The organism is Shewanella waksmanii (assembly GCF_043643685.1).
Lineage (GTDB): Bacteria > Pseudomonadota > Gammaproteobacteria > Enterobacterales > Shewanellaceae > Shewanella > Shewanella waksmanii_A.
Genome location: NZ_JBHZSN010000003.1, coordinates 57,672 through 115,342, shown reverse-complemented (window position 1 = coordinate 115,342; position 57,671 = coordinate 57,672). Strand labels below are relative to the sequence as shown.

60 protein-coding genes (2 of these 60 cut by a window edge) are annotated in these 57,671 nt (G+C 43.2%); 33 read left to right on the top strand and 27 right to left on the bottom strand.

Annotated elements, in window-relative coordinates:
* The 4 genes from ACHUFW_RS05590 to serA form a co-directional block, all read right to left on the bottom strand.
* Positions 1-466, bottom strand: partial view of a chemotaxis protein CheA gene (locus ACHUFW_RS05590; protein ID WP_394201308.1) — the 5' portion only. Its footprint begins 1,640 nt before the window's first position; only the first 466 of its 2,106 coding nucleotides appear in the window; the start codon lies at positions 464-466; its stop codon lies beyond the left edge, outside the window.
* A 35-nt stretch (positions 467-501) separates the two neighbouring features.
* The gene (locus tag ACHUFW_RS05585; protein WP_394201306.1) at positions 502-861 is read right to left on the bottom strand and encodes a response regulator; all 360 of its coding nucleotides are present in this window, start codon (positions 859-861) and stop codon (positions 502-504) included.
* Positions 862-874: 13 nt separating this feature from the next.
* The gene (locus ACHUFW_RS05580) at positions 875-1,165 is read right to left on the bottom strand and encodes an STAS domain-containing protein (protein WP_394201304.1); all 291 of its coding nucleotides are present in this window, start codon (positions 1,163-1,165) and stop codon (positions 875-877) included.
* Between the two features lie 411 nt (positions 1,166-1,576).
* Positions 1,577-2,806, bottom strand: coding sequence for a phosphoglycerate dehydrogenase (serA, locus tag ACHUFW_RS05575; RefSeq protein ID WP_394201302.1), 1,230 nt, complete (start codon positions 2,804-2,806; stop codon positions 1,577-1,579).
* A 163-nt stretch (positions 2,807-2,969) separates the two neighbouring features.
* Here serA and ACHUFW_RS05570 point away from each other — a divergent pair, with 163 nt between their 5' ends.
* Positions 2,970-3,569: a DUF2238 domain-containing protein gene (locus ACHUFW_RS05570; protein ID WP_394201300.1), complete on the top strand. Its 600-nt coding sequence runs from the start codon at positions 2,970-2,972 to the stop codon at positions 3,567-3,569.
* A 269-nt stretch (positions 3,570-3,838) separates the two neighbouring features.
* Positions 3,839-4,504, top strand: coding sequence for a helix-turn-helix transcriptional regulator (locus ACHUFW_RS05565; protein WP_028772042.1), 666 nt, complete (start codon positions 3,839-3,841; stop codon positions 4,502-4,504).
* Between the two features lie 66 nt (positions 4,505-4,570).
* On the opposite strand, the gene ACHUFW_RS05560 is transcribed toward ACHUFW_RS05565, so the two are convergent.
* Both ACHUFW_RS05560 and ACHUFW_RS05555 read right to left on the bottom strand, forming a co-directional pair.
* Positions 4,571-6,088 (bottom strand): curlin, encoded by a 1,518-nt coding sequence (locus ACHUFW_RS05560; protein WP_394201298.1) that lies wholly within the window; start codon positions 6,086-6,088, stop codon positions 4,571-4,573.
* A 13-nt stretch (positions 6,089-6,101) separates the two neighbouring features.
* On the bottom strand, positions 6,102-6,488 hold the full coding sequence (locus ACHUFW_RS05555) for a curlin (protein ID WP_394201709.1): 387 nt from the start codon (positions 6,486-6,488) through the stop codon (positions 6,102-6,104).
* Between the two features lie 835 nt (positions 6,489-7,323).
* Between ACHUFW_RS05555 and ACHUFW_RS05550 the strand changes: the two genes are divergently transcribed.
* From ACHUFW_RS05550 to katB, 5 genes are all read left to right on the top strand, one after another.
* Complete coding sequence (locus ACHUFW_RS05550) at positions 7,324-8,550, top strand: NupC/NupG family nucleoside CNT transporter (RefSeq protein WP_394201296.1); 1,227 nt, start codon at positions 7,324-7,326, stop codon at positions 8,548-8,550.
* Positions 8,551-8,623: 73 nt separating this feature from the next.
* On the top strand, positions 8,624-9,334 hold the full coding sequence (gene deoD / locus ACHUFW_RS05545; RefSeq protein ID WP_394201294.1) for a purine-nucleoside phosphorylase: 711 nt from the start codon (positions 8,624-8,626) through the stop codon (positions 9,332-9,334).
* Positions 9,335-9,548: 214 nt separating this feature from the next.
* Positions 9,549-9,986, top strand: a complete 438-nt coding sequence (locus tag ACHUFW_RS05540) for a PaaI family thioesterase (RefSeq protein WP_394201292.1) — start codon at positions 9,549-9,551, stop codon at positions 9,984-9,986.
* A gap of 97 nt (positions 9,987-10,083) precedes the next feature.
* On the top strand, positions 10,084-10,329 hold the full coding sequence (locus tag ACHUFW_RS05535; RefSeq protein WP_394201290.1) for a YgjV family protein: 246 nt from the start codon (positions 10,084-10,086) through the stop codon (positions 10,327-10,329).
* Between the two features lie 358 nt (positions 10,330-10,687).
* On the top strand, positions 10,688-12,154 hold the full coding sequence (gene katB, locus ACHUFW_RS05530; protein ID WP_394201288.1) for a catalase KatB: 1,467 nt from the start codon (positions 10,688-10,690) through the stop codon (positions 12,152-12,154).
* Positions 12,155-12,270: 116 nt separating this feature from the next.
* On the opposite strand, the gene ACHUFW_RS05525 is transcribed toward katB, so the two are convergent.
* Positions 12,271-12,825 (bottom strand): TMEM165/GDT1 family protein, encoded by a 555-nt coding sequence (locus tag ACHUFW_RS05525; RefSeq protein WP_394201287.1) that lies wholly within the window; start codon positions 12,823-12,825, stop codon positions 12,271-12,273.
* A 649-nt stretch (positions 12,826-13,474) separates the two neighbouring features.
* On the opposite strand from ACHUFW_RS05525, the gene ACHUFW_RS05520 reads away from it, so the two are divergent.
* Entirely contained in the window at positions 13,475-14,674 is a 1,200-nt protein-coding gene (locus ACHUFW_RS05520) for an amino acid permease (protein WP_394201285.1), read from the top strand.
* 541 nt (positions 14,675-15,215) lie between these two features.
* Positions 15,216-17,372: a S46 family peptidase gene (locus tag ACHUFW_RS05515; RefSeq protein ID WP_394201284.1), complete on the top strand. Its 2,157-nt coding sequence runs from the start codon at positions 15,216-15,218 to the stop codon at positions 17,370-17,372.
* Between the two features lie 117 nt (positions 17,373-17,489).
* Here the strand turns inward: ACHUFW_RS05515 and ACHUFW_RS05510 are convergent, their stop codons facing one another.
* From ACHUFW_RS05510 to ACHUFW_RS05495, 4 genes are all read right to left on the bottom strand, one after another.
* On the bottom strand, positions 17,490-18,143 hold the full coding sequence (locus ACHUFW_RS05510) for a hypothetical protein (protein WP_394201283.1): 654 nt from the start codon (positions 18,141-18,143) through the stop codon (positions 17,490-17,492).
* Between the two features lie 284 nt (positions 18,144-18,427).
* Positions 18,428-19,129: a pseudouridine synthase gene (locus ACHUFW_RS05505; protein ID WP_394201282.1), complete on the bottom strand. Its 702-nt coding sequence runs from the start codon at positions 19,127-19,129 to the stop codon at positions 18,428-18,430.
* An 11-nt stretch (positions 19,130-19,140) separates the two neighbouring features.
* Positions 19,141-19,824, bottom strand: a complete 684-nt coding sequence (locus ACHUFW_RS05500) for a hypothetical protein (RefSeq protein WP_394201281.1) — start codon at positions 19,822-19,824, stop codon at positions 19,141-19,143.
* A gap of 162 nt (positions 19,825-19,986) precedes the next feature.
* Positions 19,987-21,330: a Na+/H+ antiporter NhaC family protein gene (locus ACHUFW_RS05495; RefSeq protein ID WP_394201280.1), complete on the bottom strand. Its 1,344-nt coding sequence runs from the start codon at positions 21,328-21,330 to the stop codon at positions 19,987-19,989.
* Positions 21,331-21,649: 319 nt separating this feature from the next.
* On the opposite strand from ACHUFW_RS05495, the gene ACHUFW_RS05490 reads away from it, so the two are divergent.
* The 5 genes from ACHUFW_RS05490 to ACHUFW_RS05470 all read left to right on the top strand — a co-directional run bounded on the left by ACHUFW_RS05490 (position 21,650) and on the right by ACHUFW_RS05470 (position 27,126).
* Positions 21,650-22,186 (top strand): DUF3087 family protein, encoded by a 537-nt coding sequence (locus tag ACHUFW_RS05490; protein WP_394201279.1) that lies wholly within the window; start codon positions 21,650-21,652, stop codon positions 22,184-22,186.
* An 18-nt stretch (positions 22,187-22,204) separates the two neighbouring features.
* Positions 22,205-23,662: an NAD-dependent succinate-semialdehyde dehydrogenase gene (locus ACHUFW_RS05485; RefSeq protein WP_394201277.1), complete on the top strand. Its 1,458-nt coding sequence runs from the start codon at positions 22,205-22,207 to the stop codon at positions 23,660-23,662.
* Positions 23,663-23,813: 151 nt separating this feature from the next.
* Positions 23,814-24,602, top strand: a complete 789-nt coding sequence (gene lgt, locus ACHUFW_RS05480; protein ID WP_394201276.1) for a prolipoprotein diacylglyceryl transferase — start codon at positions 23,814-23,816, stop codon at positions 24,600-24,602.
* A gap of 210 nt (positions 24,603-24,812) precedes the next feature.
* The gene (locus ACHUFW_RS05475) at positions 24,813-25,997 is read left to right on the top strand and encodes a potassium/proton antiporter (protein ID WP_394201275.1); all 1,185 of its coding nucleotides are present in this window, start codon (positions 24,813-24,815) and stop codon (positions 25,995-25,997) included.
* 598 nt (positions 25,998-26,595) lie between these two features.
* Positions 26,596-27,126, top strand: a complete 531-nt coding sequence (locus ACHUFW_RS05470; protein WP_394201273.1) for a hypothetical protein — start codon at positions 26,596-26,598, stop codon at positions 27,124-27,126.
* Here ACHUFW_RS05470 and ACHUFW_RS05465 read toward each other — a convergent pair whose 3' ends face one another.
* The 4 genes from ACHUFW_RS05465 to ACHUFW_RS05450 form a co-directional block, all read right to left on the bottom strand.
* On the bottom strand, positions 27,127-27,390 hold the full coding sequence (locus tag ACHUFW_RS05465; protein WP_394201272.1) for a hypothetical protein: 264 nt from the start codon (positions 27,388-27,390) through the stop codon (positions 27,127-27,129).
* A gap of 244 nt (positions 27,391-27,634) precedes the next feature.
* A complete protein-coding gene (locus ACHUFW_RS05460) occupies positions 27,635-29,245 on the bottom strand; it encodes a PepSY-associated TM helix domain-containing protein (RefSeq protein ID WP_394201270.1) in 1,611 nt (536 codons plus the stop codon).
* On the bottom strand, positions 29,242-29,541 hold the full coding sequence (locus tag ACHUFW_RS05455; protein ID WP_394201268.1) for a hypothetical protein: 300 nt from the start codon (positions 29,539-29,541) through the stop codon (positions 29,242-29,244). The genes ACHUFW_RS05460 and ACHUFW_RS05455 overlap by 4 nt, the downstream gene beginning before the upstream one ends.
* Positions 29,538-29,801 carry a hypothetical protein gene (locus tag ACHUFW_RS05450; protein WP_394201267.1) on the bottom strand — a complete coding sequence of 88 codons (264 nt, stop codon included), beginning with the start codon at positions 29,799-29,801 and terminating at the stop codon, positions 29,538-29,540. Before ACHUFW_RS05450 ends, ACHUFW_RS05455 begins: the two co-directional genes overlap by 4 nt.
* Positions 29,802-29,956: 155 nt before the next feature.
* Here ACHUFW_RS05450 and ACHUFW_RS05445 point away from each other — a divergent pair, with 155 nt between their 5' ends.
* Positions 29,957-32,020, top strand: a complete 2,064-nt coding sequence (locus ACHUFW_RS05445) for a TonB-dependent receptor (RefSeq protein WP_394201265.1) — start codon at positions 29,957-29,959, stop codon at positions 32,018-32,020.
* 60 nt (positions 32,021-32,080) lie between these two features.
* Here ACHUFW_RS05445 and ACHUFW_RS05440 read toward each other — a convergent pair whose 3' ends face one another.
* On the bottom strand, positions 32,081-32,791 hold the full coding sequence (locus tag ACHUFW_RS05440; RefSeq protein WP_394201263.1) for an oxidative stress defense protein: 711 nt from the start codon (positions 32,789-32,791) through the stop codon (positions 32,081-32,083).
* A 331-nt stretch (positions 32,792-33,122) separates the two neighbouring features.
* On the opposite strand from ACHUFW_RS05440, the gene mpl reads away from it, so the two are divergent.
* The 5 genes from mpl to ACHUFW_RS05415 all read left to right on the top strand — a co-directional run bounded on the left by mpl (position 33,123) and on the right by ACHUFW_RS05415 (position 37,555).
* Positions 33,123-34,508, top strand: coding sequence for a UDP-N-acetylmuramate:L-alanyl-gamma-D-glutamyl-meso-diaminopimelate ligase (gene mpl / locus ACHUFW_RS05435; RefSeq protein WP_394201262.1), 1,386 nt, complete (start codon positions 33,123-33,125; stop codon positions 34,506-34,508).
* 28 nt (positions 34,509-34,536) lie between these two features.
* Positions 34,537-35,196: a flavin prenyltransferase UbiX gene (locus tag ACHUFW_RS05430; protein ID WP_394201260.1), complete on the top strand. Its 660-nt coding sequence runs from the start codon at positions 34,537-34,539 to the stop codon at positions 35,194-35,196.
* A gap of 17 nt (positions 35,197-35,213) precedes the next feature.
* Complete coding sequence (gene hpt / locus ACHUFW_RS05425) at positions 35,214-35,744, top strand: hypoxanthine phosphoribosyltransferase (protein ID WP_394201258.1); 531 nt, start codon at positions 35,214-35,216, stop codon at positions 35,742-35,744.
* A gap of 79 nt (positions 35,745-35,823) precedes the next feature.
* Entirely contained in the window at positions 35,824-36,765 is a 942-nt protein-coding gene (locus tag ACHUFW_RS05420) for an ABC transporter ATP-binding protein (RefSeq protein WP_394201257.1), read from the top strand.
* A 19-nt stretch (positions 36,766-36,784) separates the two neighbouring features.
* Complete coding sequence (locus ACHUFW_RS05415) at positions 36,785-37,555, top strand: ABC transporter permease (RefSeq protein WP_394201708.1); 771 nt, start codon at positions 36,785-36,787, stop codon at positions 37,553-37,555.
* 76 nt (positions 37,556-37,631) lie between these two features.
* Here the strand turns inward: ACHUFW_RS05415 and ACHUFW_RS05410 are convergent, their stop codons facing one another.
* Complete coding sequence (locus ACHUFW_RS05410) at positions 37,632-37,979, bottom strand: DUF4144 family protein (RefSeq protein WP_394201255.1); 348 nt, start codon at positions 37,977-37,979, stop codon at positions 37,632-37,634.
* 583 nt (positions 37,980-38,562) lie between these two features.
* Here ACHUFW_RS05410 and ACHUFW_RS05405 point away from each other — a divergent pair.
* The 7 genes from ACHUFW_RS05405 to ACHUFW_RS05375 all read left to right on the top strand — a co-directional run bounded on the left by ACHUFW_RS05405 (position 38,563) and on the right by ACHUFW_RS05375 (position 43,330).
* Positions 38,563-38,697, top strand: a complete 135-nt coding sequence (locus tag ACHUFW_RS05405; RefSeq protein WP_394201253.1) for a hypothetical protein — start codon at positions 38,563-38,565, stop codon at positions 38,695-38,697.
* A gap of 34 nt (positions 38,698-38,731) precedes the next feature.
* Positions 38,732-38,866: a hypothetical protein gene (locus tag ACHUFW_RS05400; protein ID WP_394201251.1), complete on the top strand. Its 135-nt coding sequence runs from the start codon at positions 38,732-38,734 to the stop codon at positions 38,864-38,866.
* A gap of 32 nt (positions 38,867-38,898) precedes the next feature.
* Entirely contained in the window at positions 38,899-39,033 is a 135-nt protein-coding gene (locus tag ACHUFW_RS05395) for a hypothetical protein (RefSeq protein ID WP_394201249.1), read from the top strand.
* Positions 39,034-39,063: 30 nt separating this feature from the next.
* Positions 39,064-39,198, top strand: a complete 135-nt coding sequence (locus ACHUFW_RS05390) for a hypothetical protein (protein WP_394201248.1) — start codon at positions 39,064-39,066, stop codon at positions 39,196-39,198.
* Between the two features lie 102 nt (positions 39,199-39,300).
* Positions 39,301-39,867, top strand: coding sequence for a glycine-rich domain-containing protein (locus ACHUFW_RS05385; RefSeq protein ID WP_394201246.1), 567 nt, complete (start codon positions 39,301-39,303; stop codon positions 39,865-39,867).
* Between the two features lie 27 nt (positions 39,868-39,894).
* Entirely contained in the window at positions 39,895-41,154 is a 1,260-nt protein-coding gene (locus tag ACHUFW_RS05380; RefSeq protein WP_394201244.1) for an HlyD family secretion protein, read from the top strand.
* Between the two features lies 1 nt (position 41,155).
* Positions 41,156-43,330 (top strand): peptidase domain-containing ABC transporter, encoded by a 2,175-nt coding sequence (locus ACHUFW_RS05375; RefSeq protein ID WP_394201242.1) that lies wholly within the window; start codon positions 41,156-41,158, stop codon positions 43,328-43,330.
* 40 nt (positions 43,331-43,370) lie between these two features.
* On the opposite strand, the gene ACHUFW_RS05370 is transcribed toward ACHUFW_RS05375, so the two are convergent.
* Positions 43,371-45,029 carry a tetratricopeptide repeat protein gene (locus ACHUFW_RS05370; protein WP_394201241.1) on the bottom strand — a complete coding sequence of 553 codons (1,659 nt, stop codon included), beginning with the start codon at positions 45,027-45,029 and terminating at the stop codon, positions 43,371-43,373.
* Between the two features lie 431 nt (positions 45,030-45,460).
* Here ACHUFW_RS05370 and ACHUFW_RS05365 point away from each other — a divergent pair, with 431 nt between their 5' ends.
* Positions 45,461-45,613 (top strand): hypothetical protein, encoded by a 153-nt coding sequence (locus ACHUFW_RS05365; RefSeq protein WP_394201239.1) that lies wholly within the window; start codon positions 45,461-45,463, stop codon positions 45,611-45,613.
* A 7-nt stretch (positions 45,614-45,620) separates the two neighbouring features.
* Here ACHUFW_RS05365 and ACHUFW_RS05360 read toward each other — a convergent pair whose 3' ends face one another.
* From ACHUFW_RS05360 to sfsA, 8 genes are all read right to left on the bottom strand, one after another.
* Complete coding sequence (locus ACHUFW_RS05360) at positions 45,621-46,142, bottom strand: DUF4124 domain-containing protein (RefSeq protein ID WP_394201707.1); 522 nt, start codon at positions 46,140-46,142, stop codon at positions 45,621-45,623.
* A 230-nt stretch (positions 46,143-46,372) separates the two neighbouring features.
* Positions 46,373-47,218 (bottom strand): pantoate--beta-alanine ligase, encoded by an 846-nt coding sequence (panC, locus tag ACHUFW_RS05355; RefSeq protein WP_394201237.1) that lies wholly within the window; start codon positions 47,216-47,218, stop codon positions 46,373-46,375.
* A 66-nt stretch (positions 47,219-47,284) separates the two neighbouring features.
* Positions 47,285-48,079, bottom strand: a complete 795-nt coding sequence (gene panB / locus ACHUFW_RS05350; protein ID WP_394201235.1) for a 3-methyl-2-oxobutanoate hydroxymethyltransferase — start codon at positions 48,077-48,079, stop codon at positions 47,285-47,287.
* A 67-nt stretch (positions 48,080-48,146) separates the two neighbouring features.
* Positions 48,147-48,647, bottom strand: a complete 501-nt coding sequence (gene folK / locus ACHUFW_RS05345) for a 2-amino-4-hydroxy-6-hydroxymethyldihydropteridine diphosphokinase (protein ID WP_394201706.1) — start codon at positions 48,645-48,647, stop codon at positions 48,147-48,149.
* Between the two features lie 2 nt (positions 48,648-48,649).
* Positions 48,650-50,035, bottom strand: coding sequence for a polynucleotide adenylyltransferase PcnB (gene pcnB / locus ACHUFW_RS05340; protein WP_394201704.1), 1,386 nt, complete (start codon positions 50,033-50,035; stop codon positions 48,650-48,652).
* A 173-nt stretch (positions 50,036-50,208) separates the two neighbouring features.
* Positions 50,209-51,075, bottom strand: coding sequence for a tRNA glutamyl-Q(34) synthetase GluQRS (gene gluQRS, locus ACHUFW_RS05335; RefSeq protein ID WP_394201234.1), 867 nt, complete (start codon positions 51,073-51,075; stop codon positions 50,209-50,211).
* A gap of 62 nt (positions 51,076-51,137) precedes the next feature.
* Positions 51,138-51,581: an RNA polymerase-binding protein DksA gene (gene dksA / locus ACHUFW_RS05330; protein ID WP_394201232.1), complete on the bottom strand. Its 444-nt coding sequence runs from the start codon at positions 51,579-51,581 to the stop codon at positions 51,138-51,140.
* 160 nt (positions 51,582-51,741) lie between these two features.
* Positions 51,742-52,464 (bottom strand): DNA/RNA nuclease SfsA, encoded by a 723-nt coding sequence (gene sfsA, locus ACHUFW_RS05325; protein ID WP_394201230.1) that lies wholly within the window; start codon positions 52,462-52,464, stop codon positions 51,742-51,744.
* A 140-nt stretch (positions 52,465-52,604) separates the two neighbouring features.
* Here sfsA and pepB point away from each other — a divergent pair, with 140 nt between their 5' ends.
* The 4 genes from pepB to ACHUFW_RS05305 all read left to right on the top strand — a co-directional run bounded on the left by pepB (position 52,605) and on the right by ACHUFW_RS05305 (position 56,624).
* Positions 52,605-53,885 carry an aminopeptidase PepB gene (gene pepB / locus ACHUFW_RS05320; RefSeq protein WP_394201229.1) on the top strand — a complete coding sequence of 427 codons (1,281 nt, stop codon included), beginning with the start codon at positions 52,605-52,607 and terminating at the stop codon, positions 53,883-53,885.
* A 164-nt stretch (positions 53,886-54,049) separates the two neighbouring features.
* Positions 54,050-54,904, top strand: a complete 855-nt coding sequence (locus ACHUFW_RS05315) for a winged helix-turn-helix domain-containing protein (RefSeq protein WP_394201227.1) — start codon at positions 54,050-54,052, stop codon at positions 54,902-54,904.
* Between the two features lie 380 nt (positions 54,905-55,284).
* Complete coding sequence (locus tag ACHUFW_RS05310) at positions 55,285-55,593, top strand: Mg2+ and Co2+ transporter (protein WP_394201225.1); 309 nt, start codon at positions 55,285-55,287, stop codon at positions 55,591-55,593.
* A complete protein-coding gene (locus ACHUFW_RS05305; RefSeq protein ID WP_394201223.1) occupies positions 55,593-56,624 on the top strand; it encodes an HlyD family secretion protein in 1,032 nt (343 codons plus the stop codon). Before ACHUFW_RS05310 ends, ACHUFW_RS05305 begins: the two co-directional genes overlap by 1 nt.
* A gap of 89 nt (positions 56,625-56,713) precedes the next feature.
* Here ACHUFW_RS05305 and thpR read toward each other — a convergent pair whose 3' ends face one another.
* On the bottom strand, positions 56,714-57,238 hold the full coding sequence (thpR, locus tag ACHUFW_RS05300) for an RNA 2',3'-cyclic phosphodiesterase (RefSeq protein ID WP_394201221.1): 525 nt from the start codon (positions 57,236-57,238) through the stop codon (positions 56,714-56,716).
* A 138-nt stretch (positions 57,239-57,376) separates the two neighbouring features.
* Here thpR and ACHUFW_RS05295 point away from each other — a divergent pair, with 138 nt between their 5' ends.
* Positions 57,377-57,671 carry the 5' portion of a putative bifunctional diguanylate cyclase/phosphodiesterase gene (locus ACHUFW_RS05295; RefSeq protein ID WP_394201220.1) on the top strand. It continues 1,880 nt past the right edge of the window, so the window shows 295 of its 2,175 coding nt (coding positions 1-295); its start codon is at positions 57,377-57,379; the stop codon falls past the right edge of the window.

Sequence of the window (57,671 nt, the reverse complement as noted above, 5' to 3'; positions counted from 1 at the left end):
AATTGGCAGATTCAGCCTGGGCGCTTTCATCTGCTTTGATTGCAGTATCTACCTGCTCACCGCTGGCTGCTTCTGATTCAGTGCCAGCATCATTTAGCCTATTGAGCTCAGTAATGGTTGCTTGTTTTAGCTTAGGTTCAACATCATTACCTAACTCATAACCCTCTAACATCTCTTTGATACAGTCGCAGGCTTGCAATAGCACATCGACACTATGGCGATTAATACAGAGCTCGTTATTTCTAACTCGGTCAAGGTAGGCTTCTACAATGTGGGTAAAATCGCTGATATTAGGTAGGTTGAAGGTTGCAGCCCCGCCCTTAATAGAGTGTGCTGCACGGAAAATGGTATCTAAAGCCTCACCTTGAAAATCCGTTAATTGGGTATCAACCAGCATTTCTTCCAAGATCTGCAAATTGTCTTTGCATTCTTGATAAAAAATTTGGCGCAGCTGTTCCATATCCATATATCGGCTTCCATTTTTTTAACAGTGGGTGATGACTAAATGACACGTTTCAAGGTTTTAAGTAGGGTGTCTGGATTAAATGGCTTTACCAGCCATCCTGTTGCCCCTGCAGACTTACCTTGCTGTTTTTTATCTGCAGAGGTTTCTGTAGTTAACATGAGTATGGGAATAAACTTGTACTGGGGAATTTGGCGTATGGCTTGCACCAATTCAAAGCCCCCCATATTTGGCATGTTGACATCAGAGATCACCACATCAAATTTAGTGTGCTGGGTTTTCTTTAATGCATCACTGCCATCGTTAGCAGTTTCGACATGGTAACCAGCATCTTTTAAGGTGTGACTGACCATCTGACGAATAGAGATTGAGTCATCAACGGCTAGTATTTTTGTCATCCGTGAATCTCCCTTACTGAGGGGTTGGCATGTTGATAAAACGATCGTCATAGCCAAGGATCTTAATGGCATGACTGAGGGTTTCTGAACTTGATAGCAAGTCAATGTTGATATTGTGCTGCTTAGCGGTGTAAAACAACGAAGCGAGTAATTGAATACCTGCGGCATCAACACGGGCCACTTGATCGCCATGAATCTTGAGATCAGTATTGGCTTCGGTGTGATGTTTAAGCCAGGTAAGGTAGGTGGTTTTTTGCTGGCTCACCGAGGAGATATCGAGCACTTCTTCTAACAAACAATCCATGTCTACTCATCCTTTAATTAGCTTGCAATGAGTTGCCAAGCTGTGATTTCAGTCTAGGAAGGATTTGTTATTTCGCAAATGATTTCGACTAAATTTGGCGTTTTTGGTTGGCTAAGGTTATTGAATAAATAAAGTGAGAACTTTTGCATTTACAGCAGTTTATTTCTTATTCTATTAACCATTTTTTATATATGGATTTAATACTTTAGACTGACGTATATTGAGGCGGAAATATTAGTGAATGTGCTCGGTTGTGACATATTTAGTTACAGGAAGAAATATCCTGAAAGCAAATTATTGTCGTGCGAACAATAGCTTATCAAGGTATTTGTTGTCCATTTTCGGGTAATAAATAGCAGAAAATAAAAGGCAAAGATGACTCATCTTCGCCTTTTAGAAGGGGGAGTTTACCTAATGTAGCAGGCGAGCCCGAATGGTGCCTTCAATGGCTTTCATCTGCTCTAACGCTTCAAGGGCTTGATCGGAGTCGACTTCCATAACTACATAACCAATTTCTGCTGTGGTTTGTAAGTATTGCGCCGCGATGTTGATCCCTTTCTCTGCAAAGGCTTGGTTAATCTTAATCAAAATACCTGGCTTGTTATGGTGAATATGCAACAGGCGTGAAGCATTTTCATGTTGAGCAAGCGAAACTTCTGGGAAGTTTACAGCAGTCATGGTTGAACCATTGTCAGAGTATTTAGCTAACTTACCAGCAACTTCAATACCGATATTCTCTTGCGCTTCTTGGGTGCTGCCACCCACATGAGGTGTCAAGATGACATTATCTAGTCCACGTAATGGGCTGATAAATTCATCATCATTGGATTTAGGCTCAACGGGGAATACATCAATGGCTGCACCGACAATGCGTTCACTTTGAATTGCTTGTGCTAGTGCATCAATATCAACCACAGTACCGCGAGAGGCATTGATGAGGATACTACCTTGCTTCATACAATCTAGCTCAGCGGCGCCAATCATCTCTTTGGTCTGAGCGGTTTCTGGCACGTGCAAACTAACCACATCAGCTAAAGATAGCAGCTCTTGCATCGAATGAATTTGCTGCGCGTTACCGAGGGGAAGTTTATCTTCAATGTCATAAAATACCACTCGCATACCTAAGGTTTCCGCCAGAATACCGAGTTGGGTACCAATGTGGCCGTATCCGATCACACCGAGGGTTTTTCCGCGAGCTTCATAACTACCGACAGCGCTTTTCAGCCAGCCACCGCGATGGGCTAGAGCATTGCGTTGCGGAATACCGCGGAACAACATAATGATTTCACCTAGTACTAGCTCCGCGACACTTCGAGTATTCGAAAAAGGTGCATTAAATACCGGGATGCCGCGCTTTTCGGCAGCAGCAAGGTTGACTTGGTTTGTTCCAATACAGAAGCAACCAATTCCTACCAGCTTCTCCGCATGATCTAGGACTTTTTCGGTGATTTGGGTACGCGAGCGAAGACCAACAAAGTGTGCATCTTTAATGGAAGCAAGAAGCGCTTCCTCCCCGAGTGATGCCTTGTGATACTCTATATTGCTGTATCCTGCACGTTCAAAAACATCAACGGCAGACTGGTGGACGCCTTCCAACAGCAGGATCTTGATCTTATCCTTGTCCAGCGAATGTTTCGCCATGATTTGGGTACCCTCTTATTTATTGTTGCTACAATGTCACTATCAATGATGTAATTATTATTATGCCCCCACAAAATAGCACTTTTTTTCACCACTGTGGAGGGCTAGATGGCTAAAGTTATTATTCTGATAATAAAACAATATCTTCTAAGGAGTGCTTATTTTGAATAAAAGCGCTATTTGGCTCACAATATTTTTCGCGGTGCTGATTTGGTCGGGTGTTCAGCCTAAAGATCAGTTCACTTGGTTTTTGGAAGTGCTGCCTGCAATCATTGCTTTGCCTATCCTTTATTTTACTCGTAAGTCGTTTCCATTAACGTCCTTAGCTTATGGGTTGATACTGGTGCATGCCGTTATTTTAATGGTAGGAGGTCACTATACCTATGCAGAAGTGCCGCTATTTGATGATATAGCTAACTGGATGGGATCGGAGCGCAATAATTACGATAAGGTTGGCCATTTTGCTCAGGGCTTCATTCCTGCTTTGTTAGCCAGAGAAGTGTTAATCAGGCAGCAGGTATTACAACCTGGAATGTGGTGCCACTTTCTAGTGTGCTGCTTCGCGTTAGCACTGTCTGCATTTTATGAATTGATAGAGTGGTGGGTGGCGCTCGCAACTGGCGAGGATGCCGAAGCCTTTTTAGGTACCCAAGGTTATGTTTGGGATACGCAGTCGGATATGTTGCTGGCACTGATCGGCGCAATTAGCTGCATTACATTATTAAGTAAGTACCATGATCGGTTAATTAAGAATATTCAATAAGCTAGTGAGCTGAATATTCTGTATAAAATAAATTATGTGAATTTTTTAATGCGCCATATTCTATATTTTATTTTCTTTATAACTAAATGTTACTTTGCTGTTGCATTTGTTGATATAGTATTGGCGTTCATACTTTTTTACTATGGTATTTAGCTTCGATTTATTCGAATCTACTAAACCTATCATAGAAAGTCATAATTCTGATTGATAGGGAGAGGTGATTAACATGATTCATCGGTTAATCGCTAACTTTTCAGGGAGAGAAGTGAATGAGTAAAATTGACGAGTTAGTCTTTCTACATCAAGTGGCTGCACCTTGCCACTTGGCTGTATTGGCCGAGTCTATCGGCCTAAAAACACGGATTGTTAAGCAAGTTTCAGAACTTGATCCAGAGCGAGATAATAATAGTTTCTACCTTATCGCCCAAAAAGGCGCCGCATTAGATAATAAAGGCATTCCACTGTTAGCATCGCGGCTGGTACCCCATGTACCAGTAGCCTTGTATCAAGTTGAGCGTGATACCTTAGAGGCAGAGTCTGCATTGTTGTTAGGAATAAGGGGCTTGTTGTATGCCGATCAGCGGATGGATCTATTACTGACTGGGTTGCGTAAAATGGTGGGAGATGAGTTATGGTATGACAGAACGTTGATTTCAAAAATGTTTCGTCAGCTGGTAAAACGTCTTGATGGTGCCAATGACTTTTCTCAAGATACAGTGGCGATGCTACAGATGTTGACGGGAAGAGAACGAACTATTATTCAGTTAGTTTCTAGTGGAGCGAGAAATAAAGAGATTGCTCATCGTTTGTGTATTAGTGAGCATACGGTGAAGGCTCACATCTCTTCTATTTTTAGAAAAACTCAATCGAGAAATCGAGTTGAATTATTACGCTGGGCACAAACTTACCAGAGCCATTTTGAATTATGCTCATAATTTAGACTTTGTAAATTTGGTATAAAAAAAGGGAGCTTATGCTCCCTTTTTATTAACTAAATCTAATTAGTTTTGAATAATAGTTGCTACGTTTAGGTCACCCATTTGAGTCACACTAATCATATTGTCTGTCCCGGTTTGAGAACCTACTACTAAGTTATCGTTACCTGTTTGAGATACGGTTAGGCTGTTGTTGTCACCCGTAACAGCAAACTCGGCAGTTGTATCGCCACCAACCCAGTTACCATCACCAAGTTGAGTGATGTTTGCAAAGTTCTCATCACCTTGAATCAGCAAATCAATGACGTTCAAATCACCGTCTTGCATTGTATCAACTTCAACATTTAAGTTGCCAGCAACGGTTACAATCGCTTCATTATCTTCACCAATTTGACCCACGGTCACATCATTGTCCATGCCCTCAGTAATGACTTCTGCGTAGTTGACATCACCTTCTTGCGTCACTTCAATGTTATTACCGTCTAAAACAGCAAATGCAACAATTTCATTGCCATCACCAGTCGATGAAAGAGTGAATTCGTTACTTAAACCATAAGCACCAAATGTGGCGAAGTTACCGTCACCGACTTGGTCAAGATCAACTGTATTGTCATCACCCCAAACTTGGAATTCAGCACCGTTGACATCACCAACTTGGTTAATATCTATGGTGTTTTCGTTACCTTGCACATCAGCGACAAGGATATCACCAATGACGTTACCGTCACCATTTTGGGTAATGGTGACATCATTTTCATTACCGGTAGTGAATTGCATGTAAGCGCGGTTACTATTACCGTCTTGGTCGATAGTAATGGTATTTTCATTGCCCGCTAAGGTGTAAACAAAACCTGCGTTTAAATCACCAACTTGATTAACATCAAACGTGTTATCGTCACCGGCCACACCCTGAACACCTGCAAAGTTGAAGTCACCTTCTTGGTAGATTGTGACGTCATTGTTGTTACCCACGTTGGGTGTTAATGCAAGAGAAACCATGCCTGCTAGGTTTTCGTTACCTAGTTGAGTGATGCTACCGTCGTTGCCATCACCTTCAACTAAGAACAAAGATTCATTGTTATCACCTTGCTGGTCAATAACTGCAGAGTTACTGTCACCTAGAAGGTCGATGTCTGAAACGTTGGTTTCGCCAATTTGCAATACATCAACAGTGTTTTCGTTTCCTACAACAAGTGCATCAGATTGGTTCCAGAAACCAGCTTGATCTGTTGTCGCTTCGTTGCCATTACCTTCAATGTCGATACTTGATACGTGCCAATCATCTACTTGGTCAACCACAACGTTGTTGCTTTCGCCTTCTGACTCAACATAAGCTTCATGCCAAACACCATTTTGGGTGATTGTGGCTGTTTGGTCATCACCAAGTTGGTCCACAGTTGTGATGTTTAGGTCGCCAGTTTGTGTGACAGTGACTTCCTGACCAACAACAGCTGCATCTGGTGCAGTAGCGATGGTTTGATTAATGGTTGCTTCATTATCTGATGCGGCGATAGCTTGAGCTGATATGCCAAAGCTGGCGGTAATAGCTAAAGCGATAATAGACTTCTTTGCTTGCGATCTCATTGGACGCTCCCTGTTAGTACTGAGTTATTGTGATTGCGGCATTATCTGCAATCTGTTCAATTGAAAAATTCGCGCTTCCGAGCTGGTTAAGTTGCACCAAGTTTCCATTACCTACTTGGGTAATTTCGGCTTGGTTAGCCCACCCAACTTGCAAAATTTCTACTTCATTGCCACTACCATATTGATGAACACTCGCTTGATTTTCGACACCAACTTGAAGTGTGGCATTGGTATTGTCATGCCCCGATTGCAGCATCTCGGCTTGATTGTGATAGCCGAGCTGTATCAGCCCAATAGCGTTATCTCTGCCACCTTGCTCTAGCAATACTTGAAGAGTAATTGGAAGTTCGCTGACTCGATTGGCTAGTAATTCGTTCGCATACGAGCCAAAGGCCGACATAAGGAGCACTAAGCAAACAGTGCTTTTATATAGAACTGACACTTAACACTCCTTTGTATGTGCCAAACAGATAACATCAGCTCTTCAATGAGCTCGTCTATTTAGCGGTTAACGTAACGATGCAAAGCCACTTACAGCATCAAGCTAAATATCAAACAAGCTTGTGATGCTGAATGTAGGACAAAGGTACGGAGTGCTGCGCTTTTGAACAATTGGAAGAAGGTCTATTTATTTGTGTGAGGAGCTTTGAAAATATAGCGCTTCATTCTATTGAAACTTAAAGATATTTAATTTCTTTTTCGTTTTTTAACTTTGTTTATCTAATCCCATTATCTTAGTAAAAAAGTATTATTTAGTGACTAATAGTATCGACGGTTTATAGCCAATTATTGGGTGTTTGTGCATTAAGTCCCGGAAAACAAGTGAATGCACTTGCTGTGGTCGATGCGTTTGATTTGCTCGTTAACAGTGTTATTTGTGGCCTTAGCCATTGTTGGTGATTATTTGTTCGGGTTTATGATCAGAAAATTACCTTTCTGTAGTATTTTGATCTTTATGTTCAGCAATATTGGCTGTTTTGAAGTTACGCATATCACCCTCTAAAAGTGTCACTTTTGAGTTTGAGTTGTTGTTAATGTTGCAGTTGTTGATTTTGTTTTTGAATTTAATGTCTGTTCTGATCGGCTAAGTTTACTTTTTGGGGTGTTTTTATTGACGTTTATGACGAAGTTTGCCCTCTATAGAAATATCTTTCGCAAAGTGATTCAGATCCCTTGTGTGAACTATTCAGCTGTATACACTGCCGCCATAACAAAGTTTATGGGGGTAAAAATGTATGGAAGTTTTCATCAGTTTGTTGGGGATGGCAACACTGATCGGCATAGCAGTGCTGTTTTCAGAGCAACGTCAATCGATTAGCTTGAGAACCGTTGCTGGTGCTCTTGCATTTCAAATCGCTTTTGGTGCGTTTGTGATGTACGTGCCTTTTGGCCAAACCGTGCTCGATAGTGCATCAAATGGTGTGATGCACGTGATTAACTACGGCAACGAAGGGTTAGCTTTCCTTTTTGGCGATCTAGCTAAGTTTGGTGTCGGGTTTATATTTGTTATCAATGTACTGTGTGTGGTGGTGTTTATTAGTGCGTTGATTGCCGTGCTTTACTATTTAGGCATTATGCAGTTGGTCATTGGCCTGATTGGTGGTGCGCTGTCTAAATTGTTAGGTACAAGTCGTGCAGAATCTTTATCAGCGACAGCTAACATCTTTGTTGGTCCTATTGAGGCACCTTCGATGGTGCGACCTTTCGTTAAACATATGACGCGTTCAGAGCTATTTGCCGTGATGACCGGTGGTTTGGCATCCGTGGCAGGTGGCACCATGATTGGTTACATCCAAATGGGCGTCGATATTAAATATGTTCTAACAGCCGCCTTTATGACCGCACCGGCAGGTTTGTTGTTTGCTAAGTTAATGTGGCCAGAGACAGATACGCCTCGCAACGATATCAAGCAAGTGATGGATGAGCAGGAAGATAAGCCGACCAACGTACTCGATGCTGCAGCAGGCGGCGCAGCGATGGGGATGCAACAGGTACTGAATGTATCTGCTTTACTACTGGCTTTTGTCGGATTAATTGCCCTAGTTAACGGCATTATTGGTGGTATTGGTGGCTGGTTTGGCTATGGCGAGTTAACCATGCAGATGATTTTGGGCTACCTATTGGCACCATTAGCCTGGTTGATGGGTGTACCTTGGAGCGAAGCGACACAAGCAGCCTCTTTCATCGGCCAAAAGATGGTGATTAACGAGTTCGTTGCTTATATCGACTTCCTAAAAGTTGCTGAAGATCTTTCACCTAAGACACAAATTATTATCAGTTTTGCCTTATGTGGTTTTGCTAACATAGGTTCGCTTGCCATGGTCATTGGCGGCTTAGCAGCGCTATGTCCTGAGCGTCGCCACGATTTGAGTGAAATTGGTATGAAAGCCTTAATTGCCGCAGCGCTTGCTAATTTGATGAGCGGTACTATTGCAGGCCTTCTATTTAGCCTTGCTGGTTAACTGAACGATTAAAATTGTAAAGCACCCACTCATGACGAATTAAGAGTGGGTGATTGATCTATTGGAGTACAACATGACACCACATATTAATGCCCCTGCTGGCGCGTTTGCTGAAACCGTACTTATGCCAGGCGACCCGTTGCGCGCTAAGTACATTGCGGAAAACTTCCTTGAAAATGCGACATTGGTAACCGACGTACGCAATATGCTTGGCTATACCGGCGAGTTTAATGGTCAGCGTATCTCAGTGATGGGCTCAGGTATGGGAATTCCATCCATTTCTATCTATGCGAAAGAACTGATCACAGAATATGGCGTGAAAAATATTATTCGCATCGGATCTTGCGGTGCAGTGAGCAACAAGATCAAGCTCATGGATGTTGTGATGGCCATGGGAGCTAGCACTGACTCTGCGGTGAACCGTACTCGCTTTGCTAACACCGATTTTGCCATGATTGCTGATTTTGGTCTGCTACGTAATGCTGTTGATGCCGCTGAGAAGCTGGATGTGAATTACCATGTCGGTAACCTTTACTCTTCAGATCTCTTCTACAGTGCTGATGAAGGCCGCTACGATTTAATGGAAAAGTACGGCATCTTAGGTGTAGAGATGGAAGCGGCTGGTTTATACGGTGTTGCTGCTGAATATGGTGCCAATGCATTAGCAATGATGACTGTGACGGACCATCTTCGCCAAGGGTTACATTTGAGTGCTGAAGAGCGCCAGCAGACGCTTAATGAAATGATTAAGTTGACCTTAGAAGCGGTTAGTCAGCTCGCTTAATTTCACAATATTTAGCCACGAAAGATCAACGGGCTCAGACATTAAGTCATCTCTGTTTACCCTACGGCTTCCAAACGTGCATTAAAAAAATAGCTAAGCATGTTTGGAAGCCATCCCCCTACGCAATTCATATTAGAATAAAAACTCCTAATCCTTTTAACTTAGCGAGTGAGACAGTAGACTGACCCAACAAGCAACTAAAATGGATGGATGAATGAGTATTTGGTTTAAGCCGGTTACGTTAGCACAATGTGCCAAGATGGATGATGGTATGCATGGAAAAGGCACCTTGATGCGTACTTTAGGTATTACTATTTCCGAGATTGGTGATGACTATATGAAGGCAACTATGCCCGCAGATCCTTCAGTTCACAATCCATTAGGCATTGTACATGGTGGTGCCAATGTTGCTCTAGCAGAAACCGTAGCCAGTTATGCAGCCAACTTTGTTGTAGATTTTGAAAATTACTATTGTGTTGGCCAAGAGATCAATGCCAACCATCTAAAAGCGTCACGAAAAGGGATATTAACCGCGACTGCAAAACCGGTGCATTTAGGTAAACGCAGCTCAGTGTGGGAGATTCTGATTCACAATTCGGCTGGTGAACTTTGCTGTATCTCAAGAATGACAGCGGCAGTTGTTAAGCGATAACCGAAGTTTCTTGTGTGCTGCTGGGTAAATGGCCTGTTACAAACCTATTTAGTTAGCCATAATAAGTTTAATTAACTTTTATACCAATGGAGAGCGTATGGATAACGCAACTATTTGGGAGTGGGTAGGCTATTTGGCATCAGTGGTGGTGGCAATTTCTTTGATGATGTCCAATATTAAGAAATTGCGCTGGTGGAATTTAATTGGTGCAGCACTTTTTGTTGCATACGGCTTGGCAATTGGCGCGCTACCAGTAGCTTTAGTTAACTTTTTTATTGTACTGATTGATATCTATTATCTTGTGAAGATCTACCAACAAGAGCGTCAGCAAGCCTCAAAATAGCATTACTTATACTGTTCCCCTTAGATGAGTGGCAATCGGGCATGGTGAGATTGCCGCTATCATCTTTCTATATTCTCCATCTTTACATAGCTTTACATCACATTACTCCTCAGTTAATCCCAGCTTTGTAATATGGCAAGGCAATAATTTTTTTGCAAAATCGATTAGAGTTATCGATTCTAATCGTTTTATTTGTTTTATGTCTTTACCTATTATTTATTTATCGAAACGGCACAGCTAGCGCGACTGGCTAACACAGCATTGAGGCAGCGATGGCAACGATTTTTGACGTGATTGAACAGTGGCTTAGTTAACGCCACATGCAGGATTTTAGATTAGGTAACTTTTGGAGATTATTATGACTACGCAGAGCAACTATTTAACTAGCCAAAATGGCGCCCCTATTGCAGACGATCAAAATTCACTATCAGCAGGTGAGCGTGGACCCTTACTTTTACAAGATTGGCAGCTCATTGAAAAGCTAGCCCACTTCAATCGCGAGCGTATTCCAGAGCGTGTCGTACACGCCAAAGGTACTGGCGTTTACGGTACTTTTACATTGACCAAAGATTTAAGCGAATACACCATTGCTGACCATTTTAATGGCGTGGGTAAGCAGACTGAAACCTTCGTGCGTTTCTCAACAGTAGGTGGCGAAATGGGATCGGCAGATGCCGAGCGCGACCCGCGTGGCTTTGGATTACGTTTCTATACTGCACAGGGTAATCACGACATCGTAGGTAATAATACCCCGACGTTCTTTTTACGTGATGGGATTAAGTTTCCTGATTTTATCCACACGCAAAAACGTAATCCATTGACTAATTTAAAAGACCCTCAAGCTATGTGGGATTTCTGGTCGCTTAACCCAGAAGCAATGCATCAGGTGACGATTTTAATGTCTGACCGTGGTATACCGGCTAACTATCGTCAGATGCACGGTTATGGCTCGCATACCTTCTCATTCTGGAACGCCAAAGGAGAAAGATATTGGGTTAAGTTCCATTTTAAATCACAACAAGGCGTTGTTAACTTAACCAATGAGCAGGCCGATAAATTAAAGGGGATTGATCCTGATTCATCGCAGCGTGATATGGTGGCGGCCATTGCGGAGCAGAACTTCCCACGTTGGACGGTTAATGTTCAAATTATGCCAGAGGCTGATGCCAATACTTACCATATCAATCCATTTGATTTGACTAAAGTATGGCCACACAGTGACTACCCATTGATTGAAATCGGTGAACTGGAATTAAACCGTATGCCGCAAAACTACTTTGCTGAAGTTGAGCAAGTCGCGTTAGCGCCAAGCAATTTGGTACCGGGAGTTGGTGCATCACCAGATAAAATGCTTCAGGCACGTATTTTTGCCTATGCAGATGCGCAGCGTCACCGTATCGGTACTAATTATAATCAGCTACCAGTGAACTGCCCGCATGCAGCTAAAGCTAATCATCATCAACGTGCTGGTGCTATGGCGGGTACCCAATGTCCATTTAGTGGCAGTCAAACCGGTGCAGATGCAAGCGCTAACTATGGCCCGAGTAGTCGCGAAGATGCATTAGTTGAACCTGCACATTTAGCGGAGCCGCCACTGCGTTTAGATGGTGAAGCAGATCGCTATAGCCGTTATGATCAAGATGATTATACCCAAGCAGGTAATTTGTATCGCCTGTTTTCTGAAGAGGAAAAAGCACGCTTAGTAGAGACTATTGCTGGTTCGCTTAGCCAAGCAAGTCACGATGTGCAAGCACGTATGCTAGCGCACTTTGAAAAGGCCGATGCTGATTACGGTGCCCGCATTGCCAAAGCGATAAACGCATAATCATCAGCGCCTAAAGTAAGTAAAAAGCCAGCGACCACAAGGTCACTGGCTTTTTTAATGGTTAGCGGCTAATCATACGAATCTTAACTATGCCTATTAGGTGTCCAGCATGTTGCTTAGAGTATCAATGTCATGACCCCAAGCAATGCAAACAGTGCCGCGCACAGGCGGTGAATCAACTGCAAGGGTAATTTTTCGGCGCTGTAGTGTCCGGCGATGACAACTGGAACATTGGCCAACATCATCCCCAAGGTTGTGCCGATGACTACCATGGCTAGGGCATCATATTTCGCGGCTAACACAATGGTAGCGACTTGGGTTTTATCGCCAATTTCGGCAATGAAGAACAATACAAAAGTGGCAATGAAAGGTCCCCATTTATATAGCGTACTTTCTTCGGCATCGACCTTATCTGGGATCAGCACCCAAATGGCGATAGCAAAGAAGGACAGGGCGACAATATAACGGCCAACTTCAGCAGAGATTAAGCCTATAGCCCATTGGCCTATCCATGCAGCCGCAAAATGGTTGGCTAACGTTGCCAGCAAAATTCCGAGGACAATGGCGGTTTTGTTTTTAAAACGGGCGGCAAGAAGTAGCGCTAATAATTGGGTCTTATCACCAATTTCGGCAATAGCAACGGTAAACGTTGAGGCAAGTAGTGCTTCCACAATGGATTCCTTAGGGGGCAAAATCAGCTAAGCAGAGTCCGCCGCCCCCTATGTTTGGACGGGATCTCTGCTCAGGTCTTGCTGGGTGATGGCTCACTGTATTTACCATGGCATATGGCCAATTATGTTGATAAATACCTAACAATAGCAATCTTGCTTTGCTAGTAGCTACTCCCCTGAGAAGGTCGCGGTCATTATAATGCCATGATGAAAGGTTGCAAGTGCAACACGTTTTTTGCGCGACATTTCGATGGTTTTGTTGGAAAAATAACCATAGGTAAGCGGCTTGTAGAGTGTATGTTGGCAACTTATTTGTGCGCTGTACAAAGTTGTTTACGATTGCCTTTGATAGCTTGTACACAGAGATTGCCTCTGTTAATGTCCTTACAGTCATTTTTTTAGAGTTTAAGGTAGTGATGAAACAAACCTATCGATATTTTTACCGATTTACGCAGCCTCAGGGGCTTAGCTAAACTAGGTAAAAGTAATGTTAGCTAAGCTGTTGAGGCCAAACCGAATCGAAACGGGCAGTTAATTGTCATTCGATTAGGAGGCTAAAAGCTTAGTTGTTTTCTTACTAAATCCCTCCTTGTCGTTGTTCTAAATCTGACCCTCAAATTATTAAAACAAATCAAGACAGGACAATGTAGTGAACTTAAAAATCCTCGGCTCTATTGCCATTGTTGCAGGTACCGCGATTGGTGGCGGTATGCTTGCATTACCTTTGGCTACAGCTTCTCTAGGAACCATCCCGGCATTTTTACTTTTGGTGTGTATTTGGGGGGTATCGATTTATACCTCTTTATTGATGCTAGAAATCAATTTACGCACTGGTGTTGGGCTTAACGTCCATGCCATTACCGGAAAAACGTTAGGTAAAATGGGTCAGCTGCTACAGGGAGGCTCATTATTGAGTCTATTGTTTGCATTGACCATGGTTTATCTCATGGGCGGCTCATCACTACTGGAGTCGCGCCTTGATCAAATGGGATTAGATATCGATAACAAAGTGGCGGTATTGTTATTTACCTTAGTATTTGGTGGTTTTATTGCCGTCGGAGTAGCGTGGATTGATAAGGTCTCGCGTTTACTGTTTTCCGCTATGATTGCCCTGTTTGTGATTGTCGTGGTGTTTTTGCTGCCAGAAGTCAGCCCAGCTTATATTTTCCGCGAGTCATCTGCTGCTATCGTTGAGAAAGCGGAGTTAGGTAATTTATGGCTTGCAGCAATTCCGGTGGTATTTACTTCATTTGGTTTCCACGTTTGTATTGCAACCATTGTGCGCTATCTAGATGGTGATGCGGCTTCACTGCGCAAAGTGTTGATTGTCGGCTCTACCATACCTTTGGTCTGCTACATCCTTTGGTTGATGGTGACCTTGGGTACTGTTGGTGGTGCCACCGTGCATGGTTTTGAAGGCTCACTTCCGAAGTTGGTGACGGCATTGCAGGCGATTGCTGATACATCAATTATGCAGCAGTGTATTGATCTGTTCGCTAATTTGGCGTTAATCACTTCCTTCTTGGGCGTCACCATGAGTTTGTTTGATTATATTGCTGAGTTAACCCGCGCAAGAAATGATGCGATGGGGCGCGCTAAAACATGGTTAATTACCTTTATACCGCCGCTACTTTGTGCGCTGTTTTACCCAGACGGTTTTATCCAAGTGTTAGGTTTTGCTGCCATTCCGCTGGTTATCATGATTATATTCTTGCCCATCGCAATGGCACTTGGGCAGCGTAAGCAGCAGCTAGGCGGCTATCAAGTTAGCGGTGGTACACCAGCATTAGCCTTAGCGGGTTTACTTGGCGCAGTGATTATTGCTGCCCAGCTTTGGGTTGCACTTTAACAATTGTTTACAACAAAGCTTGATAACAGCATACATTGATACGCGCTAGTTACTGTTTGTTGTATAAGGTTGTGTGATAAAGTCGGGCACTTGCCCGACTTTTTTGTAGCTATATTTCGTAGTTGGACAGCAATTATAGTAATCGGCATAACAAAGTGATCTACTCAGGGCTATTTTTGGCAAACTAGTTCGAGACGAATAACTTAAGTAATAGTGGTTCTATTGGGAAATTATTCAACGAAGAAGTAGGCAGCGCAAAAGCTGCCAAAGGGCGAGTTTTAGCACTTCTGATACTGTGTAAACGAACTTGAACGTAAAGTAACTATGCCCTTCATTCGTTGCAAGCCACATGGATGTGGTGAATGTCATTAATGCACGACTATAGCGATATAGGAGGTAGAGTAACGCAGGAGCAGTTACCGAGGAGCATTAAATGACCTTGTCTCAGAAGCGCTAAACTCGCTGAGCGATCACATCTTTATGCCGATTGGCATTATTCATAAGCAAGTATGTAATAACGATAAAAAATGGATTTATTAGCATGAAAAAACTGATGTTAACCGCAGCGCTAGCGGCTTCTTTTGCCGCCCACGCCGATGAGGGGATGTGGCAACCTTATCAGCTTCCTGCTATGGCAGACGAGCTGAAAGCCAAAGGGTTAGAGATTGACGCCAAATCTATTTCTAAACTAACCGAATTTCCTATGAATGCCGTGATCAGCCTTGGTGGTTGTACTGCATCCTTTGTATCGCCAAAGGGGCTAGTTGTTACCAACCATCACTGTGCTTATGGCTCGATTCAGTACAACTCAACACCAGAGAAAAACTTACTTAAAGATGGTTTCTTAGCCAAAAACTTTAGTGAAGAATTGCCGGCAACACCAGGTTCACGTATCTATGTGACAGAGTCTGTGGTCGATGTGACTGATAAAGTGAAAAAAGGCTTAGACAGTAAAACCGGTAATGCATTTTATCAAGGCATAGAGCAACGTGAAAAAAATCTCGTTGCCGAGTGTGAAAAAGAAGATGGCTATCGTTGTAAGGTTTATAGCTTCCACGGTGGTTTGGAATACTATCTTGTTAAGCAGCTAGAAATTCGTGATGTTCGCTTAGTGTATAACCCAGCAGGTAGTGTGGGTAAATACGGTGGTGATATCGATAACTGGATGTGGCCTCGCCATACCGGTGATTACTCTTTTTATCGTGCCTATGTGTCTAAAGATGGCAAGCCAGCCGATTATAGTGAGGACAATGTTCCTTACGAGTCAAAGAGCTTCTTAAAAGTTTCTGCTAAAGGCGTTAGCGAAGGTGATTTTGTCATGGTCGCTGGTTATCCAGGCAGAACCAACCGTTACCGCACAGCCAATGAAGTACAAAATCAGTTTGAGTGGGCTTATCCAGAAGGCAAAATTCTGCGTGAGCGCATTATTGATATTATCAAAGAAACGGCACCAGAAGGCAGTGATGAGCGTATTAAGTATGAGAGCGCAATTGCTGGGTTAGCTAACTACGCCAAAAACTTCACTTCGATGATCGAGTTTTATGGTAAGTCTAGCATGCTAGATGACCGTAAAGGCTTAGAGCAGCAGCTTGCTAACTGGATTAAAGCAGATAAAAAACGCCAAGCTACATATGGTGAAGTGTTAGCTCAACTTGATAAGTTAATTGCTAAGGGTCAGCAAGGCCAAGAACGCGACTTACTGCTGGGCTACATGGGCTACAGCACCATGATGAGCACAGCGAATCGTTTGTATCGTTTAGCTAACGAAAAGACGCTACCAGATATGCAGCGCGAGCCCGGTTATCAAGAGCGTGATATGACGCGTTTTACTTCAGGTATGGAGCGTATTGAGCGCCGTTATGCTGCCAGTGTAGATAAAGCGATATTGGCAGACTTAATCGGTCGTTATGCTGCATTGCCTAAAGCGCAGCGTTTACCAGCATTTGATAAAGCGTTTGGTATTGGGAATAACTTTGATGCCGCTAAGCTTAATAAGACCTTAGATAAGATGTATGCCAATACTCAGTTATCAGATAAAGACACCCGTTTAGCATGGATGGATAAGTCTGTAGCTGATTTTAAAAAGTCAGATGATCCTTTCATTCAATATGCTGTAGCGACGTATGACGAGCGTATGAAGCGTGAAAAAGAGGAGAAGCAACTTGCTGGTGACTTGATGAAGGTGCGTCCACAATATATGGATGCCATCATCGCCTACAACAAAGAGCAAGGAAAGCCTGTATACGCAGATGCTAACTCAAGCCTACGCGTTACTGTGGGTCATGTTAAAGGTTACTCGCCGCAAGATGGTCTTAAGGCTGTGCCGTTTACCCGTCTTGAAGGTATTTTAGCGAAAGACACAGGTGTTGATCCATTTGATGCCCCTGCGAAGCAGCTTGAGCTGATTAAGCAAAAGCAATATGGCGATTACTACATGAAGGCGATTGATTCTGTGCCGGTCAACTTCTTATCAACCCTAGACACTACCGGCGGTAACTCTGGCTCGCCAACATTAAATGGCCGCGCTGAGTTAGTTGGACTACTGTTTGATGGTGTTTACGAGAGTATCATCGGCGATTGGGGGTATGACCCACAAACTAACCGCTCAATCCAAGTGGATAGCCGCTATATGTTATGGGTAATGAAGTACTTAGATAATGCCGATAACCTGCTGGAAGAAATGGAAATTGTGCATTAATCCACGTAATTAAATTAGCATGAATTGGATAAAGGGCTTAGGTAATTTTCTAAGCCCTTTTTGTTTTTTAATCGCTTGTTGGTTATTGGTTTATTTGAGGGAGGTGATGAGTAAAAACTAACGCATTGTTAATTTGCTGGGGTCATCTGTAGCTATGTACACCCCGATAAATTGCTTTTCCCCAAACTCGTTTTCTGAGGTGGTTGTGAACGGGTGGTTTTTTGAAAAATGACCGAATTGGTTAACTTCATCATCATTGAGCTGGTCATAGTTGAAAGAAATCGCGCATACCTTGCCCGAACAGGCGTAGGATTCTGCATAAAAATTTGTTTGTTTGAAAGCTTTTAGCCCTTGGGTCAATTGATACTCTCGATCAGTTGATGCCTGAGAAGGTGGGATTGCACTGATTTTAGAAATCACCTGATGAATATCATCAGTAGTCAACAGCTTTATCAGCATCTTTTTTGAAATGACATTGGGCTCGATGTAAAAAGCGTTAGTAAAAGATTCTCCATCTAAAAAAATCTCTTTACTCAAAGCCGTGTTCTCGGCTTTCTCAGTTTCCTGGGGAGCGCTTATTTTAACCGGCTGTGATGAAGTCGAGGCTATATGGTCGCTTTTGTCTGTTATCGTATTTGTTTCTAGGGGGGCGTTGTTTGCTGTGGTGGAAATTGTGGATGAAGGTTGAGGAGTTAAGTCTTGAGCGACTATTCGATAAAGGCCCACACTTGAAATGATCACAATGATGATAAAACTTGCTATTTTTTTCATTTAATTCCCTTTAATGACTTCAATTAACATACATGTTTTGGCTTGGTTAACTATGGTATTTCATTAATGGCTAATAATCCATTGTGACTTAGTGGGCGACGGGGGAATGCAGCGAGAGCAATTGGTGAAGTTCAATGTAATGCATTATAAGTAGCAGCGGCAGCTGCAGCGTTGTTGCTCCCTCTGAATATCGCGCAGAGAATATTAAACATTAATGTTTAGGTTGATAGTGAGTAGTTAAAAGCAAAATCCAAAGCTAAGTAAGTTATATTAGTAGCGTAAAGCTAACCCTTAAGCGCGGCTATTTCTGTCGCCGTTAAGGGCCGCATTTCACCTGGCGGTAAATCAGCCAGTTGCAATGATTCAATGGCCACTCGTTTAAGATCGATAACCTGATAACCAAGCGCTTGACACATACGGCGGATTTGCCGATTTAGTCCTTGGGTTAGGCAGATATTAAAACGGGTCTCTGAGATTGCCGCTACTTGGCACGGTAAAGTGGTGACATTTTTGTAGCTGATCCCTTGCGACATTTGAGTACAAAACTGCTCATCAAAAGGCCGCTCAACCTCGACAACATAATGTTTTTTATGGGCAAAGTCGGGGTGCATTAAGCGCTGGGTGAGTTCGCCGTCGTTGGTGAGTAACATTAATCCGTGGGAATCTTTGTCTAGCCGACCTACGGGATATAGTCGCGGTGATTGGGGTAAAAAGTGTAATAAACTGGCTGGGTTATCTGCAAGTAACCGACTATCGACCCCCACAGGTTTATTAAAAGCGTAATAGTGCAGTGATTCAATTGCGGCGACTGGCTTGCCATCACATAACAAATCCTGCTCACAGTGTTGCTTGTCAGGGGCGATGGTAACGCAATCAATATGGTTGGCAACACGCCCATTGATACTGATTCGACCGTCGCGAATCAGTCGCGTGGCAGCACGGCGAGAACATAATCCCGTCATGGCTAGGTATTTAGCAAGTCGCATTGGTTGGTCGTTTAATGGTGCTGCGGTTGTTGCAGTGAATGAGAGAGTTTCTTAATGGTAAACGCTAACATCAAGCACCACAACATGGTGAGGTTAGTTTGCAGCCACATATTAGCGGCAACGTAACAGTTTTCACCTGTATGAGGATCGCAAGCATCAAAGTCTAAGGTTTGCCAGTTGAGCTGGAACATCAAACCAAGAGCGCTTGCGAGACCTAAAGTGCTAATGAAAAACAGTCGTTTAGAGCATATTTCTTTATGATTAATACGTGCCGCTAATGTCAAAAAGTGCAGCATTACCGTACCGAGGAGGAAGCTGGTGGATACGACACGATGTTCAGTGAGGTAATTGATAGGAAACACCCCCATCAAAATAATAGAGCCGCCAACCCATAGACCTGTAAAAGAGATATAGTGGCCGAAATGCCCGAGTTTTAATAGGTATAACCCATACATGGCTAACAAGATACATAGCCCTGCCATAATAAGTGCCATGTTATATACATAAGCCAAAGGCGTACGCATATAGTCACCCAAAAAGTCAGCACGTAAACTAAATACCGCAGCGCCAACTTCTTGATATTGCGCCCATACACATATGGAGATCCCAGTGGCCGATACTAACGCACCACCAAAAATCATCCAGATGACTAATTTATGCAGATCGGTATTTGGGGTTTGCTGCGCCAGTTGCATAAGGTTTCCACTGTTAGGGCAATAAAAAAGGAGTGCATGATATATGCGCTCCTTCTCCGTTACCTGCCAGTGATGGGCAAGTTATCTATCCATAGGATAGCTAGTGTATGTCATATCGGGGTAATTACCAACATGTCATTAACATATTGTCTGATTTAATACTTAGTGGCTGCGCTTGCGCAGTATCACAATCGAGATTGCTACTACCGCTAAAATCATACAGTACCATGCGTGGGTTACCGCTTCTAGTGGGCTGATGCCAAAGGTTGAAGCGATGAGTAAAGCTTGAGCACCGTACGGGATCAAACCTTGAATAATACAGGAGAAAATATCCAGAATACTGGCAGCGCGCTTCGGTGTTACTTGGTGTTTTTGTGCAAGTTCTTTAGCGATATCACCACTGACAACAATCGATACGGTATTGTTAGCCACACAAGTATTGGTTAGTGCCACAATTCCCGCCATACCTAGCTCTGAAGCGCGGGTAGAGGCTTCACCTTTTGCTTTAGAAAACTTAGCAATTAACTTTTCTATTTGTTTGCTGACAAAAGCCAAGCCGCCTTGCTGTTGCATTAATGCCGCTAAACCACCCACTAACATAGAGAGGATGAAGATTTCTTGCATATTGGTAAAGCCAGCATAGATATCTTGACCAAACTGAATGACGCCATAATCCATGGTGAATAGGCCGGTGATACCAGCAAGTAGGATACCTACTGTCAGTACCACAAATACATTCAAGCCAGCGACAGCCAAAAACAAAATGGTGAGGTAAGGGATTACTTTTATAAAGTCGATTTCTTGTGCTGCAACTTCAGCCTGCCCCTGTCCTGCTAGGGTAAAAACAATTAACGTGATGATCGATGCTGGAATGGCAAAGATTAGGTTTTCTCTGAACTTATCCTTCATTTCACAGCCCTGGGTACGGGTTGACGCGATAGTGGTGTCAGAAATGATGGATAAGTTATCCCCAAATAGTGCCCCTGAAATCACGGCACCGGCCATAATTGCAAGATTGATTTCCGCTTCGGTGGCGACGCCCAGTGCAATAGGTGCAACAGCGGCGATGGTGCCCATTGACGTCCCCATTGCGGTAGCAATGAAGGCTGCGATAACAAAAAAGCCTGGTAGCAATAAACTGGAAGGCACTAAGGACAAACCCAGTGCCACAGTGGCATCTACACCGCCAGTGGCTTTGGCCACGGACGCAAAGGCTCCCGCAAGCAGGTAAATCAAGCACATAGCAATGATATTGCTGTGGCCGATACCGCCGATAAATGTTTCAATGCTTTGATTAAGTTTTTGTTTAGAAAGTAAAATACCTAAAATTATCGCAGGCAATATTGCGACAACACTCGGTAATTGATAAAAGGCGAAGTCAACGCCTTGGCTTTGGAAGTAAACGCCTGCGCCAATAAATAAGGTTAGGAATAAAAATAGTGGCAATAGCGCAACAAAAGAAGGCGCTACTTTATTGCTTGATGAGGTCGTGGTCGAAGTTGTCAAAATGCTCTCTCTATATTCTAGTCGTGCAAACCATCAGTTCCGCGCCCTCCTTGCAGGAACACATTGTCATTCAATGCAATGGTTCTTCATAATGCCAAGAGCATATGAGATTCATAGACGTCTGTCAATTTAGACGTCTAGATGTTTTTACTTCTATGTTTGCAGGTTAGCTAACTGTGCACTCGATCACATATCAGCGGGCGCTTATTTAGCTCTAAAGTGCCAACTCAACACGCAAATAGCAAGATTTCTGTGCTTAATCAATATGACTGCCCATGGTAACCTTATCGCCATCAGAAATAGCTAGGTGGTAAGGCAAGTGAAATTAGTTGTGGTAGACAAGGCGCTATACCGGCGCCGACTGAATCGTGTCATCGCGGTATTTATCGGTGCATTGGCAATGTTATCATTACTGTTTGGCACGCTACTTATTAGTTGGTTTGGCAACAATGCACCAATAAGTGGCGAGTCTACTGGCAATTTTAAATGGAACTTATTAGGTGTGGTGTTGGCGGCAAGTTTGTGCGCCACTGTGTTATACAGTTTGCGTCACCATTCTTATCTAACAGAAGTGTTTTATGTCGCTCGATTAAAGAGTTTACAAAACCGCATCTACCGCCAGTTAAGCAAGTGGCGTCAACGAGCGGAGCAAGATGACAGTCAGGCATTGATAGTGCTCTGTTTTTACTTTCAGAGTCAAAAATTGGTTTATTTGTTAGATGACAACACCTTAACTTTGTCTGCGGTTGAAAAGGAGCTGCAAGCGGTTGAGGAGCAAATTCAGCGTCTAGGGTTGCAAGTTGGGGCCGATGACTTTCAAGAGTCGATGTTAGGGTCTACTGACCAATCGGAATGATTTTGGCGGAGAAATAACATGTTGGGATTGACCAATCAGAGTTTATTGCAAACAAGCTCTTATATTGATGGTAGGTGGACGTCGGCACCACAAACATTTGCTGTCATTAACCCGGCAACAGGTATGCCATTGGCCGAAGTGGGTGACTGCAGCGTCACTCAAGTAGAGGCTGCTGTGAATGCTGCGTTTAAAGCCAAAGTGTGCTGGCGGCAAATGACAGCACAAGCTAGAGCCAAAATACTGATGCGTTGGCATCAGTTGATGTTGGACAATCAAGATGACCTCGCTAGATTGCTGACCCTTGAGCAAGGTAAACCTTTGAGTGAAGCGATGGGGGAAATTCGATATGGTGCTGCTTATATCGAGTGGTTTGCCGAAGAGGGCAAACGTCTTTATGGTGATACCATCATGCCGCCGAGTGCCGATAAACGTATTATTGTCACTAAGCAACCCGTTGGCGTCGTGACGGCAATTACTCCTTGGAATTTCCCTAATGCCATGATTGCGCGTAAAGCGGCGGCTGCGCTCGCTGCAGGATGTACTTTCGTGGTTAAGCCCTCGCCATTGACGCCATTATCAGCGTTAGCCTTAGCTGAGTTAGCCCACCAAGCAGGGATTCCTGCAGGTGTATTTAATGTGGTGGTGACCAATGATGCACAAGGTGCTGGCGAAATACTCACGCAACATGCTGCTGTGGCTAAATTTACCTTTACCGGCTCGACACGGGTGGGGAAACTGTTGGCTGGCCAATGTGCTCAAGGGGTGAAGCGTGTGTCGTTAGAGCTAGGGGGAAATGCGCCGTTTATTGTATTTGACGATGCCGACATTGAAGCAGCGCTTGATGGTTTGATGGCAGTCAAGTTTCGCAACGCAGGACAAACTTGTGTCAGCGCGAACCGCATCTATTTGCATAGGGATATTGCTCAGCAATTTACTCAGGGCTTAATTGAACGGGTTAACGACTTGGTTATTGGTGATGGTATAGATGCAGAGACTCAAATTGGCCCAGTAATATCATCTCAGGCGAAGCAACAGATGCTTCAATGGGTTCAACAAAGTATCGCTATGGGGGCTAACTTGGTTGCTGGTGAGGTAGATGAACAGCACAAGGATCTGCTTGTGACTCCATGTGTGCTCACTGATGTGACAGCTTTGATGCCAGTGATGTGTAATGAGGTGTTTGGCCCAATCGCGGCAATCAGTGTGTTCGATAATGAGCAAGACGTTATTGCGCTGGCCAATGATACTGAATATGGGTTAGCAGCGTATTTTTATAGTCGTGATATTGGACGGGTACATCGAGTGGCAGAAGCGCTAGATTTTGGCATGGTAGGGATTAATGATGGTGCAATTTCAAATGCTGCTGCACCTTTTGGCGGTATCAAGCAATCAGGTCATGGTCGTGAAGGATCAAAGTATGGCTTAGATGACTATGTGGACATTAAGTATCTGAGTTTAGGCGGTTTAAGTATCTAATGTCGAATGCTGAGTTAACAAGATTAAATTAACTTAGCATACGGTAGTAAATCATTGAGATTGGCGTATTATCGTCGGTGGCAACTATAAAATGCTAAACACTGAAGGTAGGCTTTAGTGATAGCAGCAAATGATTTTATAAGGTTATATTTTGGAACATTTTATTTGGAACATCGATCCTGTTTTGTTCTCATTTATGGGGCTTACGGTGCATTGGTATGGGGCGCTATTTGCGGTCGCTATCGCTAGTGGTTATCAAGTGATGAAGCGTATTTACATCAGTGAGAATCTTGATGTTGAGTCACTTGATAATTTACTGATTTACTGCGTTGTCGGTATTATTGTTGGTGCGAGATTAGCTCACGTTCTATTTTATGACCCTGCTTATTACTTTGCTAACCCAGCAAAAATCATTGCAATTTGGGAAGGTGGTCTAGCCAGCCATGGCGGCGGTTTAGGCGCGATTTTAGCCTTGTATTATTACCATCGTAAGGTCAAAATGCCATTTCTATTTTTGCTTGATCGCTTGGCAATTGCTACGGCGATTTTTGGATTTTTTGTGCGAATGGCAAACTTCGTTAATTCGGAAATCTTAGGGGTGCAGACCGATGTGCCTTGGGCCATTGTGTTTGAACGTGTAGACCTAATTCCACGGCATCCTGCTCAGCTCTACGAAGCCATTGCTTATTTATTGATTTTTATCTGCTTGGCTGTGTTGTTTAAAGTGAGTCAAATGAAACAGCGTCATGGTGCGATCTTTGGACTATTTTTAGTATTAGTATTCAGCTCGCGTTTTGTGATTGAAATGGTCAAAGTGAAACAGGCTGTGTACGCTGATGAGTGGACATTTAGTGCAGGTCAGTTACTCAGCATTCCCTTTTTGCTAGTGGGTGTGGTACTACTTGCAAGAGCGTATTTGGGCAAACAGCAACAAAGTTAGCTTTGAGCGTAGTTTTTCACTAGATAAAGTTCAGCAACTTGCTGGGCTTTTTTGTGTTGTGATATCGCTGTTTACTTAACACTGAACTAAGATAAAACTGTTATAATATCGAAGCTTAGATTGCGTCATGCAGCTCATGAATGCAGAACTCCCACACTTGTTAGTCTAGGCCATTAAGCCTTTACTGATGAGTCCAACTATGAGGTATTAATGTCATACGAATTGATCTTACTGGGTGTCGCGGTATTAGTCGCAATAGGTATCTTGTTACACCATCCTTCTAAAACCTTAGGTATTCCTTCGTTGCTGATTTTTATGGGCGTAGGTTTGTCATTGGGTAATGGTGAGTTTAATTTCGTCTATGATAATTTGGCCTTAACTTCGACCGTTGGTGCAATTGCGCTAAACATTATCGTGTTTGTTGGTGGTATTAATACTTCAACTGCCAGTATCAAGCTGGCTTACAAAGAAGGCGGGGTGCTTGCCACATTTGGGGTATTGTTCACCACGTTAAGCTTGGCGGTTTTACTGCATTTTATCCTAGGCTGGGAGTTAATCACCTGTTTGCTGTTTGCGGCGATAGTGTCCTCTACCGATGCCGCTGCGGTGTTTTCGATACTTGAATCTAAGAAATTAAAACTCAAGGAGCAAACTGATACGGTATTAGAGTTTGAATCGGCGACCAATGACCCGGTTGCTTTGGTTATGGTGACGATATTGACCGCAATTGCATTAGCGCCTCAGCAAGCAATTTCTTATACCGAAATAAGCATTACCTTAGTGCAACAAATTGTTGTCGGTATCGTTTTTGCCTATTTGTTGGGTAAGCTCGCGGTATATTTACTCAACCATGTCAAGCTTGAAGAATATGGTTTAATACCGGTGTTTATCCTCGCATGTTTTATCATTGCGGCCTATGGCAGCGAGTTACTTGGTGGCAATATCTTAATCGCATCCTATGTGGTGGGCGTGGTGATTGGTAATGGTATTAGTCGAGGTCGAGAAGTTTCTAAACACTTTTTCAATAGCTTATCTTGGCTTGCACAGTCATTGATGTTCATCATTTTAGGGTTACAGATCTTCCCACAAACCTTGTTTAGTGTGTTCATGGTTTCTTTGGTGCCGGCATTTTTGTTGATGTTTGTGGCGCGACCACTGGCGGTACAATTATGTTATTTACCTTTCATTCGAGCTAGTTGGAAAAAACGATTATTAATTTCAGTGGTGGGATTAAAGGGAGCGACACCGATTGTGTTTGCCTTAATTCCAGCCACTGCTGGGGTTCCTGGTGCGATAGATATTGTGCATATGGTCTTTTTTATTGTGTTGTTCTCTATTTTATTACAGGGGGCAGCATTGGAACCACTGGCAAGAAAGTTAGGTTTGAATCAATAATTGATTGATGAAATTAATAATAAGTAATCTTATATACGTGCTATTAAAGTATTCGACAAGCTGAATTATATGAGTGAGATGATATTTCAATCTCACTCTCACTCTCACTCAATAGTCTGTTATTATTCTGAATGCTGTTACTTAATGAAACAGTACTTTATCCCACCTCGGTATTCACAGTAACAGTCTCTTGGGTTTTCATTACAATATCTTTGTTCCCAATTACTCGGAGTCGCGTTCGCTACCGTACCTAATAAAATCCCCATACCAATTCCGACCGTTGCAGTAGCTTTTAATAATTTATTTTTCATTTTAATTCCTTTTTTAATTTGTTGCGCTGACATAATAGGAATTAATATATAAATATTGTACTACCCAAAAGTACTAATTGTAGCCAGTTTATATTTGCTCGTATTGTTTTAAATTTAGTTTATATCAAACTTGCATTATTAAACGTTATCAGGAGATGGTTATTGGGATTTCGCATCAGTTTGTAACGTGGTGTGGTTAATTGTTGATTTTTCGTGCTTCTAAGTAGCATTATATCAACATCACTCAGAAGTAAGCCGCATGAAATAGTGTTGGTTAGGGAGCTGTGATGAAGGTACTGCAACTTGTTAACTCACGTAATATATTAATATCATTGGTTATATTTTCTTTGTACGGCCTGTCAGCTTTTAACCTGAATCAGCTAGAACAAATTGCGGCGCGCGATACGGCAGTTGCTCGGGATGTTTTATCATCACCGGTCGCTTCTGAGTTTGCTAATGATGTCAGCAAATTCAGCAGCTATAGTGGAATCTATGGATCTGATATATCTACAAGATATCAGATGATGCAAGCAACAAATCATAGTTACCAAGGTCCGCAGGCTAGCGAAAAAGCACGGTTAAATAACTACTATCAATCCGGGCTGTTCCTGTTACTGCTAGCTATCGTTACATTGGCGGTAACAGGCAAAGACAATAAACCAGAATTTGATTTTAAGTTCACACTACTGAGCATTTTAGTCCTCAGTAGTGCGATGCTTTTCAATCAGCTACTAATGTTGCTGGTGCCTGCATTTGGATTATGGTTGTTATATGCGCGTCGCTATTGTGGCCCTTATTTACGGGCCAATTACCATTAATCATTGTACCGATGATTGCTGCAGGTGAGTCAGCTCATTGACTAAGTGCTTTAAATTGGTTTTTGCTTGATTAATTTCAAATTTCAAATGGCTTACTTTATATGTTTGGTTTTGTTGATCATTTTGCCTAACAAGTTGATAGACAAGCTTGGTCGACACACCATGCCTTTTTGCGACTTCAGATAGTAGGCAATTCTGTTGTTTAACTTCTTCAACAATTTTGTAAGCTAGTTTTGGGCTGATAAGTTTAATTGCACGGCTCATATTTACTTCCTCTTAAGATCTATCAGTCTATACCACTTTAGGGGTATGCATGGTTCGTGCCTTAATTTACTTTATTGATTAATAGAGCTTTTATTATTTGTAAGGAAGGTGCTGACGGCTGAATGCACTAAGTTTGGGCAACTTTGCTTTATTTGCGGGCGTGTTGTTAATCAGCAGAACGATGAAGCGGCCAGCTTTTCGAGAAAAGTTAGGCCGCAATATTGGTGTGACTTAGGTCTGTTATTTAGACAGTCTGTATAGTGTTCTGTTGGCTTGCTTTAGATTCGGTTGTTATTGCCCAAATGCTATTTCGCTCGCCGTATAGTGCGCGCTGCTTGGTTTTGCGGGCTAAGATGAAAAAGCCTACTCCCAATATGATGGCAACCCAGTCTACTGCGGATCCGGGCATTGAAGATAAGTACCAGGGACTATTGGCAATATAGTTGCTAAATAGTGAACTGATTGGAATAAACAGACAAGCAATGGCAAGGCTATATAAACAATGGATTGCAGAAATTGCTGCGCCACGAGTAAAACTGTAGGCAATGGCCGCAAAAAATACTGCGTAGTAAGTCCACATATAGTGGGAGTTAATGTTGCCGCTTAATAGGTAAAGCCATTTGGTGGCTAATATGGTTATAGCAACAGCGAGCATGGAGCCTAAGCACACACCAACTGTTAATGCAGCCATGATTCGACAAGACTTACTCTGTTCCGATGACTTTAAGCGGCGTTTTTCTAACCAAAGTAAGTTACCGCTGTAGAACACCATGGCACCCAATAACCCCATAATAAAATACAGCCAACGGCCAGCCATGCCAGCATAGTTGCCAAAGTGTAGTCCGAAAAAGCTGGTGACAATGGCTGCATAAGCGCCGCTTTCTTCGGCGTTTGCAGTGGTAAATTGAATATCCATTGTGTAAGGGTTTAAGAAGATGAAGTCGCTGTAGCCGCCCCGCGTCATTCTACTTTCAGCGGTTACCTCTATTGCTAAGCTTGGCCTGCTGCCCTCTAGGCCGGAAAACTCGAGCTTTGTGACTTCATAGTTCGGTGCAATTTCATTTGCTTTTAATAGATAGGTTTGCATTGGAGCAAGTTGGTCAACCGTATAGGTGACTTCGCTTCTTGGTTGAGGTTCAAATAGTGGTTTATCACCATAGATTAGGCTCAAGCCGCCATAAAATAAGTCGTGAAAAGCAAATACTACAACGGTCCAGGCAATGATCACATGGAATGGGTAACTTAAGATACCGAGAAGATTATGACTATCTAACCAGAATCGGTTGGCCCCCTTGTTTTGCCGTAATGCAAACAAGCTTTTTACTAAGGTGGGGAGTAAAAAAATCAATCCAGAAATGAGTGCTATAAAATAAAGCACTGCAGCTATTCCTAAGATCAACACACCAAGATCTTCGTGGCCGACTTTACCCACGATACCAGCGGTGCGGTGTAGCTGATCGATCAGGTTTGCTAATTCATTGGTACTGCTGGCGGTTGTTACCAACTCACCGTATTCATCTATGCTTGCGTGACGAATAGCATCATCGAGCCTGATACCGCGACCGCCGCCATTTTCATACCAATACATTGGTGAAGCATTGTCGGTCAGGTTGATGATGAAGCCTTGTTTGGCTTCAGCAAATTCACTTTGAGCTTTAGAGACTAAAGTATCTAGTTGCTCAGCTGCAACTGAAGCTAGCTGTTGAGTTGGTGGCGTTGCCCATTGCTGTATTTGCGGTTTAAACATGGTCAACGAACCAGCGTAAAAACCGATAAACAATACTAAGCCGGCAATAATTCCGGTCCATGTGTGTAGTACTTGATAATGCCTTAAAATGTCCGCCCGAATTTTCATGATAACCACCATAACATTGCATAGGTGAGGTATGTTGCTAGGTTTGCCAGTAGCAGGTAGGCAAAGGTTTTTTTGCCAGTCTTAAATAAAAAACTAAAACTTAGCAGCAATAACCACAGTAAGGCGGTTAGCCACATGTTAAACTGCACCTTTACCTCAGCATCAATGCCACCAGGTCCAAACCAAGCAAAAATCGCAACAAAACCATAGGCTAGCGTTAAGCCAAACAAGGTCGAGAAAATGGACTTTTGCCACCAGTGAGGCTGAATCTTTTGCGCCTGAGTTAAACGACTCATGATTGACTCCTGTTGACTTTTAACGCTGCCATCAAAGGCATCAATGTCAGTACTGTCGATGAGCTAAACAGCCACATAAATAACGCTGGCGTGAAGCTTAAGCTGAGTGAAAAACAATATAGGGCGAGTGCAAATAGGCCGTAACTTAGCCATCGATATGACTTTTTGAGGGGGCGAATTTGCCACTGTTGATGCCGGCTGGTGAGGTAAAGCGTGTAGGCACCAAACAGCGTAAAAATGAATGCCATGATTTGAAACATAATGCGGTTAACTTCCTTTTTTCCAGTATAAATCCCACAACAATCGTAATGTAAACGCTAATGATTCGCAATTGCATTGCTGTGGGTTTTGGCGTAAATTGTGGCGGTTTTACAAGCTGTATCACAATTTGTTCATTGGAAATTTGAGGTATCCCATGGAGTACAGGGTATTTAAAAAGAGCATCGTAGCGACTAGTATTTGGGCTTGCACAGCATTATCTGCTGTTCACGCGGCGACTGTTGCTGATGCTGAGACCACACAATCAATCGAAGTTATTACTGTTCATGGCGAGAAAATAGAACGTAGCCTAAAAGATACCACTTCTTCTGTATCTGTTATTGATAAGGAAACGCTAGACAGCGGGCAATACCTATCAGTTTCAAGTGCACTTTCTGAAATCCCCAATATTGTCGCATTAACTGGTGCTGTCCCAGATATTCGAGGTGTGACTGGTAATGGTGCCGCGGGGGGCTTCAATTCGTTTACCGGAGGAGCGAAGGCGCGGGTTTCGACACTCATTGATGGCGTTGCTGAGCCATTTGTTGCGGATCTAACCGGTGATACTGGTCTATGGGATATTGAACAGATAGAGGTATTCCGTGGTCCACAATCTACCATCAATGGACGTAATAGTATTGGTGGAACGGTATTTATTAAAACACTCGATCCTACTTTTGATTGGAATGGTGCTGCGCGCTTAGGTTATCGCAATCAAGATAGCTTTATTGATAGTGCCTTTATGTTGTCTGGGCCCATTGTTGATGACCAAGTGGCTTTTCGAATTACCGGCCAACATGTTGATGGAGAAAACTATAACCAAGAAGTGATATATGACTCCAATCCTGATTCTTTCGACCAAAAAGAACTTAAAACAAGTCGTGTGCGCGCCAAAGTATTATGGCAACCCGCATCACTTGATGCATTAAAAGTCATGTATACCTACGCGCTGAATCGTGAGAAAGGTAACTCAGGTCGTAAATATTATATTGGTGATGATCCATGGGAATACAAACCACTTTCACATCGCTACATGGATACTGAGTCTGATACCCATTCAGTCAAGTTTGATTATGATTTAGGTCAAGGGCAATCGCTCGATTTATTGCTTGCTTATATGGACTATCAATGGGGCTTCCAAACCTATGAAGCTCAAGTTGCTCGTCAGCAAAATGTGCAGATGGATGATAAAAGTTACACCCTAGATGGTAAATATACTTTTGGCTTGGATGATCCTGAGTTTAATGGCTTTTTAGGTTTGGCTTACTATGAGCGTAAGCAAGACTTTGCCAGTACCGGTGGCTATGTCTATGGTGGTGATGATAGTAGTACCTCCGCATCAGTATATGGTGAAGTGACTTATGGTTTTGCACCACAATGGCGCCTCACTGTAGGTGGTCGAGTGATGCGCGATGAACAAAACCGAAACTTTGTTATGAGCAGTGGTGGCCGGGTTATCGATGAAGATCTTGATACCGATAATACAGTGACGTTACCAAAATTAGTGCTGCAATACCTGGTGACCGATACCACCACACTGGCGCTGAGTGCCCGTCGTGGATATAACGCCGGTGGTGGCGCGTTATCTCGGGAAAACCTGTATTACTATTATGATGAAGAGTCGGTTGATACTTATGAGTTCAGTTCTCGTAGTAGCTTTGCTAATGGTGATGTGAATTTAAGTGCTAACTTGTTTTACAACGACTTCGATGGTTATCAAGCGTCTAATACCCAGCGTCGCATTACCAATGTGGATCAAGCGATCACTTATGGTTTAGAAGCTGAGCTAACGGCGATGTTAACCGATGATCTTCAGTTAAGCTCTGGCTTAGGTTTGTTAGAAAGTGAGATTAAAGCCGCGGCACCTGAATTTGGCGACATTATAGGTAATGAGCTTAGTTCTGCTCCTAATCTCACTGCTAATCTAGGTTTAAAATATTGGCTCAATGATGAGTTTAGTTTCGGTATATCAGCGAACTATGTGAGCGAATATCAAGGTGATATCGCCAACACTGAGGCGCTTAAAGCTGGAGACTATGTGATTAGTCGTTTTAACGTTGACTACATCAGTGATGCTTGGCGCGTTAGTGCGTTTGTTAACAATCTATTTGATGAGCAAGCTGTCACCGTAACAGATCCACCAAGCCCATGGTACCCAGAAGGCTATAATGCCATTGTTGATCCTCGAAATGTGGGCGTTAATGTAACTTATAATTTCTGATAGGTTTAAGCCCTGACATTGATGATGTCAGGGCTTTATTTTCATTATGGCTAGTTTTCGTTACTTTAATCGGTAAATCACTTCGACTCTGTCGCTAATCGTGGTTTGAGCTTGCTGATAACTTTCGGCAACGTCGGCTTCCATCGCGGCGTTCATTCGATACATAGCGGGTTGAACAGGGCGTTGATCATAGTAGCGAATTTGCCAAACCCCATCGAGTTCCCTATCAAACCCTGCTGCTAATGCTTGGGCTTTTTGTTGGGCATCTTTTATCGCCTCACTGCGAGCCTGCGCGATAATGTGCTCCTCTTTACTGGCTTTAAAACTAATGTGGTTGATTTTGTTGATGCCATTGGCAAGCGCACTATCTAAAATGGCATTTAGCTTATCGATTTCTGTCACGGTGACGGTGACTTGGCGGCGCGCTTGATAACCAACCTCTTTATTGGTGCGGGTCTCAGCATCATAGAGATGACGTGGACTGAGTCGAATGTTAGCACTTTGAATATCTTTACCAGCAATACCTTGGGCTTTAAGGCGTTTAATAAATTCAGCCACTGCAGTATCAGAGCTACGCTTAGCAGCGCTGGCCGTGTCTTCTTTTACAACCACTTCTACATTCACAATGGCCGTATCGGCGGCAATGGATACTTGGCTGGTGCCTATGGTTTCGATATGTGGAAACGTGAGTTCCGCCGCATAACTCGATGTGAAAGGCAATGTTGTCATCGCAGCTGCGGCAAAGATAGCGTTGAATAGAGATGTTTTCATCTTGTTCTCCTAAATGAAAAATGCGGATAAGAGCCAGTTGCTTTACTGCTATAAACGGTGGAGTTTGATAAAAGGGTTATTTTTTTATTGGGCGCTGAAAAAGTTAGCTGTGCTATGCATAAGGGCGGGTTACGCATTGATGCTGAGTTATCGTTTCTTATCAGGTCTTATCGAATAACTGAGCGTCTAGTTTGTTTAAATAACCAACAGCTAGCGGTAAAAATTAACTCACCAGAACAATAGCCTCTAGCAAACTGTCGCAGTAACACTGACATTAAGTGGGTTGATAGATTAGAATGGCGGCAGTAATCACCGTTGAGAGCCAAACAACATGCATGTACATATTTTAGGGATTTGTGGCACTTTTATGGGCGGCTTAGCTCTGCTCGCTAGAGCGATGGGGCACAAGGTGACGGGCAGCGATGCCAATGTCTATCCACCAATGAGTACTCAGCTTGAGCAGCAAGGCATAGAACTCATTCAAGGGTTTGATCCTGCCCAGCTCGGTGAGAATGAAGATGATGCCCCTGATATAGTGGTCATCGGCAATGCCATGAGCCGCGGAAACCCTTGTGTCGAAGCGGTACTTAATCGTGGTTTGAAATACACTTCAGGTCCGCAGTTTCTTGCGGATCACATTTTGGTGCAGCGTTGGGTGTTGGCTGTATCTGGTACCCATGGTAAGACTTCCACTGCCAGTATGTTAGCGTGGATATTGGAAGATTGCGGTTATCAGCCAGGTTTTCTTATCGGAGGGGTACCGCAAAACTTTGGGGTATCTGCAAGGTTGGGAGATTCGCCATTTTTTGTGGTTGAAGCCGATGAATATGATAGCGCCTTTTTTGATAAGCGCTCTAAGTTTGTGCATTACCATCCTAGAACCCTAGTGATTAACAACTTAGAGTTTGACCATGCGGATATTTTTGAAGACCTCAACGCGATTCAAAAGCAATTTAACCACGTTATCCGAACAGTGCCTGGTCAGGGTAAAGTAATATGGCCCGCAGAGAGTGAAGCGGTACAAAATGTTATCGAGCGTGGTTGTTGGAGTGAGCAGGAAACTTACCACTCATTTGCCGCTGCGAAAGGTGGCGAGATGGGATGGTCTGCCAAGCCACTAGCGCAAGACAGCCATTGCTTTGAGGTGATGTTTGACGGTGAGAGCCAAGGTATTGTTGATTGGCAATTGATTGGGCAGCACAATCTTGAAAATGCAGTGATGGCGATAGCAGCTGCGCGACATGTGGGAGTTAAACCTAGTGAAGCGATAAAATCACTGATGACATTTGCGCCGCCCAAACGTCGCATGGAGTTGTTAGGAACAGTCAATGGTGTTGCTGTTTATGATGATTTTGCCCACCATCCCACAGCAATCGCCACCACTTTACAAGGCTGCCGAGCTAAAGTTGACCAAGGTAAGATCATCGTTGTGCTAGAGCCTAGGTCAAATACCATGAAAAGTGGTGTACACAAGGCGACCTTGGCCGACTCTATGCAACTTGCTGATTGTGCTTGGTTATATCAAGCGGATAATGTGAGTTGGAATCTCAGTGATGCGATGGAGCAAGCCAGTATTCCGGTTACCGTGCTAACTGACATAGATGAGATTGTCACTCAGGTGGTCGCGCAGGCCAAACCCGGGGATACTATTATTGTTATGAGCAATGGCGGTTTTGGCGGTATTCATAATAAGTTGCTGAATCAGCTTAATTGTTAACGCAACCGATGGCGAAGAGAAAATAGCGATGAATTATCCACGTACAAGCAAAGCAATTAGCTTAGCTTGGACCGGCGCGTCCGGCGCGCCCTATGGTATTAAATTACTGCAATGTTTACTAAGTGCTGACTATCAAGTGTTTTTAATGATCTCCAGTGCTGCGCGTGTGGTGTTGGCTGCAGAGCATGGTTTGCAGCTCAGCGCCAATGGAGAAAAAGCGCAGCAGCAACTGTTGCAGCTATTCGAGCAGCGAGGCATTGCGGTATCAGGCTCATTGCATGTACTTGGAAAAGATGAGTGGTTTTCACCTCCGGCATCAGGCTCTGCAGCGCCTAAGCAGATGATTATCTGCCCCTGTAGTACCGGGACGCTCGCGGCGGTCGCAACGGGAATGAGCAATAGTTTGTTAGAGCGTGCCGCAGATGTGGTGATAAAAGAGCGGGGACAACTCATTTTAGTTCCTAGAGAAACGCCTTTTAGTGCCATACACTTAGAACATATGTTGTCATTATCACGGCTAGGCGCAACGATTATGCCAGCAGCCCCAGGGTTTTATCATAGTCCCAAATCAGTGGAAGATCTGGTAGACTTCATGGTCGCTCGCATTTTAGACCATCTTGGTATCGAGCATGTATTAACCCAACGTTGGGGCTATGATAAACATCATGCTGACGTTGGTGACAAATAAGACAATTTGAGAATCGTATGAAACACACCACAGAAGTGATGATCTCTGCTGAAGAGATCGACCAGAAACTGGATATATTGGCTGAAAGGATCAATGCCCACTATCAGGACAGTGAACGTCTGCTAATGATCGGCTTGCTGAAAGGTTCAGTGGTCTTTATGGCTGACTTATGCCGTCGTATTAAGGGTCATGTTGAAATCGACTTTATGTCTGTTTCAAGTTACGGCAACGCAATGACCAGTTCACGTGATGTGAAAATACTGAAAGATGTGCAATCAGACATCGAAGGTCGTGACGTGCTTATTGTTGAAGACCTTATCGATTCGGGTAACACCTTAAACAAAGTGCGTGACATGCTTTTACTGCGAGAGCCAAAGAGCCTAGCGTTATGTACATTACTCGACAAGCCTGAGCGTCGAGAAGTGGATGTGCCAGTAGACTTTGTCGGCTTTACTATTCCCGATGAGTTTATCGTAGGCTATGGTATCGACTATGCTGAGCAGTATCGCAACTTACCTTATATTGCTAAGGTCGTTCCACTCGATTAATGCGATAGTGTGTTAATTAATGACTCCTGCTTAGGCAGGAGTTTTTGTTTTTAGCTTGTAGAAAGAATGGATGTTTTACATGGCAACGAATGAATATGCCTTGGAGATCGAAGGTCTAAGAAAAACCTATAAAGGTGGTGTTGAGGCAGTTAAGGGTATTAGCCTGAAGGTTGCTGCCGGTGATTTTTTCGCATTGTTAGGGCCTAATGGTGCAGGTAAGTCAACAACCATTGGTGTTATAAGCTCTTTAGTACAAAAGACTGCCGGTTCGGTTAAAGTATTTGAGCATGATATTGATCAGCAACTTGAACTGGCTAAGCTTTCAATTGGTCTAGTGCCGCAAGAGTTTAACTTCAACCAATTTGAAAAGGTGATTCAAATTGTCGTGAATCAAGCAGGCTATTATGGTGTTTCTCGAGATGTTGCCATGCAGCGGGCTGAAAAATACCTGACCCAACTCGATTTATGGGAAAAAAGAGACAGTCCGGCGCGAGCATTATCTGGCGGGATGAAACGTCGTTTAATGATTGCAAGGGCATTAATGCATGAGCCCAAGCTCCTCATTCTTGATGAACCCACAGCAGGTGTTGATATTGAGTTACGCCGGTCTATGTGGACCTTCCTTACCGAGTTAAACCAGCAAGGCGTCACGATTATTCTCACTACCCATTATCTTGAAGAAGCGGAAATGCTATGTCGAAACATTGGCATTATTGATAAAGGGGTATTGGTTGAGTGTACCAGTATGAAATCATTACTCAGCCGCTTAAATCTAGAGACGTTTATTTTAGATCTGGCTGCCGATATTCAACAAGCGCCTGTGTTAGCGGGGATGGTTTGTCGTTTGACTGATCCGCATACCTTAGAAGTTGATGTGGCTAAAGATCATAGTATTAATAAGGTGTTTTCTCAATTGACTGAACAAGGTATTGCGGTGTTGTCGATGCGCAACAAAGCTAATCGTTTAGAGGAGCTATTTGTCGAGCTTGTTGAGCAAGGTAAAGCCAAAGGAGAGGTATAGTATGAGTCAGCAGTTGAATATGAAATCGCTATATTTTACCGCTTTTAAAAGTATTCTCACCAAAGAGATAAACCGTTTTACGCGAATTTGGGTGCAAACTTTAGTGCCGCCCGCAATTAGTATGACCTTGTACTTTTTGATTTTTGGCAATTTGGTTGGTAAGCGAATTGGCGAAATGGGTGGAGTAAGCTACATGGAGTTTATTGCTCCCGGGTTGATCATGATGTCGGTGATCACAGCGTCATACTCTAATGTGGCGTCATCATTTTTTAGTGCCAAATTCCAGCGAAATTTAGAAGAGCTCATTGTTGCTCCTGTCCCGCATTATGTGATGATTGCCGGTTACGTTGGCGGCGGTGTTGCTAGAGGTTTATGTGTGGGGCTTATCGTAACCATGGTGGCGATGTTTTTTGTTGATATTAGCTTGCATCATGCAGGGCTTGTCGCGATTACCGTGTTATTAACCTCAATATTATTCGCACTCGGTGGATTAATTAATGCGGTTTTTGCCAAAAGTTATGATGACATCAGCATAGTGCCGACGTTTGTTTTAACACCGCTGACTTATTTGGGGGGAGTATTCTACTCGTTAAGTTTATTACCAGGATTTTGGCAAGGTGTCTCTCAATTAAACCCTGTGGTTTATATGATTAACGTGTTCCGTTATGGTTTTCTTGGTTATGCAGACATGAGTGTGCCAGTTTCAATAGCGGTGATGCTGACATTTTGTATTGGATTGTGGGCGATAGCTTATTATCTGATTAGCCGTGGTATAGGTTTACGTACCTAAGTTTTATATGGCCAATGGGCTAGTTGTTGTAGCAGCTAGTCCGTTAGGTAAACGTTAAAAGCATGATGTTATTGGCTTAATCTAAATAGGCCAACATTTCGAACACTTGCCCATATTCGGTGGCAGTCATCTTGGCACTGCAACACTGGTCTACCAAACTAGCATGTCGCCGCACTTTATCTAACAAATCTGCAATTGCAATCGGTTGTTTGTTAAGTGGCGCTAATTGCAGTTTATGTGGCGCAATCGCATTGCCTTCATGTGCTACTTGATAGTAATAGCCATTGCTATCAATCAAATGCTGGTATTGCAGATTAACTGCCAATTCTTGCTGCAAACTGTCTAAGTCGGGCAGTAGTACCAACTCATCACTATCACTTACCGTCATCATTATCGGCCAACTCGGCTGTGTAGCTTGCTGCATGCTATTTTCTCTTTGATTTGTGTAACCCATTTACTAAATCACAATATGAAATCGACGACAAGCTTACAGCGGATTAGCGGGAATCTTCTGCTATTTTGTTGAATGTTTTTTCATCGTTTTATGGGGTGTTTTTGGGAGGGTTTAAAGTTAATTTTATTTTAAATCAATACATTATTATATTTTTGTTCCCAGTGTCTTTACCCGTCTCCATCCTTGGTCTATCCCGACAAGCTCCTAGATAAATCGTGCTTTGTAACGCTAAATGAACTCAGCCAACGACGAGTCATTGCTTTGATAATTAGCATCAGGCAGCAAGCTTTAAGTTTGGCAATAAGCACAGATTGAATGACACCTCAGTAGTACTACTTGTAATACAAGGTGCAGTGCAAGAAGGCATGGAAAGTGATTGCAAATTACAACTGATTAAAGAGGCCCTAAGACATGGAGTCTGAGGGTCGCAGGATTGAGGTATCGGTTTTAATCGCTGCGCAAAAGTAGGCATTGAAGGTTCATTGAGTCACTAAATTGGAAATACATCAAAGCTAGTTCATCAAAACTAGTACATCGAAGCTAAGGAAAGACAATGGAAAACCAAGATCAAAACAAAGTTGAACTAATTGAAGAAGCGCTATTAGACAATGTTTCAGGTGGTCAATTGGATATTGATATATGCCATATCAGCTGCATCAGCTGCATCGAATGTCTATTCCAACACTAATTCACTATCTAAACAACTATCTAAGGAAAGAGTCATGGAAAATCAACAACAAAACAAAGTTGAACTGATTGAAGAAGCGCTATTAGACAATGTTTCTGGTGGCCAACTGGACATCGACTTGTGCCGCATTAGCTGCATCAGCTGCATTGAATGTCTATTTCAGCACTAATTCACAATTGAACACTATCTAAGGAAAGATTCATGGAAAACCAAGAGCAAAATAAAGTTGAGTTAATTGAAGAAGCACTACTAGACAATGTTTCAGGTGGTCAGTTGGATATCGATTTGTGTCGTATCAGCTGCATTAGCTGCATCGAATGTTTGTTTGAACACTAAGAAGAACTGCAATTATCTAAGGAAAGAATCATGGAAAATCAACAACAAAACAAAGTGGAGCTAATTGAAGAAGCGTTACTAGACAATGTTTCTGGTGGCCAGTTAGATATCGATTTGTGCCGTATCAGCTGCATCAGCTGTATCGAGTGCTTGTTCGAGCACTAGTCGCTAGACGAGTTAGGCCTCATTAACTAATGAGGCCCTAGCTAACACATGATTAGTTAAGGGGAGGCAACTCCCCACTAATTTTTCGTTAAGGAGAACGACATGAACAACCCAAGCTTAGAGTCAGTCATGGCTTACAAGAATCAAGATGTCATTGATCGGTTCGTCAAGATTTTTGCTGTTGAGGAAAAAGAAGCAGAACTGTTGTTTGATGATGTTAAGCGTTGGCTTTGGATGGCTAATGAAGTTAAGCACTCCGGTATCAAAAAGCCCGTTGTTATTGATAGTGCCTTACTTGTATTGGATGAGATGTGGCACAACTTCATTCTATTTTCCCGCGAATATGCGCAGTTTTGCCAAACCTATTTTGGTCGTTTTTGTCATCACGCCCCGCATTCAAAAAGAGAAGTGGAGCGTGAGCAGCAACGTACCAAAGACATGACTATTGCCGAGCGTAAGCACGACATTATGGAGTCGAAGCGTTGGCAGTATGAGTTTGTTTATGACCGCTTAGGAGAGGACACCTTCATTCGTTGGTACAAAGTTTTTCCTAAAAAGTATGACGCTGAGACCCTGGCTAGGATGGCTTATGAAGCCGAACAAGTACGTCAACAGAAAAAGCGTGAAGAAATAGAACATGCCAAGCAAGTAAGGCAAGCAGCAGCTTAGCGTTGAAGTAACTCTTGGAGAAGACTGATGCAAAACACTCATTCAGCAGACCAATTATTTAGAAAGGAAGTGCTAAATAAGTCTGGTTCAAACTCTTTGGGCGCCATTCTTTTAAGGCAACCTAAAGAGTATAAGGTCATCGCAATATTGCTGTTTGCAGTTGTATCGCTAGCCTTTGTTTTCATTTTCATGGGGACTTACACCAAGCATGCGGATGTATTTGGAGTGATCACCGTCGATAAAGGCTTAGTGAAAGTCAGTGCCCGAAGAGAGGGACAAATCATTCAGCAGATGTTCCAACAAGGTGACATCGTGGAGAAAGGCCAGCTGTTATATGTGATTTCCACTGAGAGGCACAGTTCAGTAGCGCAGAACATTGATCAGAACATTTTGGCGCAACAACGGATTTTGCAAGGCTCACTAGAGCGTGATTTGAACATTGCTCAGTCTAGCTTTGAATTAGAGACGGCTCTGTTAGAAAGTAAAGTGGCTGCTAAGCGACGGGAAGTTGCCCAACTTGATGAGCAGCTAGCCATATATGCTCAAAGACTGTCTATCAGTGAAAAAGGTTTGCAACGTAATCGTCAATTGATGGATGCCGGCCACACTAATCAAGCACAGCTAGACCAAGTCATTGAAGAGCATTTGGCTTTGGTAAGCATGAGTAATGACCTGCAAATGAAGCGGGATAATGCTGAGTTGCTGTTTACTGAGCTTGAGAGTGAGCTGCAGATGAAGCCAGGTATTTTCCAAGAGAAATACAACCGACTAAAACGCAGTTTGATTGAAAATGAGCAGCGTATTTCTGAAGTGGCAGCAAACGTTGATTATCGAATTTACGCACCACTAAGTGGTGTAGTTGGTAATCAGTTGACCCATGTGGGTGAGTTCATTACCAAAGGTGATGTGATGACCAGCATTATTCCTGAGGCTTCACAGCTTCAAGCTGAGTTATATGTTCCTGCCAGCTCTATTGGCTTTATCAAGGCTGACCAAGAGGTTTCTATGCGCTACAGCGCCTTTCCTTATCAACATTTTGGTTTGCAAAAAGGGACGGTGTTAAGTGTATCCAAGGTTATTTCTTTGCCTGAAGAGTTAGAAACTAGCGTGAATCTAACTGGTGCGGTGTACAAGGTGATAGTTGGGCTGCAGTCGCAAACCATTGCAGCGAAAGGAGAAGAGCTTGCGTTGGGGGTGGGGATGGAGCTCGAAGCAAGCGTCAAATTAGAAAACCGCAGCCTAATGCAGTGGCTACTAGAACCGATCTACAGCTTAAAGGATAGATAAGATGCAGACGTTGATTGATAGAATTAATTTTTCTGGTGGAAAGATGCTCCCAGTTATTCGCCAAACAGAAGCTGCAGAATGTGGACTGGCATGTATGGCAATGATTGCCAGTTACCATGGTTTTCAAACTGACCTGTTTCAAATGCGCCAAAAACACCGTGTTTCATTAAAAGGTTCTACGCTGCGTGGCATGACACAGCTAGCTGACAAGGTTGGTTTAGCGCATCGAGCGATCAAATGTGACATGGATGGCCTTAGCCAACTTAAGACTCCATGTGTTTTACATTGGAACCTCGATCACTTTGTGGTGTTAAAGAAAGTATCTGGTAACAAGTTTTATCTGCATGATCCCGCCATAGGAGAGCGTAGCTGTAACTATGATGAGCTATCAGCAAGCTTCACTGGCGTCGCCCTTGAACTTGAGCCTGGCGATAGCTTTGCTAAGCAAGAAGCAGCACCGCAGGCATCTTTAGCCTCTTTTTGGTCTAACCTTGATGGTTGGAAGCAATCGTTATTGACGGTGTTTTTGTTTTCAATGTTATTGCAAGCCTTTGTGTTGGTGACTCCGATTTACATGCAGCTTACTGTTGATGATGTGCTGATCGCTAACGACTATAGCTTACTCAACATTTTGGCGGTGGGCTTTGGTGCAGTATTGCTGCTACAAGCTTTATCTACTGCGCTAAGATCGCTCATTATCATGTTACTTGGTAATCAACTGTCATTGCAGATGAACGCTAATCTTGTCAGTCATTTATTTAAGTTACCGATGGATTATTTTGAAAAACGTCATATCGGTGATGTGGTATCACGCTTTCGCTCACTAGAGTCATTAAAAAACCTCCTTACAACCACCTTGATTGAGAGCTTGGTTGATGGCCTGATTGTCATTGGTTTGTTGGTAATGATGTATGTGTACAGTGTCGAGTTGATGTTAGTGGTGCTGTGCGCATCAGCACTGTATTTGATCGTCCGCTGTGTCTCTTATCAAAAGCTTAAAAGTGTTAATCGCGAAAATATTGTCTGCTTAGCTAAAAAAGACAGTAACTTCATGGAGTCAGTACGCGGAATTCAAAGTATTAAGCTATTTACTAAGGAAAGTGATCGCCTAAATTTGTTTAACAACTTCAATGTTGATAGCGCCAATAGCGCCATTAAAGTTGAGCGTCTAAGGGTGCTATTTAGTTGGACCAGTATGCTGATCTTTGGTTTAGAGAACATTCTCGTTATCTACTTCGGTGCAGGCATGGTTATGGAAAGCCTACTTACTGTGGGGATGCTGTTAGCGTTTGTATCTTATAAGACTCAGTTTGAGCAAAAAATCAGTAACCTTATTGATAAGTATATTGAGTTTAAAATGTGCTCTTTGCATTTAGAACGTTTAGGAGATATTACACTCACAGAGCAAGAGCGTGACCTTGGTGAGCGTGATGATGACTTTGATGTCGAAGGTTCGTTGCAGTTAAAAGGGGTGAATTTTAGCTATTCTGATGAAGAGCGAGATGTGCTGTCAGATATTAACTTAACGGTTAATGCCGGTGAGTCCGTTGCCATTGTCGGTCCTTCTGGTTGCGGTAAAAGCACCATGATGAAAGTGATGCTTGGGCTATTGAAGCCTAGCCAGGGACAGGTGCAAATTGATGGTCGCGACATTCGTAAAACGGGATTAATTAACTATCGCACTCAAGTGGCAAGTGTGCTGCAAAATGACCAATTACTATCTGGTACTATTTTAGAAAATATCTGCTTCTTTTGTCAGGAGCCTGATAAAGAATGGGCTGAAGAATGTGCAAAGGCGGCTGGAATTCATCGTGATATTTTGGGATTGCCAATGGGGTATCGTTCTTTGATCGGCGACATGGGGTCCACGCTATCTGGAGGCCAGGCCCAGCGTTTATTGCTTGCCCGAGCGTTATACAAGAAACCCAAAATCTTGTTTCTGGATGAAGCCACATCAAGCCTAGATTTAAAAGCGGAACAACATGTTAATCAGGCGATTAGCGATCTTAATATCACGCGTATTATGATTGCCCATAGGCCGCAAACGATTATGTCTGCGGATAGAATTATTCGCTTTGCTAAAGGTGCCTGTTTGGAGATCAGTAAGGAAGACTACAGTAAAGCTAAAAAGGGCTCAGCATTGATGGCCGCGCCAGTACCGGTCGCCGCTAGCTAGTCTCTTTGGTGTAGTGAAAGCGGGTATGTCGAAAAGCATGTTATCGACATACCTCTTCGTCTAAGTTGTTACTTTGGCTGTTGATTATCGCTTTACGTTTCATATTATCTTGAAAACGTTTTAGCTTTGTTTCGAGCTCTTCTCTGTACAAGCTTGTTGTATTGCACCGTTGCAGGACAAAGTTACATGTGCGCACCACTGAGCGCCATCTCGGTCGCTGTGGCAAGGTGTGAATGCCAAAATAGCGTTCCATCGCCCGAGCACGCAATCGACCATCATCGATTCCTACACTCCAAATTTTGCTTTGTTGTGCCAACTCGAGCTTGCCACTTTGGGTGGACTCTTCCCACATTTGCAGGGATAAGTGCATTAACTCAACAAGATCTTGACGTAAATTCTCTGAAGGGGCTTCGGTATTATTTGATGGCGTTTCAGCTTTTGAAGACGGCGTGGTTTTTTCCGTCGTGTTATTACCTGCCAGGGTGTTTATTTGAGTGCGACTAGCTGCTTGATTTCGATTTTTTAAATAGTAAAACAGCATAATAAACAGCAACATTAATCCACTACTGAATGCCATCCAAATACTTAAATTCGAGGAGCTACTTTCGGGTTCAAAAGTAAAAGTGCCGCGGATATGTTTTGAATTGATGGCATCTTTTAAAGAGAGCTGCGAGTTTAATGTATCAGCATATACTCGCCAATAGTGGCTTGACGCTTGAAAATCTTCAACTTGCTCACTGAGCTGTGCCATAGCCGTATAAAGCTCTTTTTGAAACTTATATTCTTTATAGCGATCAATTTGTTCATAGGCTTTTTCAAAGGCTTGTATGGCTTTGATTGGTTGTTGTTGTGCTTGCCAAATAAGCCCTTGCACAAACCAATATTTAGGTTTTTCTTCTGATGTTTGTAATAGGTTTTGTGTCTGCTTGGCTTGCGCCAGCCATTGTTGTGATTGAGATATTAAGTTGTTTTTAACTGATATTTCCGCAAGTAATATATAAATGTCGGTTAAGAATCTAAAGGAGTTGAGTTTATATAGACTGGTGGCAGTTTGTTCTAATAACTCGATCGCTTTATCCGCATCACCGTTCAGGTTAAATGTTTCGGCTAAACTCGACAGTGTTTGTGCAGCACGAAGTTGTTTATTTTGATTACTATATATTGTATATGCATTACGATAGGATACGATGGCTTCATCATACTCTCCTTTATCTTTATAAAGTGATCCTAAATTGTGTAATACACTTGCTTGGCCGGTTTTATTGTCCTCTTTGACATGAAGATCAAAACTTTTTAAGAGTAGCTTAGAAGCTGTATCTAAATCACCATAGGCATGGTAAATATTTGCTAGGTCATTGTAGCCGAGAGCAATTCTTCTATTGTCACCTATTGAAAACGAGAGTGTTAGTGCAGGCTCAAAAGCATTAAATGACTCCTCGTACTGTCTTTGTTGAAAATAAATAATCCCTAATTGGCGAAGAATTTCTATTTTTTCTAAATCTGTTAGTTGCTGTTTATTAGCCAGTAAATCTTTCAGTATTTTTTGAGCAGAGCTCAGGTCGCCGGTTCTTTTGTAAAGCTTTGAAAGGGACAGTGATAGCGAAATATATTCTTCATTATTGCTGTCTAAAGACTGTAATTTTTGCGTACATTGAAAAATAACCTGACTCGGGTTAAGGGTTTTATTTTCCGACGTCATGCATGTGGATGCAGATGCACTATTGAGTATTAGCAGTAATAAAAGTGCGCTGACCATGCGACTTAGATGGTTTATTACCATGCTACTTTCCTTGTCCTGATTGTGTTACTTGAGTAGTTGCCTGACTACACGGCATTAGGCCCCTTTTTATGATGTATTTTGGGGCGTTATAGTTTTTATTTTCTTCTATATCAATATTTTTCTTTTATTAACGTCCTAGGACTTATTTCAGATATAAGCCTAATTTAACCCTCATAGAACCCTTACATTAGCGTCTGAAATATATCAAATTGGATGCTCAAGCGGTATGGGCGTTAACGATTTATTAACAGGTAAGGTGAGAGTTTAATTCGGCAGAGTCAGAATTAATACTCTAATAAGTAAAAATATATGACAAAACGGAGTGAAATATTATGGACAAGCAGAAGCTAATGGCAAATAAACTAAATGAAGATAACCGTCGAATTGAAATTATTGAAGAGGCACTATTAGATGCGGTATCAGGTGGTGCGAGTGATTTGGATTCAGTGGCAATGTGCGTAGGTCATCAATTTTGCGAAGCTGATCCTGAGTCAAATATTTAACTATAAATTAGTTTTTTTGCTCAGAGATAGTATCTGCAGTTTCTTTCATAATTCGTTGCTGATGTTGGCGAAGTAAATCGATACTGCTTTGGTTGTTGGCTATCAAATCATCAAAATAGCTATTCATTTCAGCCAAGGCTGCAATATGGGAAGGGTCTTGTTTATCAAGCTTTTCCCAATAACGCTTACGTTCTAGTTTCTGGGCTTCGCTAGCTCGCAGTATTTCAAAGTAACTGTTTTCTTGATTTAATCGGTATATTTCACTGCTGATAAGTTGTAACAGCTTTTCTTGTGAGATGGTTTTTTTATTGAGCAACGCTTGGAGTGGATCTTGATATTCTTTGCGCTTATCTGAGTCGGTTTCAGTGGTGATACCAAGTGAGTATTGTATTTCGTGCTGGCGATATTCCTCTGGACAACTGTCTTGGCTGAATACGATTTTACTGTCTTTGATGCATTTATAGATACTACTGGCGGAAGCCGTAGATGCTAATAAAGCTAAGCAAAGTGTAAACAAGACTTTTACCATGTCGCTGACGTCCTTGGTGCGTCCACAAGTGTTAATCAATGAAACTCATTAATAGAAATCGGCAAGATTCGCCGAACTCCCTTTCTATTATCAGATTGTGCATATACTACTATGGCTGATGTTTGCTATTAACACCAGAAAAAATCGATAAGAACACTTTGTTTTGCTTAGTGATTAGCAGCATTGGCGAGGTGTAAGTCACTCCATGAGAGTGACTTACACTGACTGTACTAACGGTTAAATGTCATGTTGTCGATAAGACGAGTGCTACCCATATAGGCGGCAACCAGAACGACGAGTTGTTTATCTTGGTCTTGAACTTGACTAAGATCGTTGGCATTTCTGACCTCTAGGTAATCAGGTTTAAAACCGTTTGCCTTTAATGTTGATTGGGCGTTTTCTATCGCCGTCTCTATGGCCAGTCCCTGTTTTACGGACATGATCAATGTATCTAGGCTTTGCTTGATAGTTGCAGCCTGCTGTTTTTGATCTTCTGACAAATAACCGTTACGAGAACTCATGGCTAAGCCGGAGCCTTCTCGTTTAGTTGCTACGCCAATAATGTTGATGGGTAAAGAGAGATCTTCAACCATCGTCTTGATGACCATGAGTTGTTGAAAATCCTTTTCGCCAAACACCGCAACATCAGGCTGAACAATATTGAACAGTTTACAAACTATCGTGGCAACTCCGCGAAAATGACCGGGCCGGCTTTCGCCACATAACTGCTCAGAGATACCTGGAACGTCCACATAGGTTTGTGCATCCAACCCTTTGGGGTAAATGATATCTGGTGTTGGTGTAAACAATAATTCAGCACCTGCATTCACTAAGGCTTGTTGGTCATCAGCTAAGGTTCTCGGGTAAGCGTCTAAATCTTCATTGGCACCAAACTGCATCGGGTTGACAAAGATGGATGCCACAACATGGTCTGCATGCCGTTTTGCTTCCTCCACTAAGCTAATATGGCCTTGGTGCAAGTTACCCATGGTGGGGACAAAAGCGACGGTTTTACCTTGTTGATGCCATTGCTTAACTTGGGTTCTGATTTGCTTAATATCGCTGGTGGTTAACATAGAAAAGTCTTAAATTTACTTGGCCTAAGTTTGTGCCTAGGCCAATGACATGTGAGTCAATTTGATTTAGTTAAAAGTGTGCTCGTCAGCGGGGAAAATACCCTGTTGAACCTCTTCAATATAGGCTTTTATCGCTGCACGGATCTCGCCGGTTTGGCTCAAGTAGTTTTTAGAGAATCGTGGGATATAACCACTAGAGATACCGAGTACATCATGCATCACTAAAATTTGCCCGTCAGTATCTGCGCCGGCACCAATACCAATAACTGGAATGGTTAGGGTTTCGGTAATGGTTTTAGCAAGGTCTGCAGGAATACATTCAACCACTAATAGCTGCGCTCCTGCGGCTTCTAATGCTTTGGCTTCATCAATGATACGCTGGGCATTGTCGGCATCACGACCTTGAACTTTAAAGCCACCAAAGACATGGACAGACTGCGGTGTTAGCCCTAAATGAGCGCAGACTGGGATACCTCTTTCAGTCAGTTTAGTAACCGTCTCGAGCAGCCAGTGTCCACCTTCAACCTTGACCATGTTAGCACCAGCCTGCATTAACTGCGTGGCGTTGCTCATGGCTTGTTCGGGGGTGGCATAACTCATAAATGGCATATCGGCGATAAGTAAGGCGCGTTTGATACCGCGACGCACACAGCGGGTATGATAGGCGATATCATCTACCGATACAGGCAATGTGTCATCATGACCTTGAAGCACCATCCCCATAGAATCACCGACCAGCAGGACGTCGATGCCTTCACTATCAAAGGCGCCAGCAAAGCTGGCATCATAGGCAGTCAGTGAAGTGAACTTTTTGCCTTCTTGCTTGAATTTGAGCAAGGTAGAGCTGGTGATCTTTGACATAATAGTAATCTTAAATTTGCGTTGAAAATAAATCTAAATACAAAGCTGCAAGCAGTTATAAGCTAACTTAAGGCTGAGTGCAATGTTCCCAGCTATGTTGTTGTAGTTCAGCACGCAGTTCTGCGTTGATTAATGATGATAAGCGAGTCTGACAGGGTAAAATGAGATCAGGAGCAATATCGGCAAGGGGGATTAGCACAAAACTACGTTGTTTCATGCCATAGTGAGGCACGATTAAGCGGCCTGTGCAAATTGTCTCTTGGCCGTAAAGCAGCAAGTCTAAGTCAAGTGTGCGCGCTCCCCAGCGTATTAGACGTTCTCTTCCTTGTTGGTTTTCAATAGCCTGTAGCGCATCTAATAAGGGAAGTGGTGCTAAATCAGTGTCAAAACTAACGACAGCGTTAAGATAATCGGGCTGTTCAACATCGCCCATTGGAGCTGACTGATAATAGGCTGAAACCGTCAAGCTATCTTGGTGTGCAAGCTCGCTAAGTGCGAGCACTGCAGTATCAAGTTGCTGCTGGGGCTGGGCCAGATTAGCCCCTAACGCGACATATACTTTGGTCAACATTATTCAGCGGTTTTAGGTTTCGGCTTTGGCTTGCGGCGACGTCGGTTGTTTCGGTTGCGACCACCTTTATTCGCAGCGCGAGCAATCACACTGCGCTGTTCGTCACTGCCTTCAACAAAGCTACGCCACCATGCGGCAGATTTTGCTATGTTGCCACCTTCAGCTTCTGCACGTATCAGCAACAAATCATAAGCGGCACGGAACTTTGGATGCTCAATGAATTTAAACGCGCGAGTGCCTTGATTACGATCAAATCTTAACTGTAATTGCCAAATATCTTTCGCTGGCGTGCTAAATCGTCTTGGAATACTGATAGAGCGACATTGTTGTTCCATCACATCGCCCATTGCGGTGTTATACGCATCGAAGCTGCTTAGGCCACTTTCTAAAGCGATATCATCGGCTCGTTGTTGCAGGGGATACCATAACATTGCCGCATAAAAGAATGCTGGGGTGACGGTTTTGCCTGCTTCGACCCGCGCATCAGTGTTACGCATAATAGCCTGCAACATCTTATGAGTTGGGCTTTTATTGTCCTCACTGAGTAACTGTTCTACTTGCGGGAAGAGCGGGGCAAACAGCCCATAGTCTCGCATCATTGCGAAATTATTTTTGGCTTGGCCATTGAAGAATAATTTAAGCACTTCTTCATACATTCTTGCAGCAGGAATATCTTTTAGCAATGGCGCTAATTCGTATATCGGATCGCTCGTTTGAGCGTCGATGCTCATATCGAGTTTTGTCGCGAAGCGAACCGCACGCAACATACGCACTGGATCTTCTCGATAACGTTTGTGAGGGTCGCCTATGAGCCGAATGGTACGAGATTCTAAATCTTGTAATCCGCCACCATAGCTGTGTATCGAGAAGTCACTGATATCGTAATACAGTGCATTAACGGTGAAATCTCTGCGCTCAGCATCTTCATCTATGGTGCCATAGACGTTATCGCGTAATAGCCGACCTTCAGCATTGGTTTTAGAGATTTTTTCTCCGCTGTCCACATGATGACCACGCAGTGTGGCAACTTCGATGATATCGCGACCAAAAACAATATGCGCTAGTCTAAATCTGCGACCCACAAGGCGGCAGTTGCGGAAGAGTTTCTTAATCTCTTCTGGGGTGGCATTGGTCACAACATCGAAATCTTTGGGTTCTAAACCAAGCAATATATCTCTAACACCACCACCAACTAAATAGGCTTTGTAGCCTGATTTATGTAAGCGGTAGAGAACTTTGATTGCATTTTCGCTGATCTGCTTGCGTGAAATATTGTGGTTTTTACGTGCGACAATTTGCAGGGGTAATCCTGAATCTGTGCTTTGCTGATCATGGGAGTTGTCGTCAAAAAGCTGTTTACAGAATTGACTTATACGGCGAAAAATAGTGCACCTCGGTGTTGGATCATAACGGTTGGTTCAAACTGGTCGGCTATGATAACTCAAATATCAAATAATGAGTATACCTTGCGTCAGTTGATTCGATGCAATTTTATACAAAATTAGCTTGCTACAGTCGCAAGCTGCATATCGGCATTGGGCGAATGGAGGGAGCGAGGTTACAGGATGATTTCTTGTTGGCGTGGCACAAGGTTTAATTGAAATTGTTCAGTAGCCTGTTTTAGCATGATGGTCACATCATCAACATCCACTGGCGGCTGGCCAAGCACTTGTAGTGCAGCACTAATACTTGCTTGTGGCGCTTGATTATCGATAGCCGGTGCATGATTTTGCTTAGATAGTTTTCTGCCTGGTTCTGCACATAACAGTGGTAGGTGTAACCACTGAGGTACGTGGCGGTCAAACAGTTTAAACAAATCAATTTGGCGCACTGTTGATGTCAGTAGATCGCAGCCTCTAACTACCTCGGTGATACCTTGGTCGGCATCATCCATCACCACAGCTAATTGGTAGGCGTATAACCCATCGCGACGTTTGATAATAAAGTCTTCACAGGCAAAATCACTGGCGACAGACATCGCACCCATATGAACGTCATTAAAGTGAGCCGTTTGAGTATGGTTACGCACGCGAATTGCACCACTATCTAATGCGGGAACAAGCTTGCCACAACGGCCGTCATAGAGGCCACCCATGGCTTGTATTTGCTTGCGAGTACATTGGCAGTAATAGGCCTGGTTTTGTTGCAGTAACTGATTGAGTTGTTCTTGGTAATCGTTGAGGCGCTGGCTTTGATAGAGCACAGTGTCATCCCAATGCAGGCCATAACTTTCTAGTGTGCGCAAAATACCATCGGCAGCACCTGGAACTTCTCTCGGGGGATCAATATCTTCGATACGGACTAACCATTTACCCTGATGAGATCTTGCTCGTAAGTAACTTCCCAATGCAGCGATGAGCGAACCAAAGTGCAGAGGACCAGAGGGGGAGGGCGCAAATCGTCCAATATAAGAAGGAGCTTGCAAGACGATACCTAAAGCATGTTAGACAACAAAAAGCGGGGAATCCCGCTTTTTGATGAGGCTATTTAGCCGGCCATTTGCTTTTCTTTAATTTCTGCAAGTGTTTTACAATCAATGCACAAATCAGCAGTTGGACGCGCTTCTAGACGGCGAATACCAATTTCAATACCGCAAGAGTCACAGAAACCAAAATCATCGTCTTCAATTTTTTGAAGCGTTTTTTCGATTTTCTTAATGAGTTTACGTTCTCTATCACGAGCGCGAAGTTCAAGGCTGAACTCTTCTTCTTGCGCCGCGCGATCGACAGGATCGGGAAAGTTAGCCGCTTCGTCTTGCATATGATTCAAGGTACGATCAACTTCTTCTCGTAACTGACCGCGCCATGCTTCTAGAATTTTTCTAAAGTGGCCCAGTTGATCCGTATTCATGTACTCCTCACCGGCTTTTTCCTGGTAAGGGTCTACACCTGCGATAGCGAGCACGCCAAGTTTTTTAGTGCCTTCAGGCATAACGCATCTCCTGTTAATCATTTGCGTTTGTAGGGCGTCTTTTATTAAAGGCCGATATCTATATCAGAAACTGATATACCACGCAAACTTTTTATTTTGCATTGTTCGTATCCTTTGACTATGTTCCCTATTCCAATCAAATACAACTTTTTCTGCCATTTTAGAGGTTGACAGGACAGGATTTAATCAAGCTAGTACCTTTTACTGACATTTGTGCACAATAAGCTAACACTTCAACACCAGACTCTGCTGCTTGCTTCAATAGCGCGCTGTATTCTGGGTCGATATGCTCTGCTGCTTGGACATTATCGATACCACTGTGTTGTACAACAAACAATAAAACGCCCCGATGCCCTTGGGCGACGACGTCCATTAATTCACGTAAATGCTTTTGCCCGCGGGTTGTCACAGCATCAGGGAAGTAGCCGCGATTATCTTCTAACAGCGTACAGCTTTTTACTTCGATATAGACTTTATCTGCCAACGTAGATTGGTTGCTATTAGGTTGTGAAAGTAAGATATCAATACGACTATTTTCACTGCCATATTTGACCTCGCGGCGCAGCTGTTGATATCCCTGTAGCTCTTTAATGGTGCCATTATTAATTGCTTCTTCTGCCAAGGCATTGGCTCGGCCTGTGTTGATACCAATTAAATGGTCATCAGGTGTTTCGGTGAACTCCCAGGTGCGAGAGTATTTGCGTTTGGGGTTATCGGAAACGGAAAAGTAGATGGTTTCACCGGGAAATAAGCAATTTCGCATTGAGCCGGTATTGGGACAGTGAATGGTGGCAGTTGAGCCATCGTTTAGGACTACATCAGCAAGAAAGCGTTTATAGCGTTTAATCAGCTTAGCGGGTTCAAATTGTGGGCTAAAATCCATATTTATTTTGCAATGGTGCTGGTCAATTTTGGGTAGCGTTAGCCTAACAGAAAACGCTGATGCTGATGAGGCTTTCGAATGCCATAAAAAATAGAGTACACTTTGATGATGCGTTTATCGCCTCCCAAAAAGGAATAATAATGACAAGCTCAATGAAGATTACCCTGACTAAACAGCCTGCTGACTCGCAGTGGGGCAAAGCAGACGTTAGTTACAACACTGACGGTGCTGCGATACATTTAAGTGGTGCAGATGAACTGCGTCAAATTCAACAGGCGGCCCGAAAAGTACGTTCTCAAGGTATTGAATCGGTTGAGCTGGCCGGCGAGCATTGGAACATTCATTCTCAGTGGGCATTTGCCCAAGGCTTTGCTACCGCGAGACAAATCCCCACTATTATTTGGGCAGGCACAGATGCCGAGAAAAAGCGCTTAGCAGATCAGCTTGCCAGTGCTAGCTTTGCAAGACACCTCACTAACGAAACGCCAGAAAACCTATCACCTATGAGCTTAGCGACTCAGGCAGCAAATTGGCTGAGTGACATCGGTGGCGATAACGTGAGCTATCGTATTATCGAAGGTGAAGAGCTACTCACACACCAATGGATTGGTATTCATGCGGTGGGACGTGGCAGTGAGCGTCCGCCCGCATTGCTCGAACTTGATTACAACCCCATTGGTGACGACGCGCCGGTTTCCGTATCCTTGGTAGGTAAAGGCATCACGTTTGATTCTGGTGGTTATAGCATTAAGCCCTCTGAGGGCATGTTAGGCATGAAATGTGACATGGGCGGCGCAGCAACGGTAACGGCTGCATTAGGGCTAGCGATTAAGTCGGGCTTGAATAAGCGTGTGAAACTGTTTCTATGCTGCGCAGAGAACCTAATAAGCGGCCATGCTTATAAGCTTGGTGACATTTTAACCTACAAAAATGGCGTGAGTGTTGAAGTGGTGAATACTGATGCGGAAGGACGCTTAGTTCTCGCCGATGGCTTGCAGGCCGCATCGGAAACTGGATCGCCGTTGATCATTGATGCGGCGACATTAACAGGCGCAGCTGTGATGGCAGTGGGGACTAACTATAATGCGATATTCTCACCAAGTAGCGAACTACTGGCACATACGCAAACTAAAGCAGCTGAAGTTGGTGAACGGGTTTGGCCTTTGCCGTTAGATCCTTGGCATCAAGATATGTGCCCATCAGCATACGCTGATACAGCCAACAGCCGTCCAATGAAAGGTGGCGGAGCCGGCGGCGCATCCAATGCCGCTGGATTTTTATCACGCTTTGTACGGCCAGATGCCCAATGGCTGCATATGGATCTAGCCTCTGCTTTTGCCGATAGTTCAAACGAGCTATGGGCTGCGGGAGCGACAACCCATGGTGTATTGACGATTGCTAACTTGATTGAGTCAAACTAGCTTGCGGTGAGCTACCAAGCATAATAAAACGGGCTAGATGCCCGTTTTTTTATCCTCATAATTATTGATTTATTCAGTGTGATTTTAACTTGGACTTGCGAGTAAGTGTTTTCAGTGGCAAGTTATTTTGATGGTAATCAACACAATAGGTCATAGGGTTTTATATGCTGGTGGAGTTTGAGCAATTCTCGATTGATTGTGAATTACGCCAATTAGTGATCAATGGCCAAGTTGTTAATGCTGATGACAGGTTGTTTGTGTTGATGGCACTGCTGATAGAGCATGCTCCCCAGTGGGCTAGTAAGCAGCAATGTATCGATAAATGTTGGCCAGATACGGTGGTTACCGATTTATCCCTGTCTAAGTTAGTATCGCAAGTGCGAAAAGTGTTTAAGCAAGCCGGCTGTGATGCCATGGTGATTCAAACAGTACATGGTCGTGGCTTTCGTTTAGCAGATGAGCTTGCCTTGCAGCTTAATGGGGCTAACCAGCAGACGTTGAATCAAGTTAATAGGTTCAAACGTTGGACATTACCCTACCAGAGATTTCTAAAACGAAACATCATATTAGTTGCTGGTTTAGTGGCTGCATTGGGCTTACTTGTTAATCAGTTTTTTATTCAACCTGATTTGATTCATAACGAGTCAAGCGGCAGTATAGGTCGAATATTATGGGTTGATGATAACCCCAATAATAATGAGTCAGAACGTCAGTTCTTCAGTGAAAAAGGGCTTACCGTGTATTCCGTGGTTTCGTCAGATGAAGCCTTACAACTGATGAAAATGTATCAATATGATGTCGTCATTTCCGATATGGGACGCCATGGCGATCCGTTAGCGGGCATGAAGCTATTACAGCAATTGCGTCAGCAAAATAATGTCACACCTTTTTATCTGTACACGATCGCGGCCTCGCCCGGATTGACCGAGCTTTTATCGACAAATGGTGGTCAAGGCGCAGCAGTGACTTCAGCTGAACTTTATCAGTTTGTCATGGCGCATTTTTATGGGCAGATATAGGGCCTTATTGGTTTTTAATGTTATTTTTATCAATATCTTATGTTTTTATTTGTGAGTTCAATATAAGTTGATTTCAAGGTTTTTCCCAGTTTTTCAAGATCTTTCAAGTCGTAGGTCGTGACGCCTTATATTCATTGTGTTACCTATGGGGTTAATACATCAGGTATGGACCAGAACATTTGTATTCTTCAATTGCTGCCCTAACAAAGGGTGGCATTTTTTTTATGTTATCTTAGTCACAGTCTTGCCACGCCAAACATAGCAACTTCTTCAGTTCAACTTGGGTTCAGCATTCGCCACGTATAGTGCAGCTATTGGGTTACTCGGTGACCGATTCACCTTTGGTAACCACCCTTTAATATAGTTGAATAGAGAGCGCGATGAAGATCCATCCAACCGAATTATTATATGAGCAGACGCCCAGTGTTATGAGGCTTTTAGAATCTGTCGGCTTTATGTGGTTTATCACTATAGTCACCATTGCCATTTTCTCATGGGTGTTGTTGAAGTTATGGCACTTACATTCGTTACCAAAATATTTGGCTAAAGAGAAAGGCATGCGTCAGGCGAAGCTGGTGTTCTGGCTATGTATGTTGGGGCTAGCTTGGAAACCATTGTGGGTATTGGCGGTGATAGCCATTGTCACGGATTGGGATCGCGTTCAAGAATGGATTAGGGGGACACGTTAATGAAAGAGATCATGTTGCCCTACATCTTAATAGTATGGCTTTTATTCAAATTCAAAGTTGTTAAATCCCGACCACGTAACTATTTTATTAGCGTGTTAATCGGCGTGCTTATTGCCGCCTCGTTATTTCTAGCGCATCGATTTTATTCGCCTGCGGATTTAACTAAATCAACGACAGTAAGGGCCCCACATGCCGTGCTTTCAGCCACTCTGGGGCAGCAGATTGGTGATATTTATGTTGATCACAATCAGCATGTTAAAAAGGGCGAGTTACTCTACACCTTAGTTGATGACAAGGTAACTAGCGCCATCGACGAAATCAGCGCAAAAATTCAAGAGGTACAGCGTAACATTGAAGCTGCTGAAGTTCGTCTTGCGCAGGCTAAACGCAACTTGGTTCGTAAACAGGATTTAGGCGAGCATGTCAGTGAACGTGACTTAGAAAACGCTGAAGATGAAGTTGAAATCGGTATCGCTGAACTAGCGGTACAACGTGCGCAGTTGGAGGTGCAGTATGCACAAATGCGTAAACAGCAGTTTGAGTTAGATAGACTGCAAGTACGTGCACCTTTTGATGGTATGGTGACTCACGTATACATTGCTGGTGGATCGCGTATTGGTGCGATGCATCTATGGGATACGGGTCGAAAGTTTGTTGAAATGCGCATCCCTGACCAATCCTTCGCGAGGATCCATACCGGACAATTTGCGGAATTTTACCTAGATGCTTATCCAGGGCAAATCTTTAGAGCCCGAGTTCACAGTAAAGTGGAGGCCACGGGGGAAGCACAAGGGGATCTTTTCCCTAGAGAGCAAATGGTATCTCGGCATATTAACCTAGGCGCCATGCCTGTTGGTAGAACGGTGGTTTTGGAAGTCGATGATGCGACGATGGCGATGTTACCGATTGGTGCGACAGGCTCTGCCTGGGTCAGTGCCGAGAAACCCCATAACATACTAGGATTTATCGACATTATTGGTGCGGCCACAGTGAGATTGCAAGCAGTGAAGTCTTACTTAAATCCACTATAATGGTATCTAGCATAATCTGCTCACGCTCAGATGGGGACTCGTCTGAGCGTGATACTCAATCCCGTCGTAAAAAACCATAAATTGACGCCTTAAGGCGTTAAATCCCAATTAGCCAGGCTAATGTACTCAACACCATTTGGGGTTGATTTCGATTCAAATAAATGCAGACAAGCAGGTTGCAACACTACAGGGTTAACAGCATATGCCACATGCTGCTTTGCTTTACGAAACAAGGTAATGTGGGGCAGATATCGCTGGTTGGCCACAGGTGATGCAATGGATGTGGCAAACTGGCCCAAACTTTGATGAATGTGCAGTAATGCCGGTGGGCACAGCCTTGCCCCCAAGGCGATAATTTGTGGTTTTTGCCAATGGATCAAACGATCAAATTCAATATCAAAGCGTGCAAACTGTTGCTGGCTTGTTTGTTCATCGAGGTACTGGGATAACTTGTTTAATTGCAAGGCATTAAGCTGGCCAATAAACAGCACCGTCAGATGTAAATTTTGTGCTTTAACGGGCTTATTGCTGGCCCAAATAGCTTGTTGTATCTTGAGGCAATCTTGCTGTTGTTGCTGGTTTAAGGCAAAACCTAAAAATATTCTCTTATCCATAAATGCGATGCCTCAGCGAAATTTTGGTGTGGCGTGGCAACCATGATATTGGTTTTATGGGATTTAGTCAGGCAGTTTTGCTGAGCGCTTCTATACTTAGATATACGCCATTGTTACCTCTAAAGGATTAGATTCACCATGCCCAATAACAGCTCGCAAACCTCTGACGCTTGGCGGCAAGCTTTTATTGAGTTAATGCAACAAGTCGATGGCGGTGTGATATTGCAACAACTTAGGGAGTTACTTGATTGCGATGGGCTGTTTTTGTTGCAGGTAAAGCCTGATGGTCATGTGACCTTGCATCATAGCCAACATCAATTAACACTTCCCTCAGTAAATGAAATCGCGCGAATGGCAGCATCGAGCCGATATTTCAGTGAAAAAATCTTGCAAGATAGCCTGCAGCACTTCCACATTAATAAAGAGTGGCCGC

Coding starts and splice junctions, on each gene's coding strand:
- ACHUFW_RS05585 (WP_394201306.1), bottom strand. CDS start 861: ATGACAAAAATACTAGCCGTTGATGACTCAATCTCTATTCGTCAGATG.
- ACHUFW_RS05580 (WP_394201304.1), bottom strand. CDS start 1,165: ATGGATTGTTTGTTAGAAGAAGTGCTCGATATCTCCTCGGTGAGCCAG.
- serA (WP_394201302.1), bottom strand. CDS start 2,806: ATGGCGAAACATTCGCTGGACAAGGATAAGATCAAGATCCTGCTGTTG.
- ACHUFW_RS05565 (WP_028772042.1), top strand. CDS start 3,839: ATGAGTAAAATTGACGAGTTAGTCTTTCTACATCAAGTGGCTGCACCT.
- ACHUFW_RS05560 (WP_394201298.1), bottom strand. CDS start 6,088: ATGAGATCGCAAGCAAAGAAGTCTATTATCGCTTTAGCTATTACCGCC.
- ACHUFW_RS05555 (WP_394201709.1), bottom strand. CDS start 6,488: ATGTCGGCCTTTGGCTCGTATGCGAACGAATTACTAGCCAATCGAGTC.
- ACHUFW_RS05550 (WP_394201296.1), top strand. CDS start 7,324: ATGGAAGTTTTCATCAGTTTGTTGGGGATGGCAACACTGATCGGCATA.
- deoD (WP_394201294.1), top strand. CDS start 8,624: ATGACACCACATATTAATGCCCCTGCTGGCGCGTTTGCTGAAACCGTA.
- ACHUFW_RS05540 (WP_394201292.1), top strand. CDS start 9,549: ATGAGTATTTGGTTTAAGCCGGTTACGTTAGCACAATGTGCCAAGATG.
- ACHUFW_RS05535 (WP_394201290.1), top strand. CDS start 10,084: ATGGATAACGCAACTATTTGGGAGTGGGTAGGCTATTTGGCATCAGTG.
- katB (WP_394201288.1), top strand. CDS start 10,688: ATGACTACGCAGAGCAACTATTTAACTAGCCAAAATGGCGCCCCTATT.
- ACHUFW_RS05515 (WP_394201284.1), top strand. CDS start 15,216: ATGAAAAAACTGATGTTAACCGCAGCGCTAGCGGCTTCTTTTGCCGCC.
- ACHUFW_RS05510 (WP_394201283.1), bottom strand. CDS start 18,143: ATGAAAAAAATAGCAAGTTTTATCATCATTGTGATCATTTCAAGTGTG.
- ACHUFW_RS05505 (WP_394201282.1), bottom strand. CDS start 19,129: ATGCGACTTGCTAAATACCTAGCCATGACGGGATTATGTTCTCGCCGT.
- ACHUFW_RS05500 (WP_394201281.1), bottom strand. CDS start 19,824: ATGCAACTGGCGCAGCAAACCCCAAATACCGATCTGCATAAATTAGTC.
- ACHUFW_RS05485 (WP_394201277.1), top strand. CDS start 22,205: ATGTTGGGATTGACCAATCAGAGTTTATTGCAAACAAGCTCTTATATT.
- ACHUFW_RS05475 (WP_394201275.1), top strand. CDS start 24,813: ATGTCATACGAATTGATCTTACTGGGTGTCGCGGTATTAGTCGCAATA.
- ACHUFW_RS05470 (WP_394201273.1), top strand. CDS start 26,596: ATGAAGGTACTGCAACTTGTTAACTCACGTAATATATTAATATCATTG.
- ACHUFW_RS05465 (WP_394201272.1), bottom strand. CDS start 27,390: ATGAGCCGTGCAATTAAACTTATCAGCCCAAAACTAGCTTACAAAATT.
- ACHUFW_RS05460 (WP_394201270.1), bottom strand. CDS start 29,245: ATGAAAATTCGGGCGGACATTTTAAGGCATTATCAAGTACTACACACA.
- ACHUFW_RS05455 (WP_394201268.1), bottom strand. CDS start 29,541: ATGAGTCGTTTAACTCAGGCGCAAAAGATTCAGCCTCACTGGTGGCAA.
- ACHUFW_RS05450 (WP_394201267.1), bottom strand. CDS start 29,801: ATGTTTCAAATCATGGCATTCATTTTTACGCTGTTTGGTGCCTACACG.
- ACHUFW_RS05445 (WP_394201265.1), top strand. CDS start 29,957: ATGGAGTACAGGGTATTTAAAAAGAGCATCGTAGCGACTAGTATTTGG.
- ACHUFW_RS05440 (WP_394201263.1), bottom strand. CDS start 32,791: ATGAAAACATCTCTATTCAACGCTATCTTTGCCGCAGCTGCGATGACA.
- mpl (WP_394201262.1), top strand. CDS start 33,123: ATGCATGTACATATTTTAGGGATTTGTGGCACTTTTATGGGCGGCTTA.
- ACHUFW_RS05430 (WP_394201260.1), top strand. CDS start 34,537: ATGAATTATCCACGTACAAGCAAAGCAATTAGCTTAGCTTGGACCGGC.
- hpt (WP_394201258.1), top strand. CDS start 35,214: ATGAAACACACCACAGAAGTGATGATCTCTGCTGAAGAGATCGACCAG.
- ACHUFW_RS05420 (WP_394201257.1), top strand. CDS start 35,824: ATGGCAACGAATGAATATGCCTTGGAGATCGAAGGTCTAAGAAAAACC.
- ACHUFW_RS05415 (WP_394201708.1), top strand. CDS start 36,785: ATGAAATCGCTATATTTTACCGCTTTTAAAAGTATTCTCACCAAAGAG.
- ACHUFW_RS05410 (WP_394201255.1), bottom strand. CDS start 37,979: ATGCAGCAAGCTACACAGCCGAGTTGGCCGATAATGATGACGGTAAGT.
- ACHUFW_RS05405 (WP_394201253.1), top strand. CDS start 38,563: ATGGAAAACCAAGATCAAAACAAAGTTGAACTAATTGAAGAAGCGCTA.
- ACHUFW_RS05400 (WP_394201251.1), top strand. CDS start 38,732: ATGGAAAATCAACAACAAAACAAAGTTGAACTGATTGAAGAAGCGCTA.
- ACHUFW_RS05395 (WP_394201249.1), top strand. CDS start 38,899: ATGGAAAACCAAGAGCAAAATAAAGTTGAGTTAATTGAAGAAGCACTA.
- ACHUFW_RS05390 (WP_394201248.1), top strand. CDS start 39,064: ATGGAAAATCAACAACAAAACAAAGTGGAGCTAATTGAAGAAGCGTTA.
- ACHUFW_RS05385 (WP_394201246.1), top strand. CDS start 39,301: ATGAACAACCCAAGCTTAGAGTCAGTCATGGCTTACAAGAATCAAGAT.
- ACHUFW_RS05380 (WP_394201244.1), top strand. CDS start 39,895: ATGCAAAACACTCATTCAGCAGACCAATTATTTAGAAAGGAAGTGCTA.
- ACHUFW_RS05375 (WP_394201242.1), top strand. CDS start 41,156: ATGCAGACGTTGATTGATAGAATTAATTTTTCTGGTGGAAAGATGCTC.
- ACHUFW_RS05370 (WP_394201241.1), bottom strand. CDS start 45,029: ATGACGTCGGAAAATAAAACCCTTAACCCGAGTCAGGTTATTTTTCAA.
- ACHUFW_RS05365 (WP_394201239.1), top strand. CDS start 45,461: ATGGCAAATAAACTAAATGAAGATAACCGTCGAATTGAAATTATTGAA.
- ACHUFW_RS05360 (WP_394201707.1), bottom strand. CDS start 46,142: ATGGTAAAAGTCTTGTTTACACTTTGCTTAGCTTTATTAGCATCTACG.
- panC (WP_394201237.1), bottom strand. CDS start 47,218: ATGTTAACCACCAGCGATATTAAGCAAATCAGAACCCAAGTTAAGCAA.
- panB (WP_394201235.1), bottom strand. CDS start 48,079: ATGTCAAAGATCACCAGCTCTACCTTGCTCAAATTCAAGCAAGAAGGC.
- dksA (WP_394201232.1), bottom strand. CDS start 51,581: ATGCCTGAAGGCACTAAAAAACTTGGCGTGCTCGCTATCGCAGGTGTA.
- sfsA (WP_394201230.1), bottom strand. CDS start 52,464: ATGGATTTTAGCCCACAATTTGAACCCGCTAAGCTGATTAAACGCTAT.
- pepB (WP_394201229.1), top strand. CDS start 52,605: ATGACAAGCTCAATGAAGATTACCCTGACTAAACAGCCTGCTGACTCG.
- ACHUFW_RS05315 (WP_394201227.1), top strand. CDS start 54,050: ATGCTGGTGGAGTTTGAGCAATTCTCGATTGATTGTGAATTACGCCAA.
- ACHUFW_RS05310 (WP_394201225.1), top strand. CDS start 55,285: ATGAAGATCCATCCAACCGAATTATTATATGAGCAGACGCCCAGTGTT.
- ACHUFW_RS05305 (WP_394201223.1), top strand. CDS start 55,593: ATGAAAGAGATCATGTTGCCCTACATCTTAATAGTATGGCTTTTATTC.
- thpR (WP_394201221.1), bottom strand. CDS start 57,238: ATGGATAAGAGAATATTTTTAGGTTTTGCCTTAAACCAGCAACAACAG.